General features: G+C 67.3%; 49 protein-coding genes and 1 tRNA gene (2 of these 50 cut by a window edge). 32 read left to right on the top strand and 18 right to left on the bottom strand.

All coding sequences use genetic code 11. The features are described 5' to 3' along the window. From AC0IZJ_RS06015 to AC0IZJ_RS05970, 10 genes are all read right to left on the bottom strand, one after another. A protein-coding gene (locus AC0IZJ_RS06015) for a translocation/assembly module TamB domain-containing protein (RefSeq protein WP_471847670.1) crosses the window boundary here: on the bottom strand, window positions 1-562 show its start. The gene continues 3395 nt to the left of window position 1, outside the view; the window shows 562 of its 3957 coding nt (coding positions 1-562); its start codon is at window positions 560-562; the stop codon falls past the left edge of the window. Continuing rightward, window positions 559-2367, bottom strand: coding sequence for an autotransporter assembly complex protein TamA (locus AC0IZJ_RS06010; RefSeq protein ID WP_471847668.1), 1809 nt, complete (start codon window positions 2365-2367; stop codon window positions 559-561). Before AC0IZJ_RS06010 ends, AC0IZJ_RS06015 begins: the two co-directional genes overlap by 4 nt. Further along, complete coding sequence (locus AC0IZJ_RS06005; RefSeq protein ID WP_471847666.1) at window positions 2364-3554, bottom strand: vWA domain-containing protein; 1191 nt, start codon at window positions 3552-3554, stop codon at window positions 2364-2366. The genes AC0IZJ_RS06010 and AC0IZJ_RS06005 overlap by 4 nt, the downstream gene beginning before the upstream one ends. Window positions 3555-3592: 38 nt before the next feature. Continuing rightward, complete coding sequence (locus AC0IZJ_RS06000; RefSeq protein WP_471847664.1) at window positions 3593-4501, bottom strand: matrixin family metalloprotease; 909 nt, start codon at window positions 4499-4501, stop codon at window positions 3593-3595. Window positions 4502-4806: 305 nt separating this feature from the next. After that, window positions 4807-6054 (bottom strand): OmpA family protein, encoded by a 1248-nt coding sequence (locus AC0IZJ_RS05995; protein WP_471847662.1) that lies wholly within the window; start codon window positions 6052-6054, stop codon window positions 4807-4809. Continuing rightward, window positions 6051-7727, bottom strand: a complete 1677-nt coding sequence (locus AC0IZJ_RS05990) for a serine/threonine-protein kinase (RefSeq protein WP_471847660.1) — start codon at window positions 7725-7727, stop codon at window positions 6051-6053. The genes AC0IZJ_RS05995 and AC0IZJ_RS05990 overlap by 4 nt, the downstream gene beginning before the upstream one ends. A gap of 128 nt (window positions 7728-7855) precedes the next feature. Beyond that, a complete protein-coding gene (locus tag AC0IZJ_RS05985; protein ID WP_471847658.1) occupies window positions 7856-9889 on the bottom strand; it encodes a S9 family peptidase in 2034 nt (677 codons plus the stop codon). Next, entirely contained in the window at window positions 9886-10482 is a 597-nt protein-coding gene (locus AC0IZJ_RS05980; RefSeq protein ID WP_471847656.1) for a GNAT family N-acetyltransferase, read from the bottom strand. Before AC0IZJ_RS05980 ends, AC0IZJ_RS05985 begins: the two co-directional genes overlap by 4 nt. After that, entirely contained in the window at window positions 10479-10703 is a 225-nt protein-coding gene (locus tag AC0IZJ_RS05975; protein WP_471847654.1) for a hypothetical protein, read from the bottom strand. Before AC0IZJ_RS05975 ends, AC0IZJ_RS05980 begins: the two co-directional genes overlap by 4 nt. Beyond that, entirely contained in the window at window positions 10703-11557 is an 855-nt protein-coding gene (locus AC0IZJ_RS05970; RefSeq protein ID WP_471847652.1) for an AAA family ATPase, read from the bottom strand. The genes AC0IZJ_RS05975 and AC0IZJ_RS05970 overlap by 1 nt, the downstream gene beginning before the upstream one ends. A gap of 88 nt (window positions 11558-11645) precedes the next feature. Between AC0IZJ_RS05970 and AC0IZJ_RS05965 the strand changes: the two genes are divergently transcribed. The 4 genes from AC0IZJ_RS05965 (at window position 11646) to AC0IZJ_RS05950 (ending at window position 17315) form a co-directional block, all read left to right on the top strand. Then, window positions 11646-12290, top strand: a complete 645-nt coding sequence (locus AC0IZJ_RS05965; protein WP_471847650.1) for a c-type cytochrome — start codon at window positions 11646-11648, stop codon at window positions 12288-12290. Window positions 12291-12464: 174 nt separating this feature from the next. Next, on the top strand, window positions 12465-13691 hold the full coding sequence (locus AC0IZJ_RS05960) for an HD-GYP domain-containing protein (RefSeq protein ID WP_471847648.1): 1227 nt from the start codon (window positions 12465-12467) through the stop codon (window positions 13689-13691). A gap of 48 nt (window positions 13692-13739) precedes the next feature. Further along, window positions 13740-15308, top strand: coding sequence for an ABC transporter substrate-binding protein (locus tag AC0IZJ_RS05955; protein ID WP_471847646.1), 1569 nt, complete (start codon window positions 13740-13742; stop codon window positions 15306-15308). 75 nt (window positions 15309-15383) lie between these two features. Next, on the top strand, window positions 15384-17315 hold the full coding sequence (locus AC0IZJ_RS05950) for a hypothetical protein (protein ID WP_471847644.1): 1932 nt from the start codon (window positions 15384-15386) through the stop codon (window positions 17313-17315). 23 nt (window positions 17316-17338) lie between these two features. On the opposite strand, the gene AC0IZJ_RS05945 is transcribed toward AC0IZJ_RS05950, so the two are convergent. Then, the gene (locus AC0IZJ_RS05945; protein ID WP_471847642.1) at window positions 17339-17839 is read right to left on the bottom strand and encodes a hypothetical protein; all 501 of its coding nucleotides are present in this window, start codon (window positions 17837-17839) and stop codon (window positions 17339-17341) included. Between the two features lie 211 nt (window positions 17840-18050). Between AC0IZJ_RS05945 and AC0IZJ_RS05940 the strand changes: the two genes are divergently transcribed. The 3 genes from AC0IZJ_RS05940 (at window position 18051) to AC0IZJ_RS05930 (ending at window position 22607) form a co-directional block, all read left to right on the top strand. After that, a complete protein-coding gene (locus tag AC0IZJ_RS05940) occupies window positions 18051-18869 on the top strand; it encodes a Crp/Fnr family transcriptional regulator (RefSeq protein WP_471847640.1) in 819 nt (272 codons plus the stop codon). 34 nt (window positions 18870-18903) lie between these two features. Next, window positions 18904-20913: a putative bifunctional diguanylate cyclase/phosphodiesterase gene (locus AC0IZJ_RS05935; protein ID WP_471847638.1), complete on the top strand. Its 2010-nt coding sequence runs from the start codon at window positions 18904-18906 to the stop codon at window positions 20911-20913. 83 nt (window positions 20914-20996) lie between these two features. After that, window positions 20997-22607, top strand: a complete 1611-nt coding sequence (locus tag AC0IZJ_RS05930; protein WP_471847636.1) for a methyl-accepting chemotaxis protein — start codon at window positions 20997-20999, stop codon at window positions 22605-22607. On the opposite strand, the gene AC0IZJ_RS05925 is transcribed toward AC0IZJ_RS05930, so the two are convergent. The 4 genes from AC0IZJ_RS05925 to AC0IZJ_RS05910 all read right to left on the bottom strand — a co-directional run bounded on the left by AC0IZJ_RS05925 (window position 22604) and on the right by AC0IZJ_RS05910 (window position 26458). Beyond that, complete coding sequence (locus tag AC0IZJ_RS05925) at window positions 22604-24661, bottom strand: GAF domain-containing protein (RefSeq protein ID WP_471847634.1); 2058 nt, start codon at window positions 24659-24661, stop codon at window positions 22604-22606. The genes AC0IZJ_RS05930 and AC0IZJ_RS05925 overlap by 4 nt on opposite strands. Beyond that, a complete protein-coding gene (locus tag AC0IZJ_RS05920; RefSeq protein ID WP_471847632.1) occupies window positions 24658-25431 on the bottom strand; it encodes a response regulator in 774 nt (257 codons plus the stop codon). The genes AC0IZJ_RS05925 and AC0IZJ_RS05920 overlap by 4 nt, the downstream gene beginning before the upstream one ends. A 100-nt stretch (window positions 25432-25531) precedes the next feature. Continuing rightward, window positions 25532-25619 (bottom strand) — tRNA-Ser (locus AC0IZJ_RS05915). Between the two features lie 14 nt (window positions 25620-25633). Next, window positions 25634-26458, bottom strand: a complete 825-nt coding sequence (locus AC0IZJ_RS05910; protein ID WP_471847630.1) for a symmetrical bis(5'-nucleosyl)-tetraphosphatase — start codon at window positions 26456-26458, stop codon at window positions 25634-25636. A gap of 203 nt (window positions 26459-26661) precedes the next feature. Here AC0IZJ_RS05910 and AC0IZJ_RS05905 point away from each other — a divergent pair, with 203 nt between their 5' ends. From AC0IZJ_RS05905 to AC0IZJ_RS05895, 3 genes are all read left to right on the top strand, one after another. Further along, window positions 26662-27969 carry a hemolysin family protein gene (locus AC0IZJ_RS05905; protein ID WP_471847628.1) on the top strand — a complete coding sequence of 436 codons (1308 nt, stop codon included), beginning with the start codon at window positions 26662-26664 and terminating at the stop codon, window positions 27967-27969. Further along, window positions 27966-28700, top strand: coding sequence for a SapC family protein (locus AC0IZJ_RS05900; protein WP_471847626.1), 735 nt, complete (start codon window positions 27966-27968; stop codon window positions 28698-28700). Before AC0IZJ_RS05905 ends, AC0IZJ_RS05900 begins: the two co-directional genes overlap by 4 nt. Before the next feature lie 297 nt (window positions 28701-28997). Then, window positions 28998-29624: an N-acyl amino acid synthase FeeM domain-containing protein gene (locus AC0IZJ_RS05895; protein WP_471847624.1), complete on the top strand. Its 627-nt coding sequence runs from the start codon at window positions 28998-29000 to the stop codon at window positions 29622-29624. Between the two features lie 86 nt (window positions 29625-29710). On the opposite strand, the gene AC0IZJ_RS05890 is transcribed toward AC0IZJ_RS05895, so the two are convergent. Together AC0IZJ_RS05890 and AC0IZJ_RS05885 are read right to left on the bottom strand one after the other, a co-directional pair. Further along, window positions 29711-32407 (bottom strand): TonB-dependent receptor plug domain-containing protein, encoded by a 2697-nt coding sequence (locus AC0IZJ_RS05890; protein ID WP_471847622.1) that lies wholly within the window; start codon window positions 32405-32407, stop codon window positions 29711-29713. Between the two features lie 474 nt (window positions 32408-32881). Continuing rightward, entirely contained in the window at window positions 32882-33619 is a 738-nt protein-coding gene (locus tag AC0IZJ_RS05885; protein WP_471847620.1) for an IclR family transcriptional regulator, read from the bottom strand. 69 nt (window positions 33620-33688) lie between these two features. On the opposite strand from AC0IZJ_RS05885, the gene AC0IZJ_RS05880 reads away from it, so the two are divergent. From AC0IZJ_RS05880 to AC0IZJ_RS05775, 22 genes are all read left to right on the top strand, one after another. Continuing rightward, window positions 33689-34657, top strand: a complete 969-nt coding sequence (locus AC0IZJ_RS05880) for an MBL fold metallo-hydrolase (protein ID WP_471847618.1) — start codon at window positions 33689-33691, stop codon at window positions 34655-34657. Between the two features lie 2 nt (window positions 34658-34659). Then, entirely contained in the window at window positions 34660-36231 is a 1572-nt protein-coding gene (locus AC0IZJ_RS05875) for an FAD-dependent monooxygenase (protein WP_471847616.1), read from the top strand. Then, window positions 36231-36434, top strand: coding sequence for a DUF2783 domain-containing protein (locus AC0IZJ_RS05870; RefSeq protein ID WP_471847614.1), 204 nt, complete (start codon window positions 36231-36233; stop codon window positions 36432-36434). The genes AC0IZJ_RS05875 and AC0IZJ_RS05870 overlap by 1 nt, the downstream gene beginning before the upstream one ends. A 24-nt stretch (window positions 36435-36458) precedes the next feature. After that, entirely contained in the window at window positions 36459-37751 is a 1293-nt protein-coding gene (hmgA, locus tag AC0IZJ_RS05865) for a homogentisate 1,2-dioxygenase (protein WP_471847612.1), read from the top strand. Continuing rightward, window positions 37748-38980, top strand: coding sequence for a fumarylacetoacetase (gene fahA, locus AC0IZJ_RS05860; RefSeq protein ID WP_471847610.1), 1233 nt, complete (start codon window positions 37748-37750; stop codon window positions 38978-38980). The genes hmgA and fahA overlap by 4 nt, the downstream gene beginning before the upstream one ends. Window positions 38981-39421: 441 nt before the next feature. After that, window positions 39422-40678, top strand: coding sequence for an urea ABC transporter substrate-binding protein (urtA, locus tag AC0IZJ_RS05855; protein ID WP_471847608.1), 1257 nt, complete (start codon window positions 39422-39424; stop codon window positions 40676-40678). A 136-nt stretch (window positions 40679-40814) separates the two neighbouring features. Beyond that, window positions 40815-42356, top strand: a complete 1542-nt coding sequence (gene urtB, locus AC0IZJ_RS05850) for an urea ABC transporter permease subunit UrtB (protein ID WP_471847606.1) — start codon at window positions 40815-40817, stop codon at window positions 42354-42356. Further along, window positions 42353-43399 carry an urea ABC transporter permease subunit UrtC gene (gene urtC, locus AC0IZJ_RS05845; protein WP_471847604.1) on the top strand — a complete coding sequence of 349 codons (1047 nt, stop codon included), beginning with the start codon at window positions 42353-42355 and terminating at the stop codon, window positions 43397-43399. The genes urtB and urtC overlap by 4 nt, the downstream gene beginning before the upstream one ends. Then, on the top strand, window positions 43396-44229 hold the full coding sequence (gene urtD / locus AC0IZJ_RS05840) for an urea ABC transporter ATP-binding protein UrtD (RefSeq protein WP_471847602.1): 834 nt from the start codon (window positions 43396-43398) through the stop codon (window positions 44227-44229). Before urtC ends, urtD begins: the two co-directional genes overlap by 4 nt. A gap of 7 nt (window positions 44230-44236) precedes the next feature. Further along, on the top strand, window positions 44237-44929 hold the full coding sequence (gene urtE / locus AC0IZJ_RS05835) for an urea ABC transporter ATP-binding subunit UrtE (protein WP_471848465.1): 693 nt from the start codon (window positions 44237-44239) through the stop codon (window positions 44927-44929). Window positions 44930-45015: 86 nt separating this feature from the next. Beyond that, window positions 45016-45648: a hypothetical protein gene (locus tag AC0IZJ_RS05830; protein ID WP_471847600.1), complete on the top strand. Its 633-nt coding sequence runs from the start codon at window positions 45016-45018 to the stop codon at window positions 45646-45648. A gap of 278 nt (window positions 45649-45926) precedes the next feature. After that, window positions 45927-46748 (top strand): GntR family transcriptional regulator, encoded by an 822-nt coding sequence (locus AC0IZJ_RS05825; RefSeq protein WP_471847598.1) that lies wholly within the window; start codon window positions 45927-45929, stop codon window positions 46746-46748. Window positions 46749-46761: 13 nt separating this feature from the next. Continuing rightward, on the top strand, window positions 46762-48489 hold the full coding sequence (locus tag AC0IZJ_RS05820; RefSeq protein ID WP_471847596.1) for a fumarate reductase/succinate dehydrogenase flavoprotein subunit: 1728 nt from the start codon (window positions 46762-46764) through the stop codon (window positions 48487-48489). Between the two features lie 13 nt (window positions 48490-48502). After that, complete coding sequence (locus AC0IZJ_RS05815; protein WP_056269581.1) at window positions 48503-48736, top strand: 4Fe-4S dicluster domain-containing protein; 234 nt, start codon at window positions 48503-48505, stop codon at window positions 48734-48736. 2 nt (window positions 48737-48738) lie between these two features. Continuing rightward, complete coding sequence (locus tag AC0IZJ_RS05810; protein ID WP_471847594.1) at window positions 48739-49695, top strand: HEAT repeat domain-containing protein; 957 nt, start codon at window positions 48739-48741, stop codon at window positions 49693-49695. After that, entirely contained in the window at window positions 49692-50030 is a 339-nt protein-coding gene (fdxA, locus tag AC0IZJ_RS05805; protein ID WP_471847592.1) for a ferredoxin FdxA, read from the top strand. The genes AC0IZJ_RS05810 and fdxA overlap by 4 nt, the downstream gene beginning before the upstream one ends. 73 nt (window positions 50031-50103) lie before the next feature. Then, entirely contained in the window at window positions 50104-51564 is a 1461-nt protein-coding gene (locus tag AC0IZJ_RS05800) for an ABC transporter substrate-binding protein (protein WP_471847590.1), read from the top strand. Between the two features lie 5 nt (window positions 51565-51569). Beyond that, window positions 51570-52511: an ABC transporter permease gene (locus AC0IZJ_RS05795; RefSeq protein WP_471847588.1), complete on the top strand. Its 942-nt coding sequence runs from the start codon at window positions 51570-51572 to the stop codon at window positions 52509-52511. Window positions 52512-52516: 5 nt separating this feature from the next. Beyond that, complete coding sequence (locus AC0IZJ_RS05790) at window positions 52517-53377, top strand: ABC transporter ATP-binding protein (protein ID WP_471848463.1); 861 nt, start codon at window positions 52517-52519, stop codon at window positions 53375-53377. A gap of 8 nt (window positions 53378-53385) precedes the next feature. Next, complete coding sequence (locus tag AC0IZJ_RS05785; RefSeq protein ID WP_471847586.1) at window positions 53386-53697, top strand: gamma-butyrobetaine hydroxylase-like domain-containing protein; 312 nt, start codon at window positions 53386-53388, stop codon at window positions 53695-53697. After that, entirely contained in the window at window positions 53694-54467 is a 774-nt protein-coding gene (locus AC0IZJ_RS05780) for a ferredoxin--NADP reductase (RefSeq protein WP_471847584.1), read from the top strand. Before AC0IZJ_RS05785 ends, AC0IZJ_RS05780 begins: the two co-directional genes overlap by 4 nt. Before the next feature lie 6 nt (window positions 54468-54473). After that, window positions 54474-55526, top strand: a complete 1053-nt coding sequence (locus tag AC0IZJ_RS05775) for a YeiH family protein (protein ID WP_471847582.1) — start codon at window positions 54474-54476, stop codon at window positions 55524-55526. Window positions 55527-55577: 51 nt separating this feature from the next. Here AC0IZJ_RS05775 and egtD read toward each other — a convergent pair whose 3' ends face one another. Continuing rightward, window positions 55578-56311: the 3' portion of an L-histidine N(alpha)-methyltransferase gene (egtD, locus tag AC0IZJ_RS05770; RefSeq protein WP_471847580.1), read on the bottom strand. It continues 238 nt past the right edge of the window; only the last 734 of its 972 coding nucleotides appear in the window; its start codon lies off the right edge, out of view; it ends in the stop codon at window positions 55578-55580.

Genomic DNA, 56311 nt, shown 5'->3' with positions numbered 1-56311 from the left:
CGGTCTGCAGCGGCGCCGCTGTTTCGATCTTCGCTTCGCCGGCCAGCAGCAGGTGTTGCCAGCGAGCGCCGGTCAGCTTGATCTGGTGGGTGCCCCGGCGCGGAAGGTTGATCTCGGCGGCGAGGTTCTGCACCGGCGGCTGGTCGGGCGACCAGCTCAGCCTGCCGACGTGGAGCCTGGCGATCTGCACGCCCAGCGGCAGGCTCAGATCGGTCGGCTCGGCGCTCGGGCTGGTGCTGGGCTGGGTGCGGATGAGGACCTCGTCCACGGCCAGCTCCTGTGCCGCCAGCAGGCCCTGGCTGGGGCTCACGCCCAGGCCCGACCAGCGCAGCCCGCGCAGCTCGGCCTCGCCGCCGGGCCATTTCAGCAGCAGGCGGCGGGCGCTGAAGTTGCCCATCAAGGAGCCTTGGGGTTCTTCAATCTGCACGCCGGGCAGATGGGCCAGCAGCCAGGCGCCACCGGACGGGCGCTGCAGCAGCCAGGCGATGAAGGCGGCGGCCAACACGACGATGGCGGCCAGCCCGATCAGCGTGGCGCGCAGGATTCGCAGGGAGCGCCTCACAGCGTGATCCCCACCGAGAAGTGCAGGCGCCACTTGCCCGTCTCATGCGCCCGCGCAACGTCCACTCTCAGCGGCCCGACCGGGCTGCGAAAGCGCACGCCAGCGCCGTAGCCCAACACGGGCCGGAAGTCCTGCCAGCGCGATGCGGCATTGCCCGCGTCGACGAAGACGGCACCCCACAGCGCGGGCAGGCTGGCCAAGATGGGCCGGGCGACCTCCAGGCTGCCGGTGGCCATGACCCGCCCGCCCACGGTGAGGCCGTTCTCCACCGGCCCAAGGCTGCGGTAGGCATAGCCGCGCACCGACTCGTCACCACCTGCCAGGAAGAGCAGCTTCTCGGGCACGCCGACCTGCTCCTTCGCAAGGACCTGCGCGACCTCGGCCCGCGCTGAGGTGAACCAGTCACCGAAGGGCTTGTAGACGCCCAGCTTGACCTGCATGCGGCCGAACGGCCCGCTGTCGTCGCTGCCGCCGCCGCGTACCTGGCCCACGCCGATCAGGGCCAGCGCCTGGTGGCCATCGGTGGGCAGCAGGGTGCTGTCCAGACGGCGGCGAATCCATTGCTGGTTGATGGACACGGCGAGGTTGGTGTTGACCTCGTTGCCGGTCGTCTCGCGGGCGCGCAGCAGTTCGACATAGCTCAGCCGGTCGTCGCGGGTGGATTCGTAGATGCGGCCCAGGCGCAGGCCCAGGTTGGTGGCGATGGTGTCGCCGCTGCGGTCCTGCTCGTACTGCACGGATGCCAGGTTGCGCTTCAGGTTGGGCTGGGGGTGGGAGCTGAGTTCCAGCTCCACGCCGCGCAGGTCACGGCTGAACTGCACCTTGGAGCGCGCCCGCATGCTCAGGCCGAAAGGCTGGCGGTGCAGATGCTCGACGCTGATGCTCTGGCCGTTGTTGGCGTGATAGCCCACGGCAACCGTGGCCTGCTGCAGGGCCGATTCGGTGAGCGACACCAGCACGGGGCTGGTGCCATCGGCCTCGACGGTCTCGGGCTGCAGCTGTACGCGCACCGAGTCGAACAGCTGGGTCTTGGCCAGTCGTTCCTGGAACTCGGTGAGCTGTTGTTCGGTGTAGGCGTCGCCCTGGCGGAAGCCGGTCAGGCGCTCGACGGTCTGGCGGTTCTGGCGGTTCAGCCCTTCGATGCGCAGCGTTCCGAAGCGCGCGCGGTTGCCGCTGGCGAGCACCAGGCGCAGCTCGGCGGTGTGCGCGTCGGCATCGACGCGAGCGGCCGTCTCGCTCCAGCGCGCCAGCGGGAAGCCGTCGGCGCGCGCCCGCAGCAGCAGGTCGTTCTTGGCGGAGGACCAGTAGCCCTGCGTGAAGGGGTCGCCTTCCTCCAGCGACCAGGCCTTGCGCAGGTTCTCGCGCTGCGCCTTGGCGTCGTCGGCGGCCAGGCCTTCCTGAAACTCCAGCTCGATCTTGGTCACGCGTGTGCGCGGGCCGGGCTTCACGATGAGGCGCAGCGCCGAGGCGTCCTCGGCCCTGCGCTCGATGTCGGCCGTCGCGCTGAAGTAGCCCAGCGTCTCCAGCAGCGTCGCGGCCTGGGCCGGCGCGGCAGCGGCCAGGCGGGCCAGTTCGACGCGGCTCAGCGCGGCCTCGCTGGCGCGGTAGCGGGCGATGTCCAGGTGCTGCTGCAGCAGATTGCGCAGCCGGTTGTCGCGGTAGTCGTCCTCGACCTCGATGTCCAGGCTGTAGACGGCCGGCGCGTCGGCTGGCACATCGGGTGCGGGGACTGGCGCCGGCGTTGGCGCTTTCGTGGCACAACCGCTCAGTACCGCCACGAGCAGTGCGACAAGAAGAAGTTTCATTTGCTCAGGAGTCGCATCGCGCCTTCGAGGCCGGAGAGCGTCAGCGGGAACATGCGCTGCTGCATCAGCTGCTGGATCAGCGCGATGCTCTGCCGGTACTGCCAGACGCCTTGCGGCTCGGGGTTGATCCAGGCGTACTTGGGGAAGGCGTGCGTGAGCCGCTGTATCCACTCGGCGCCTGGTTCGTCGTTGTTGTACTCGACGCTGCCGCCGGCCTGCAGGATCTCGTAGGGGCTCATGGTGGCGTCGCCGACGAAGATGAGCTTGTAGTCGCGGTTGTATTTGCGGATCAGGTCGAAGGTGTTGAGCTTCTCCGCAAAGCGGCGCCGGTTGTTCTTCCAGACGAAGTCGTAGACGCAGTTGTGGAAGTAATAGAACTCGAGGTGCTTGAACTCCGTCTTGGCGGCGCTGAAGAGTTCTTCCACGCGGCTGACGTGCTCGTCCATCGTGCCGCCCACGTCCATCAGCAGCAGCACCTTGACCTTGTTGTGGCGCTCGGGCTGCATGCGGATGTCCAGCATGCCAGCGTTGGCGGCCGTGCCGTGGATGGTGCCGTCCAGGTCCAGCTCAAGGTCTGACCCCTCGCGCGCAAAGCGGCGCAGGCGGCGCAGTGCGACCTTGATGTTGCGCGTGCCGAGTTCCAGCCCGTCGTCGTAGTCGCGGTAGGCGCGCTGCTCCCAGACCTTGACGGCGCTCTTGTTACCACCCTGGCCGCCGATGCGGATGCCCTGGGGGTTGTAGCCGCCGTTGCCGAAGGGGCTGGTGCCGCCGGTGCCTATCCAGCGGTTGCCGCCCTCATGGCGCTCCTTCTGTTCCTCGAAACGCTTTTTCAACGTCTCCATCAGCTCGTCCCAGCCCATCTTCTCGACGGCGGCCTTCTGCTCGGGCGTCAGGTTCAGCTCCAGGTTCTTCTTCAGCCACTCCAGCGGCACTTCGGCCGTGAAGTCGGTCAGCATCTCCACGCCCTTGAAGTAGGCGGCAAAGGCGCGGTCGAACTTGTCGTACTGGGTCTCGTCCTTGACGAGGCAGGCCCGGGCCAGATGGTAGAAGTCGTCGATGCTGGCGACGCCCCCGTCCTCGGGTGCGGCGATGACGCCGGCCTGCAGGGCTTCCAGCAGCGTCAGGTACTCCGGGACGGTGACCTTGAGCTTGGCGGCGCGCAGTGTGTAGAAGAACTGGATCAGCATGGCCCGCAGATTATGCGGAGTCGGACCATACCTTGTTGTCAGCGCTTGTGGCGACGTTGCAGCCGGCGCAAAGCCACCAGGCCGGCCAGCATCAGCGCGTAGCTGGCAGGCTCGGGCACGGGCGTCGGCACGTCGACGACGGCGTAGAGGTCGGGCGTCAGCGATGTGACCGTCCAGCCTCGGGCGCGCATCTGCGTCCAGTCGTTGGCGGTGAAGAACTGGCGGTCCTCGGTGATGCTGGGGTACATGGAGTCACCGGAGGTGCCGCTGTGGCCGAGGCCGAACACGTGGCCCAGCTCATGCATGGCGACGGAGGCAAAGTCGAGCGGCGGGTCAATGATCCAGTAGCCTTCGACGGGGTTGGCCGGGTTGATGGGCAGCCGCGTGCTGCCCCTGACCTCGCCGGAGCGGATGTCGTTGTCGAAATACCAGTCGCGCGCCGTGAGGCCGGCGTAGGGGTTGGGCAAGCCCCGGCCCTGGTAGTACGAGTCAAACCTCTGCGTATCGGTCGTGGTGTCGAACAGCATGGCGCCGCCCCAGCCGCTGAAGCTGCCGCTGCTCCGGACTTCCAGCGTGCCCACATACGCCAAGCCGACCGTCGTGTAATACAGATCGGTGGCAGCGACATAAATGCGCACCGTGTCCGCCGCGAGCGACTGGCCGGTGGCGTTCACGGCGGTGCCGGGGTAGGGCACCGCAGGTTGATTCGGGTACAGCTGGTAGGAGAAGTTCGGCAGGTTGAACGTCGCGTTGTTGATGGCCGCGCGGTGGTTGCCGAGGTTGTTCTCGAAGATGGACGCGACCTGATCCAGCGTGTTGCGCTTGTCGGCCGTGAAGAAGCCGGCGGTGTCCAGGCTGTAGTCGAACACGATGTTCAGGGCGTGGGCAGCGTTGGCGCCCAGGCTCAGTGCGGCAGCAGCGATGGCGGCCAGGCAGTTGTTCTTCATGTGGATTCCCCCCGAGATTGATGAGTGGGCCACGTCCTAGGGAAGGCCCTTGCCCCGGATTGTGTGCGCGTAGGACGGCGCCTACACACCCTCGTCTGGGGGAGCGTTGCGCCGCTGCCGCCCTCTCCAGCTCATTTGGAAGCGGGTGGTACTCATAAGTCTTCGGGCAGAGCGCGGGCCGCTCCCCTCCCAAGCCGGCCCGTTAGGCGATGTGCTTGCGGCTCAATCCGCAAGCATCGCCGTCCCCACGGGGGACCGACCGGGCTTGTCCGCGTCCAGCGCGGCAAGACCGGGCGAGGGGCTCGTCACCGGCAGGGCTCCACGCGGAATTCAACGCGTCGGTCCAGCGCATCCACCGCGTTGTCGCTGCCGCTGCCCACCAGGTTCTCTCGCCAGCCCATGCCGCTGGCCTTGATGCGCTGGGCCAGCACCGAGGTCTCGGCCGCCAGACGCTGCTGGATAAAGCTGGCGCGTTGCAGCGACAGCGTGTCATTGGTCTGCTCCGAGCCGGTGCGGCTGGTGTGCCCGACGATGACCATGCAGACGCGGGCGCCGGCGCTCTCCTTGGCGATCATCCTGATCCACATCGGATAGGCGCCGCTGACCTTGGTGTCGGACCAGAACTCCGAGCTGCTGCCAGGGTTGAAGAGAAATTTCACGTCCAGCTTGTTGGACCGCAGCCCGTAGGCCACGATCTGGCCAAAGGCGGCCTCGGCCTCGGCGGCGCGCCCGAGCCTGACGTAGTTGAGGTAGATGCCGTTCAGGGTGCGCAACTGCTCGCCGCCGGCCTGGGTGCGGGCCTCCTGGTACCTGGACAGTGATTCCGGGTAGCGCTCGGCGTTGTAGAGGCTGCCGGCCTCGTTGATGACGCTGGCCACCGCGACGCGCTCCATGTACAGGCCGTTGGCCGCGCCGCCCGGCGCCGTCAACGCCGTGCTGATGTAGCCGTCCACCACCTTGTCCTTCACCAGCACCGGGCTGTCCTGGTAGATCGCCAGGGGTGTGTGGTTGAGACCGTCGTCGCGGGCCAGTGCCGAGGCCTGCGCCACCACGCGACCCGTCTTGATCTCCACCAAGGCGAGGTTGATCTGCAATGACCGCTTGCCGGGCACGTCCAGCAGCCGGGTCAGCGTGCCGGTCAGCAGGTATTGAACCCTGGACAGGTTCTCCGTCTTGAAAGGCAGCAGGTCGAAGCTGCCCTCCGTGCGGGCTGCCAGGCGCTCGCCGATGCGACGCTCGAGCAGTTGCGTGGCCTGCGTCTGCTGGCCGCTGGTCGCATCGATCGTGGGGTCAACGACGACGCTCTTCTTGGCGATCTTGGACTCCACCTTCGCCAGGAAGGCGGGCATCTTCTGCGTCTGGGCCACCAGGCCATCGGTCGCCACGACGATGGCCTCGCTGAAGGACAGCTCGTTGGTCGATACCGTGGGCTGCTTCGGCGCCGTCTCGAGGCAGCCGGCCAGCAGGGCCGCAAGAGCCAGGCAGCCAAGCATCGCCGCGCGCCCCAGGCTCACTGAAAAGTTGATGCGATTCGTGTGGCCGGCGCGACTCATCGACATTCCCTCTTCAGATAGGCGGTCTCACCCGCAGTGAGCGGTTCCAGTGAGGCTTTTTGCAGAATATCACTGCACTTTGCGCCTCTCGTCTCGGCGGGAGCGGCCACGGTCGTGCGTGGTTTTGGCGCTGCCGGGGCCGCAGTGGTGGGTGTCCGCGCCGAGGCTGCCGGTGAGGGGGCTGGCGCAGAGGCTGGCGTTGCGGCGGGCGGCAGTACGGCCGCAGAGGCGGGGGTGTCCGACGCTGAGGCTGCCGGGCTCGGTTGGGGGGCTGAGGCGGTCACCGACGTTGCGGGACCCGGGACGGCTGATGCTGCCGGGGAGGGCGTTGGCAGCATTGGCGAAGGTGCCGGTGGGGACAGCATGGCATAGCCGCCCCAGGCCACCGCGGCCAGTACCGCCGAGCCGGCCAGGCTCAGGACGAGGACCCGGCCCGGCACGGGCGCCTGCGCAGACATGGCACTGGACGCCGCCTGGCGAGGCGCGGGCGCGGCGGGCGGCACCGCTGGCGTGAGCTTGGGGGCAGGTGCGGGCGGTGGCGGCCTCGGCGCGGGCGGTGCAGGTGGCGCGAGTGGTGAGGGCTCGCGCTGCATCAGGACGGGGTTGCCGGTTACCGCCTGGGTCGGGTCGAAGTCCGGTATCAACATCGTCTCGCCGGCCAATGGGGCGCCCAGCGCGCGCAGTTCAAACAGATCGAGCGCCTGGGTGTCGCCGGCGGTGAGCAGCGCGCGGAACTCGGCAATGGACTGCGGCCGGTCCTTGGGGTGGATGGCGAGCGCGGTGTCGATGGCCGCAAGGAAGGCGTTGCCGCAGCGGCCGGCAGCCACCGTGGACAGCGGGCGGAGGCCGTCGTTGAGCAGGCGCTCGACGGAGGCCACGGTGCGGCCGCCGCTGATGGCGGCGTAGAGCACGCTGGCCAGCGCGAAGATGTCGGTCCAGGGCCCCTGGCTGATGCCAGGCATGTCGCCGTACTGCTCAATGGGCGCGAAGCCCGGCTTGAGCATGGCGGTCAGGGCATGCGTGAGGTCGCCGATGACGCGGCGTGCGGCGCCGAAGTCAAGCAACAGCGGCCCGTGATCGGTGAGCAGGATGTTGTCCGGCGCGATGTCGCGGTGGTAGCAGTGTTCCTTGTGCAGCACCTCCAACGCATCCAGCAGCGGCATGAGCCAGGCGCGCACCTCGCTCTCGGTCGGCAGCCGCCCGAGCTTGGCCAGCGCGGCCTTCAGCGTCGGCCCCTGGTAGTAGGGCATGGCCATGTAGGCAGTGCCATTGGCCTCCCAGAACTGATGCACCTTGACCAGCGCCGGATGGTCGAAACGGGCCAGCAGCTTGGCCTCGTTGACGAAGCTCCTCAGCCCGATCGAAAAGGTTTCCTGGTGGCTGGGCGACTTGACGAGCACCGTCAGCGACTGGCCGGCGCGGGTGGCCATCGAAAAAGGCAGGTATTCCTTGATGGCGACCTGCCGCTCAAGGGAGATGTCGGTGGCGAGATAGACGATGCCGAAACCGCCTTCGCCCAGCACCCGGTCAATGCGGTAGTCGTGCAGGCGCGTGCCCGGCGGGAGGGTGTGCCCGGGCGTCAGCTGAGCTGCCAGGATGATGGTGGGCTCGTCCGGATCTTCCGGTGGCTTTGGCGCATCGTGCCCGGATGGATCTGCTGCCGCTTCGCTCATTGCGGCGCCCGACTTGCGCGGATGGCAACGTGCATCCGGCCGGCCGGTGGCGCTTCAAGCAAGGTCAGGTACCGAGGCACGTGGAAGGGCTGGCTCAGCATGGATCGGGCGGGTTCGGGTTCTGCGGATTATGCAGAGCCGACCCTGAGGCCTGGCGCGCGCTGCCGGGTGGGCCGCTCACCCGCGTAGCGCGCCAGCCAGGCAAAGAATTCGCCATACCAGAGCCGGCTGTTGCGAGGCTTCAGCACCCAGTGGTTCTCGTCCGGGAACCACACCAGGCGCGAGGGCACGCCCAGCGATTTCAGTGTGTTGTAGTAGGCCAGGCCCTGGGCGTCGGGCACGCGGTAGTCCAGCGCGCCGTGGATGACGAGGGTGGGCGTCTTGAAGTGCTGCGCGAACGAGTGCGGGCTCTGCGCGGCGACGCGAGCCGGGTCGTCCCAGTAGGCGCCGCCCAGCTCCTTGCGGTGCCAGCTGTAGGCGTCGTCGGCGTACATGGCCTGCCAGTCGTAGCAGCCGGCGTGGCAGACATAGGCCTGGTAGCGGCCGGCCTGCACATGGCCGTTCATCCACGCCACCATGTAGCCGCCGTAGCTGCCGCCGGTGGCGACGATGCGCTTTGCTGCAACCCAGCGTTGTTGCAGCAGCCAGTCGGTACCGGCCTCGACATCCTGCAGCTCGTACTCGCCCCAGTGGCCCGTGATGCAGTCCAGGAACTCGTGGCCGAAGCTGGACGAGCCGTGATAGTTGACGCAGGCCACCACATAGCCCTGGCCCGCGAACACCTGGTGGTTCCAGCGCCAATGCCAGCTGTCGCCGAAGGCGGTGTGCGGGCCGCCGTGGATGGCGTGCATGACGGGGTGCTTCTTCTTCGCGTCGAAGCCGGGCGGGTAGATGAGCCACATCTGCACGTCGTCGCCGCGTGCGCCCTTGATCGTCACTTCCTCGTGGCGGCCGAAGGCGTGGGCGGCCAGGCGCTCGTCGTTGAGCAACTCGATTCGGCGCGGGCTCGCGTCGTGGTCCAGCACCGACAGCCGCGGCGGGAATTGAACGCTGTCGTGGTGCACGACCGTGAAGCCGGCAGCCTGCGCAAAGCTGCCGACATGGCCGCCTTCAAAGACGAGGTCCGCCCGGCAGTCGCCCAGCGCGAACTGCCACAGGTGGCGGCGGCCGCGGTCCTCGGCGGCGAACAGCACGGCCTGGTCGTCCTCGGCCCAGCGCAGCGGCGCGCTGACCTCGTGATCCCAGTCGCCGCTGAACACCGCCCAGTTGCCGCGCTGGTCCAGCACGGCGAGCTGGTCGGGCCGGTTGTGGCCCAGCGCCTGGTGGCTGGCGAGAAAGGCGAGGTGGGCGCCGCCATGGCTGTAGCGCGGCGCGGCGAAATGCCAGCCGGCGTCCTGCAACAGCGTCTGCACGCGACGTGTCCGCACGTCGATCTCGGCCAGCGCGTAACGGCCGTCCAACTTCTTTTCGGCTGCCGGGTCGAAGGCGAAGGCGATGCGGCGGCCGTCGGGTGAGATGTCGAAGGTGTTCACGTCCGGCTCGGCGCGGCTCAGCTCCAGCGCCGTGCCCTCGAACAGGTCACGCGCCTTGCCCGTGCCCACGTCCATCACATGCAGACGAGGCACGCGGTCCATGGGGATGTGGTGATCCCAGAAGCGGTAGAGCGCCTCTTCGGTGACGTAGGCGGTTTCCTTGCGGGCCTTGAAATCCTTCAGCGTCTGGCCTTGAACTGCAGCCTTGCGGTCGGGCCAGACCCAGCTCACGAAGGCGATGCGCCGGCCGTCGGGGAACCACTTGAAGGCTTCGATACCGGCAGGCACTGAGCCGACGCGACGCGCCTCGCCGCCGTCCGGCGCAATGACGTAGAGCTGGGGCTCCTCATCGCGCTCGCCGCCTCGTTCGCGTCTGGCGGTGAAGGCGATCAGTTCACCGGTGGGGCTCCACTGCGGCTGGCCATCCTTCTCGCCCGCCTCGGTCAGGCGGCGCGGCTGGCCGCCCAGTGTCGAGAACAGCCACAGGCTGGTCTGCGCCTTGTTGCTGTCCATCGAATGCCGGGTGACGGCGGCCACGGCCTGGGAGCCATCGGGGCAGAGGCTGGGTTCGCCGATGCGATCCAAGGCCCAGAGAGATTCGACATCGAAGGCCTTGGTCTTGTTGTTCATGTTCTCTGTCGGCTCAGTTGCCAGTTCAGGTGCGCCTTGACCTCGGGCCATTCGCCCACGGTCAGGCTGTACATCACGGTGTCGCGCACCGTGCCGTCGCGGCGCAGCGCGTGGTGGCGGATCACGCCGTCGCGCTTGGCGCCCAGGCGCTTGATGGCGCGCTGTGAGGCGTGATTGAAGTTGTCGGTGCGCCAGCCCACGAGCTGTGCGCCCAGCGTCTCGAAGGCATGCGTCAGCAGCAGCAGCTTGGCGGTCGTGTTGACGGCGCTGCGCTGCACACGCTGGGCATACCAGGTGTAGCCGATCTCGACGCGCTCGACGGCCGGCACGATGTCGTGATAACTGGTCGAGCCCAGCACCTCGCCGGTGTCCGCGTCCAGCACGGCGAAGGGCAGGCGGTGGCCCGCGGCCTGGCCGGCAAGCGCCGTCTCGACATAGGCGTGCGTCTCGTCCGGTGCCGGCACGCTGGTGAAGCGCAGGTTCCACAGCTCGCCGTCTGCGGCGGCGGCCTGCAGGCCGGGCACGTGGTCCGGCGTCAGCGGCACCAAGCGGATGGGGCCAGCCGCCAACGTCACCGGCAGGACGGGCTTCAAGGCCTGTCTTTCAGCATCACCTTGCGCGCCGCCCAGCGGCCCACGCCGCAGCCGACCACGATGAGCACCAGGGCGCCCATCTGCTGCGCATTCCAGTCATCGCTGGCAATGAAGTCGACGCCGAGCAGGCGGCCCAGCCACCAGCCGGCCAGCGCGCCACCGACGAAGCCGACGGCGTCGGCCAGTCCTTCGCGCAGTGCGCGGTCAAAGTCTTGTGCCATCAGCGGTTGTTCTTCTGCATGAATACGAGTTTCTCGAACAAGGTCAGGTCTTGTTCGTTCTTGAGCAGCGCGCCCACCAGCGGCGGGATGCTGACCTTGTCATCCCTGGCCTGCAGCGCGTCCACCGGCACGTCCTCCGCCACCAGCAGCTTGAGCCAGTCGATCAGCTCCGAGGTGCTGGGCTTCTTCTTCAGGCCGGGCAGGTTGCGCACGTCGTAGAAGTTCTTCAGCGCGGCGGCGAGCAGGTCCTTCTTGAGCGTCGGGAAGTGCACGTCGACGATCTTCTGCATCGTTGGTGCATCGGGGAACTTGATGTAGTGGAAGAAGCAGCGGCGCAGGAAGGCGTCCGGCAGCTCCTTCTCGTTGTTCGACGTGATGAAGACCAGTGGCCGGTGCCGTGCCTTGATGAGCTGGCGGGTCTCGTAGACGTAGAACTCCATGCGGTCGATCTCGCGCAGCAGATCGTTCGGGAACTCGATGTCGGCCTTGTCGATCTCGTCGATGAGCAGCACGACCGGCTGTTCGGCCTCGAACGCCTGCCACAGCACGCCCTTGACGATGTAGTTCTCGATGTTCTTGACCCGCTCGCTGCCCTCGATACCGGCGAGCTGGCTGTCGCGCAGCCGGCTGACGGCGTCGTACTCATACAGGCCCTGTTGGGCCTTGGTCGTGCTTTTGATGTGCCACTGAAGCAGCGGCATGCCGAGGGCGCCGGCCACCTCCTCGGCCAGCATGGTCTTGCCGGTGCCGGGTTCGCCCTTGATGAGCAGCGGCCGTTGCAAAGTGGCCGCGGCGTTGACCGCCAGCTTCAGGTCAGCGGTGGCAACGTATTGATCAGAACCTTGGAATTTCATGGGGAAAACCGGGGCTGGGGGGAGTTCGATTCAGTATAGGAGGCCTCCTATAATCGCCGCCGCTACAGAACCCGACCTCCATCGAGACATGAAAAAACTGCTGCAGATCTCGCTTGCCCTGGCCGCCGCTTTCGGTGGTGTTGCCGCCCAGGCGCAGGACGTGAAAGCGGGCGAGAAGAAGATCGCGATGTGCATCGGCTGCCATGGCATCGTTGGCTACCAGGCCAGCTTCCCCGAAATCCACAAGGTGCCGATGATCTCGGGCCAGAACGCCAAATACATCGTCGCTTCGCTGCAGGCCTATGCCAAGGGCGAACGCAAGCATCCGACCATGGGCGGCATTGCCGGCTCGCTGAGCGATCAGGACATGGCCGACGTGGCGGCTTTCTATGAGCAGCAGGCCAAGAAGCCGGCCGTCCCCGACAGCGTGCCCGCCGCGCCGGCCAACGTCGCCGACCTGCTGACCAAGGGCGCCTGCATCTCCTGCCACGGCGCCAACTTCAGCAAGCCCATCGACCCGAGCTACCCCAAGCTGGCCGGCCAGCATGCCGACTACCTGACCGTGGCGCTCAAGTCCTACAAGATCGAGAAAAACCGCAACGTCGGCCGCAGCAACGGTGTCATGGCGGGTCAGGTCAAGCAGTTCAGCAATGCCGAACTGAAGGCCATCGCCAACTACATCAGCACGCTGCCCACCGAACTGGCCACCGTGCCGCAAGGCAAGTTCCGCTGAGCTGGGCATCCAGCCTGCCGACGAGCCGCCCTTCGAGGCGGCTTTTTGTTGCCCGTTGCGCGCGAGCTGACCTAGCGAAAACACCGTGAGGCTGCCACCGCCGAAAGCGTGCGGAGCTGCACACCGGCTCGGGTGAGCGGCAGTGATACTGGGCGTTACACAGGCAGCGTGGTCATGTTGAAGAAGATCCCGACCGACGAGGTGAGGCTGGGCATGTACCTTCAGGCAATGGAAGGGGCATGGCTGTCGCATCCGTTCTGGAAGACCAAGTTCGTGCTGACCGACCCGGCCGACCTGGCCGCGCTCAAGGCGAGTGGCGTGCCGGCCGTGTGGATAGACGATGCCAAGGGCGCCGACCTGCCTGCCGGCGAACCGGCGAGCCCCGTCATGCCGGCGGCTGTGCCGGTCGCCGCGCCAGCCACCGCCTCTGCAAGAGCCGCCCCGGTGCAGCGCGTCAGCATGGAGGCCGAGCTGGACCGCGCCGCCCAGGTGCTGGGCCGCGCCAAGGTCGCCGTCACCGCCTTGTTCGGCGAAGCGCGGCTCGGCAAGGCCATAGACAGCGAGGTCTGCCTGCCCATCGTCGACGAGGTGACCTCATCACTGGCGCGCAACCCCTCCGCCTTCGTCAGCCTGGCCCGGCTCAAGACCCGGGACGACTACACCTATATGCACTCGGTCGCCGTCTGCGGGCTGATGGTGGCCCTGGGTCGCCACATGGGCCTCAGCGATGACGGGGTGCGCGAGGCGGGCCTGGCCGGCCTGCTGCACGACGTGGGCAAGATGCAGATGCCGCTGGAGGTGCTGAACAAGCCCGGCGCGCTGACCGATGCGGAGTTCACCGTCATGCGCAGCCACCCCGAGCGCGGCTTCGACCTGCTGAAGGACGGCGTCAGGGTGCCGGCCTCGGCACTCGATGTCTGCCTGCACCACCACGAGAAGATCGACGGCACCGGCTACCCGCACAAGCTGGCGGGTGACCAGATCAGCCTGTTTGCGCGCATGGGCGCCGTCTGCGATGTCTACGACGCGATCACCTCGACGCGGCCCTACAAGAACGCCTGGGACCCGGCCGGCTCGCTGCAGCGCATGTCGCAGTGGCAGGGCCAGTTCGACCCGGCCATCTTTCAGGCCTTCGTGAAGAGTGTCGGCATCTACCCGACGGGCACGCTGGTGCGCCTGCAGTCGGGGCGCCTGGCCGTCGTGGTGGACCAGAACCCCGCCGCACTGGTCTCGCCGCGGGTCAAGGTGTTCTATTCCACCAAGTCCGGCATGCCGATTCCGCTGCAGCTGCTCGACCTGTCCGCCTCCGGCATGACGGACCGCATCGCCGGCCGCGAGCCGCCGGAGAACTGGAACTTCCCGCACTTGGAAGAACTCTGGAACCCCAACGCCAAAAGGTGATTTGAGGCCCTCCTAAACTGCCGTTTCCGTGCAGTTGGGAGATCGGCGATGAAGCGATGGTTAGGTGTGGCCCTGTTGGGCTTGGCATGCGGTGTGTCGGCGCAAACGCTGCGCTGGGCCGGCCAGGGCGACCCGCAGACCATGGACCCGCACTCGCAGAACGAGACGCTGACCAACAACGTCAACTCGCAGGTCTACGAGCGCCTGATCGCCCGCGATGCCAAGCTGGCTCTCGTGCCCGGCCTGGCCACGGAGTGGAAGCAGACCGGCCCGCTGACCTGGCGCTTCAAGCTGCGCCCCGGGGTCAAGTTCCACGACGGCACGCCGCTGACGGCCGATGACGTCGTCTTCTCCATGCAGCGCGCCAGGCAGCCGACCTCGCAGGTCGCCGTCTATGCGAACGCCGTCGGGGTGCCCAAGCGCATCGACGACCTGACCGTCGACTTCCAGCTGACCGCCTTCAACCCGATTTTTTTGCAGCATGTCGAACAGCTCTGGATCGTCAGCAAGAAGTGGTGCGAGGCCCACGGCGTGACCAAGCCGCTGGACTTCAAGAACAAGGAAGAGAGCTTCGCGGCCGTCAATGCCAACGGCACGGGCCCTTTCATGCTGGTCAGCCGTCAGCCGGGCATCAAGACCGTGCTCAAGCGCAACCCGAACTGGTGGAACAAGTTCACTGGCAATGTGCAGGAAGTGGTCTACAGCCCGATAGCCAGCGACGCGACGCGCCTGGCTGCGCTGGTCTCGGGCGAGGTCGACCTGGTGAACGACCCCGCGCCGCGCGACGTGGCCCGGCTGCGCAACACGGCCGGCGTGAAGGTCATCGACGGCCCGGAGAACCGCCTTGTCTTCCTCGGCATGGACCAGGCGCGCGACAAGCTGCTCTACGGCAAGGCGCCTGGTGACAAGAACCCCTTCAAGGACGTCCGCGTGCGCCGCGCCCTCTATCAGGCCATCGACGTCGAGGCGCTGAAGACCAAGCTGATGGCGGGCCAGTCCGTCCCGACCGGCGGCCTGACGCCCTCGGCCAACGCCTCCTTCGACGACCCCGCGCTGCAGACGCGGCTGCCCTACGACCTCGCCGCCGCACGCAAGCTGATGGCGGATGCCGGCTACGCCGACGGCTTTGAGGTGACGCTGGACTGCCCCAACAACCGCTACGTCAACGACGAGGAGATCTGCACCGCGCTGGCGGCCATGTGGGCGCAGATCAAGGTCAAGGTCAAGGTCAATGCGATGCCGCGGGCGCTGTACTTCCCGAAGCTGGAGAAGCTGGACACGAACCTTTTCATGTACGGCTGGGGCGGCAGCATCACCGATGCCGAGGTCATCCTGACGCCGGTATTCCGCAACCGGGGCGCCAAGGCGGTGGGTGACTACAACTATGGCAACTTCCGCAACGACAAGGCAGATGCCCTCGCCGCGCAGAGCAGCGTCGAGCAGGACCCGAAGAAGCGCGAGCAACTCATCCGCGGCGCGCTGACCGAGCTGCGCGAGCAGGTCAACGTGATCCCGCTGCACCGCCAGGTCATCCCCTGGGCGGCGCGGGCGAATGTCACGCCGGTGCACCGGCCGGACAACTTCGTCGAACTGTCCTGGGTGCAGATCAGCCGCTGATTTCGGCCGCTTAACGGCCCACTGCGAGCCGGACCGGCACGGCACACTGGCCTGAGCCCAGATTCCGACCGCGCCATGCCGTACCGCCTCGCCGCCCTTGTCCTGACCCTGCTCCTCACCGCCTGCGGTGGCGGAGGAGGCGGTGGTGACTCCGGCACGCCCCCGCCGACGACACCGCCCACACTGCGCGGCGTGGCGGCCACCGGCGCGCCGCTCGTCAATGCGCAGATCAGCGTCATCGACGGCCAGGGCAAGGCGGTCGGCACGGCCACCACGCATGCGGCGGACGGCAGCTACAGCCTGACGCTGTCCGTCATCAGCCCCGCCGCGCCGCTGTTCATCCAGGCGCGCGGCATGGACGCCGCCGGCGGCATGCAGGTGCTGCATTCCACGGTGCCGACGATCAGCGCCGCCATGGTCGGCCACGTCACGCCGCTGACCAATGCCGTCGTCGCGCTGGCCTTGGGCACCGAGCCCGCACCGGTGTTCACCGCCGCGGCCACCAGCACCAGTCAACTGACCCAGATGGCCACCGCCACGGCGGCCGCCGGTGACTTCCTGAAGACGCTGGTCAAGACCCAGGTCTCCGACCTGAAGATCACGACGCTGGACCTGCTGGCCGACGCCAGCTTCGCCGCCAACAAGGGCGCCCACGACCTGCTCATCGAGAGCGTGCGCGTGGACCTCGCGCGCTCGAAGCTGAATGTCCCGGTGCTGCAGATCGGCAACAAGTTCCTGGCCGGCCCGACGGCCGAGGTCGTTGTCGAGCTGCCCATGGCCCAGACCGAGCTGCTCAAGACGACCGGCGCGACGCCGGCCAATGCCATCACGTCCACGCTGAAGGCCGCCACCAGCGCGACCACGCTGCTGGGCAACCTGCCCGGCCTGGACGACCTGGGCGCCGCGCTGAACCAGCTCATCGCCCAGGGCCGCGACGTCAGCACGATCCTGACCAACCCGCTCGTGCTCGGGTATGACAAGCACAACGGCCGCGTCAACACCGACCTCGCCGCCATCCTCTCCGTCTACACGACCGCCAACCGCCAGTTCGGCCGCTTCCAGCTGCTGGGCTGCGCCGACGACACCCCTGCCGCGGGCAACTGCAGCAAGGTGCTGGTGGGCGCCCTTGTCAGCGACTCGACCGGCACGGTCGTCGACCAGTTCACCGACGTGGTCAGCTACAACAAGGCCGCGACCACGACCAACAAGTGGAACCTGGTCGGCAACGGCAAGAAGCTGTCGGTCGCTGTCTACCCGCTCGGCTTTGCCGCCCGGAACGGCGACGGCACGGTCGACACCAGCCTTTCGCCCAACCCCGGCATCGGCCTGCAGATCGAGATCCAGGCGCAGGCGCCTGACCCCATTCCCGTCAATCCGCCCGTGCAACTGCTCACCTCGGCCACGGTGCAGATGCCGGGCAATTACAGCGTCCCCTTCGGCTACTGCAGCCGGCCGTCGCTGTGCGTGTCCGGCACGGGGGGCGCCACCAGCCTGGTCCCGACCGGTGGCGTCGGCGACCTCGCCATCCAACGTGCTGCCGTCGGCTGGGTCGGCACCGCGGACAGCGTGCGCGGCGCCAAGTACCTCGTGAACTACACGATCGCCAACGTCAGCGAGACCCGCAGCGCCTACCTGCGCGCCGACGTGCTTGGCGACCCGGCCGCCGCGCGCTTCCCTGTGCTGGACGGTCTGACGACCAACCTCAAGCTGCGTGTCGTCGATCTGCAGGCCGGCACGCTGCAGAACGGCGCCACGAGCTTCAACTGGACGACCTGGGCCGCCGCCAACCCTGACCTGCGCCTCATCGAGATCAAGCGCGTCTTCACCCCGGCAGCCGGTGGCGCGCCCACCGTGCTGGACACCACTGTGCCGCTGCCACCCAAGGCCACGCTGAGCTCGCTGGGTGCGGCCTACACGCCGGTCGGCGCGGTCAAGGCCGAGCTGTGGCTCCAGGCGATGGATGCGCAGGGGCGGCGCTTTCACACGCGGTACACCGGCGCGCCCTGAGCGGACGCTGACGACCCGGCTGGCTAGCTCAAGGCCGACAACAGCACCGCCTGGATCAGCCAACGCCTGCGGTCCGACAGCGCAGCGCAAACCAGCCAGCCATTCGCCACCTGGCAGGTCCAGTGCCCTTGGCCGGCCAGGCCGTTGTACATCGGCAGGTCGCCGGCCCGGGCCAGCCGTTTGACCATGTCCGGATTCATGCCCTGGCACTCCACGGTGTCGTAGAGCCGGCCCAGCAAGCGGCCTATATCGGCCAGCTGCCGTGGATTCGCTTCGTTGTGTTGCGTTGGTGGCGTGATCAGGGCGACGTACGCGCCGAGGCCCCGTGCGGCCTGCTCGAACAGTTGTGCGTCCTCGCTGTCCGGGTGGGCGGTCATCAGGCCCAGTCGCTTGCCCCGCAGCAGTTGCTGGTGCCGCACAGCGTCGAGCTGCAACGCCAGGGCGCGCTGGAGCAGCGACTGCACCTCGTCAACGGTGGGGTGGTCGGCCGACGTCAGATGGCTCGGCCTGGAGGCGGGATACATGGCGAATGCCCTGGACGCAACCGCGTCTTTGCGATGGAGCGAAGCCTAGTCAGACGGCGGCGCCCGGCCTTGACCTTGATCAAGGACGCAAGCGCCCGGTGGTGCCCGCGGCAAGCCGTGACCGTCGGCTTACGCGCCGTTTGCAATCCATTCACACAGCGTCACCGAGCCACGTTCGGCATTGCCACGGCATTTGCAGCCGCTGCCTAGCATGACCTCATTCCATAACCAGGAGATGGCCATGCTCAGCAACAACACCTGCTCGTCGCCCACCCCGCCCGCCGCAGTGCTTGCCGAGTTCACGTCCAACCGTGTGCAGGACGACAGTGCCAACCGCCGCGCCGGCGAGCGCATCTCCGAAACGCTTCAGCTGCTCGCGACGACGCTCAATCCGCAGCGCCGCATCGTCCACGCCGGCGATGCCATCTACCAGAGCGGCGAACTCTTCAGCCATCTCTATGTCCTCAATTCCGGCATGTTCAAGCTGCTGAGCCTGTCGGCCGACGGGCGCGAGCAGGTCGTCGGGCTGAAGTTCCGTGGTGACTGGCTGGGTTTTGCCGGCATCGCCAAGGGCCGCTACGCCTGCGATGCGGTGGCCATGGACACCGGTGAAGTCTGGGCCATCCGCTACGACGCGCTGCTGGCGGCCTGCGCCCGCCATCCCGAGCTGATGGCCCTGGTGCACGAGGCCATGAGCGGCGAGATCGTCCGCGACCGTGATTCCATGATGTCGGTCTGCACATTGCCCGCCGACGCCCGAGTGGCGGACTTCCTGCGCTACTGGGCCGAATGCCTGGCCCGCCGTGGCCTGCGCACCGACCAGATCACGCTGTGCATGACTCGCGCCGAGATCGGCAACTACCTGGGCATGACGCTGGAAACCGTCAGCCGTGCGCTGTCCAAGCTCGTTCGGCAGCAGCTGATCTGCTTCCCGGAGAAGGGCCGGCGCGAGATCAGCATCCCCGATGCGAGCCGGCTGGAGGCCTTCATTCAGCGCTGCCTGACGCCTGCGGGGCACACCCTGCAGTGATCGAGCCGGCTTGGCAGCACCCAGGGAGTCATGCATGAATGAGCAGACCTACTCGCAGACACCGGCCGCAGATGCCGGGCCTGCACCCCAGCCGCCCGCCGCCGGCGCAACGAACGGCCAGCCCGCCTGGGTGGCCATCATCTACGCCGCGCTGGGCAGCGCCTGGATCATCTATTCCGACAGTCTCCTGCAGGCGATGGCGCCCGACGTGGCCACGCTGACCGACATCGGCCGCGACAAGGGTATGGCCTTTGTGTTGATCACCGGCCTGCTCCTGTATGCGTTCCTGCTGCACCGCGATCGCCGCTCCTTGCAGCTACGGGACGCCGAACAGGCAGAAAAGCAGCGCGCCTGGCACTTGCTGTGCCAGCGGCAGGCGCGCTGGCCCCAATGGGCGATGACCTTCGAGAACATCCGCGATGGTGTGATGGTTACCGATGCCGACTGCCGCATCCAGACGGTCAATGTGGCCTTCTCCGCCATCACCGGCTACAGCGCCGAGGACGTCATCGGTGCGCATGCCAAGCTGCTTCAGTCAGGTCACCATGCGCCCGAGTTCTACCGGCAGATGTGGGCCACGCTGCGGGCCGAGGGCCGCTGGCAGGGCGAGATCTGGAATCGCCGCAAGAACGGTGAGGTCTACCCCGAGTGGCTGACCCTGAATGCAGTGAACGATGGTGCGGGTCAGGTCACGAATTACGTGGGCGTATTCACGGATGTCTCCCGCAGCAAGAGTGTCGAGGCCCAGCTGGAGCGCCTGGCCCACTACGACGCGCTCACCGCGCTGCCGAACCGGCTGCTGCTTCAGCAGCGGATGGAGCAGACCTTGCAGCGCACGCAGCGCCGCGACACGAGCACGGCGGTCATGGTCATCGACCTCGACGGCTTCAAGACGGTCAATGACAGCCTGGGCCATCCAGCGGGCGACGAACTGCTGGTTTGCGTCGCCGCCCGCCTGCAGGCACGCCTGCGTGCCGATGACCTGCTCGGCAGGCTGGGTGGCGATGAATTCCTGGTGGTGCTCGAAGGCTGCGGCGCGCCAAGCGACGTGGCGACGCTGGCGCGCGACCTGCTCGCCACGCTGGCCGCGCCGGTGCCGCTGACCTGCGGACAAGACGTCTATGTGACCGCCAGCATCGGCATCAGCCTGCACCCGGTGGACGGCAGCCGCGGCGCAGTCGAGCTGCTGCGCGATGCCGACGCCGCCATGTACCGGGCCAAGGAGCAGGGCCGCAACCGTTTCTGCTTCTACACCAGCAACATGAACGCCGAGGCGGTTGCCAAGCTGGAGGTCGAGGCCGCTTTGAGCCGTGCGCTGGCGCGCCATGAGCTGGTGCTGCACTACCAGCCCAAGGTCGATGCGATCACCGGCCGCATCACCGGTGCAGAGGCGCTGCTGCGCTGGAACCGCAATGGCTGCGGCCTGGTGGCGCCGGGGCATTTCATCCCGGTGGCCGAGCAGAGCAGCCTGATCCTGGATATCGGCGCCTGGGTCATCGATGAGGCCTGCCGGCAAATCCGCGCCTGGGCGGATGCCGGCCAGCCGCTCGTGCGCGTGGCGGTCAACGTCGCGGCGCGGCAGTTCGCGGCCGGGGACCTCGACGAGGTCGTCGCGCGAGCGTTGCAGCAGCACCGCGTCGACGCGCAGTGGCTGGAGATCGAGATCACCGAGGGCATGCTGATCACCGACCCGGAGGCCGGCATCCAGATGCTCAAGCGAATCAAGGCGCTGGGCGTGACGTTGTCTCTGGACGATTTCGGTACCGGCTACTCCAGCCTGGCCTATCTCCAGCATTTCCCGATCAATTCCCTGAAGATCGATCAGTCCTTCACCCGCCGCATCGGCGAGCAGCCCGACGGCGCGGCGCTGGTCGACGCGGTGATTGCGCTGGCCCATCGCCTGCACCTGCGCGTCGTCGCAGAAGGCGTTGAAACCCCGCAGCAGCGCGACTACCTGCGGCAGCAGGGCTGCGACGAGATGCAGGGTTATCACTTCGGCCGACCCGCACCGGCCGACTCATTGCAGTTGCTGCTGGCGGCTTGAGCCTTCGCTGCACTCGCTACACGGGCTTCCCCCGCCCAACTTCAACCTGGCTGCCGCGCCTTTCAGCGGCAAGGAGAAAAACCATGCGCAGCAATCTGCCCGTCACCCAGCGTGAGTACAAGTTCCCCGCCGGTCGCAACCTGGTCTCGACCACGGACCTGAAGGGACGCATCCTGCATTGCAACGCCGCCTTCGTGGCGGCGAGCGGTTTCTGCCGCGATGAACTGCTGGGCCAGCCGCACAACCTGATCCGCCATCCCGACATGCCCGAGGAAGCCTTCCGCGACATGTGGGCCACCATTGCAGCGGGCCAGCCGTGGTCAGGAATGGTCAAGAACCGCCGCAAGGATGGCGACCACTACTGGGTCCAGGCCAACGTCACGCCGCTGTTGGAAGACGGCCGGCCGGTGGCCTTCATGTCGGTCCGCTCCCATGCGAGCCGCGCTGAGGTTGAGGCGGCCGAGGCGCTGTATGCACGCATGCGAGACGAGCAGCAGGCCGGCCAGCTGGTCCACGAGCTGCGCGGCGGCCGTTTGCAGCGCCGCAATCTGCTCGGGCGGCTGGGCCGCCTGCTCGGGTCCGTGCCGTGGCTGGGCCAGGTGCCGGCGTATGCAGCCGTCGGCGCGGTCGGCTGGCTGCTGGCTGGCCAGAGCATCTGGGTGGAGGCCGGTGCCGTCACCCTGGCTGCGAGCGCGCTGGCGGCGTTGGCGCACCAGCGCCTGCGCCATGGCCTGGGCCACATCGAGCGCTATGCCAACCAGCTGGCCGCTGGCGACCTCAGCCGTAACCTCGAGGCCAGCGGCAGCCACCAGAGCCGCGGGCTGGAGATGTCGCTGGCTCAGCTGGCGGTCAACATGCGCTCGCTGGTGTCGGACACGCGAGGCGAGCTGGACCAGATGAATCGCGTCAGCCGCGAGATTGCCCAGGGCAACCAGGATCTGGCTCGGCGCACCGAGTCCCAGGCCGCCAGCCTGGAAGAGGCCGCAGCCAGCATGGAGCAGATCACTGCCACCGTGCGCCAGAGCACCGACACCACGCACCTGGCCAGCGGCGTGGCGGCGGAACTCACCGAGGTGTCACGGCGCAGCGCCAAGGTCGTCCACGGCGTCACCGAAACCATGCAGGGCATTGCCCGCTCGTCGCAGAAGATCGGCGACATCATCCAGGTCATCGACAGCATTGCCTTCCAGACCAACATCCTGGCGCTCAATGCCGCTGTGGAGTCGGCGCGCGCGGGCGAACACGGGCGCGGTTTTGCGGTCGTGGCCAGTGAAGTCCGCGCGCTGGCCCAACGCAGTTCGACCGCCGCGCGCGAGATCAAGCAATTGATCCAGGTCTCCACCGAACAGGTGCAGGCCGCCGAACGCCAAACCGAGAACGCACGCGCGACGATAGACACGACGATGCAATCGGTGGAGAACTTCGCCACCATGATCGGCGACATCGATCGCGGCGCGCAGGAGCAGCTGCTGGGCATTTCGCAGATGCATGAGGTCATCCAGCAGATGGACGGCTTCACCCAGCAGAACGCCGGGCTGGTGGAGGAGCTGGCGGGTTCGGCCCGGCAGATGGTGACGCAGTCCGACGAGGTGAGTGCCGCCTTGCGCGTGTTCAGGCTGGAGCGAGGCCCCGTTGCGAGAAGCCAGCCCGATGCCGTCGAGCTGCGGCGCGCGGCGCGGGTGCGGTCCGCCTAAGCGGCGATTACGCGCGCGATGGCGTGCGCCAGCTGGCCGCGGCTGTAAGGCTTGGGCAGCAGCTCCCAGTCGGCGGGCGACTCGCGATCGGCGTCGAGCAGCTCTGCAGAGAAGCCGGACATCAGCAGGATGGCCAGCGCCGGCAGGCGCTGTTGCGCAATGCGGGCCAGCTCGGTGCCGCGCATGCCAGCGCCCAGTGCGATATCGGTGAGCAGCAGGTCGAAGTCGGCGTCGGGCGTGAGCAGCAGCAGCGCCTGTTCGGCGCTGGCGCAGACGCTGAGCACGCAGCCCATGCCGGCCAGGAAATGCTGGGCCACGGCGCGCACCTCGGCATCGTCCTCGACCACAAGCACCTTCAAGCCTGGGGGCACGGCATCACCGCTGACATCGCCTTCCAGCGGTGCCAGGTCTTCGCCACCGGGGACCGGCAGGTAGAGGCTGATCGTCGTGCCCTGACCAATCACGCTGTCCAGCGCCACGGACCCGTGCGACTGCTTGACGAAGCCGTAGACGGCGCTCAAGCCCAGGCCCGTGCCTCGGCCGGCCTGCTTGGTCGTGAAGAAGGGCTCAAACGCGCGTTCCTTCACCGCCTCCGGCATGCCGGTGCCGCTGTCGGCCACGGCGATGCAGATGAAGCGGCCGTCGCCGAGATCGTCCCGCACGCTGGCCGGCAGCGTGCCCGTGTCTGCCTCTGCGGCGCTGAAGCGCAGGTGGCCGCCGTCCAGCATGGCATCGCGCGCATTGATGGCAATGTTGAGCAGAGCAGCCTCCAGCTGCCCCGCGTCGGCCAGCGCCATGGGGCAGTCTTCAGCCACGTCGACGCTGATGTGGATGCGCTGGTCCAGCGTGCGACGCAGCATGTCCGACAGGGGATGCAGCAGGCCGTGGACGTTGACGGCGCTGGGCAGCAGGACCTGGCGGCGCGAGAAGGCCAGCAGCTTGCCCGTCAACTCGGCGCCACGCCGGGAGGCGCGCATGGCCGCGCTGACCAGCTGCTGGCCAAAGGCGTCCTGTGCCAGGGCGGGCAACTCTTCCAGCACCTGCAGGTTGCCCTGGATGACGGTCAGCAGGTTGTTGAAGTCGTGGGCAATGCCGCCCGTCAGCTGGCCCACGCTCTCCAGGCGTTGCGCGTGATTCAGGGCTTCCTCGGTCTGCGCCCGCTGCAGACAGGTCGCCAGCAGGTTGGCGAGCGATTCCAGAAACCGCTGCTCGTCGTCGCCGAAGCGCTTCAACTGCCGGGACCGCACCTTCAACGCGCCAATCACACGCCCGCGATCCAGCAGCGGCACGGCGAGCGCGCTGACCAGCCCGGCCTCCAGGTAGTTGGCGGGCACGGCAAAGCGCTGTTCGCTGCGGAAGTCCTCGATGACCACCGGGCGCCCCTGCGCCAGCACGAAACCCAGCGGCGTCTCAGCACGATGGGGAACGGTCGACCCCAGCGCCTCATTGGCGATCAGCCCGACGCCGCCAGCGACGCGCAGCTCGAGCCGGTTGCTCTCCAGCAGGAACACCAGCGCCATTTCCACCTCGAGCGCCTCGGCCGCAATCGCGGGGACCTGCTGCAGCAGCACCTGCGGATCACGCGCATCGACCGCCAGGCGACCCACCTGGGCGAGGTATTCGCTGTAGCGCGCGCGTTGCAGTGCCTGCTTGACGCGCGGATAGGCGCCGATATCGCGGATCGCCGCCACGACGAAGGGCAGCCCATGATCCTGCAGCGGGCTGAGCGCGATCTCGACCATCACTTCCGAGCCGTCGCCCCGCTTGGCCACCAGTTCCATTTGCGTTCCCATCGGCCGGGCGCGGGGCGCGTGGGCATAGGCATTGCGGTAGGACGCGTGGCGGGGCCGGATGCTGTCGGGCACGAGCGCGTCCACGCTGGTGCCGATCAACGCCTCCACGTCATACCCCAGCAGGCTGGCGGCTGCCGGATTGGCCAGCACGATCAGCCCCGCCGCGTCGACGAGTAGCAGGCCGTCGGGATAGGCGGCGAACAGCGTGCGGAATACGGTGTGGTCGTCGAAACCGCCTGGCAATGCGCTGGGCGGTGTCATGGGAAGACGCTCGCGTCGCGGCCGGACGCGACCGTTGGCGTGAAAAGGTAGCCGGCACTGCGCACCGACTTGATGATCTGCGGCGTCTCCGCCTCAGGCTCGAGCTTCTTGCGCAAGCGGCCAACCTGGACATCGATGGTGCGGTCGAAAGGGCCGGCTTCGCGGCCACGCGTCTGCGACAGCAGGAAGTCGCGCGACAGCACGCGGCCCGGGTGCTGAGCGAAGGTCTGCAGCAGGTCGAACTCACCCGCCGTCAGCACAACCTCGGCGCCTTGCGCGTCGGTCAGCCGGCGGGCTGCCAGATCCAGCCGCCAGCCGCCGAATGTCAGGCATTCGCGCCCGGCGTCTTCCGGGGGCGGCGCACCAATGGGACGCTCCGTTGCGGCGTCGGCCGGCTGCACGGGCGTGATCCGGCGCAACACGGCCTTGATGCGCGCCACCAGCTCCCGCAGGTCGAAAGGCTTGGTGACGTAGTCGTCTGCGCCGACCTCCAGCCCCACCACCTTGTCGACCGCATCGCCCCGGCCCGTGATGATGACGAGGCCACAGCGCCAGTGCTCGCGGAGCTGCCGAGCGATGGCCAAACCGTCTTCACCGGGCAGGCCGAGGTCCAGGAGAACCAGCTCGGGCGGGTCGCCGGCCATGGTCTCCATGAGCGCCCGGCCCGAACGCAGCTGGGTGATGCGAAACCCATGGCCGGCGAGGTAATGCGCCAGCAGCTCGGTGATGGCGGCTTCGTCGTCGACAACGGCGATGTGCGTGGGTGTCAAGGCGTCAGCGCGGTTGATGCGTTATGGCATTGAAGCACCATTCGCAACGCTGCCGCGACCGGGTGCGGTATCGCGGCGTGGTCCAGTTCATGGAAAGAACTGGCGGAAGCTGTGAGATTCGAACTCACGGGCCGTTACCGGCCGACGGTTTTCAAGACCGTTGGGTTAAACCACTCCCCCAAGCTTCCGAAGGGTGCGCATTCTACGAGCCCGGCGCCTGCGCCCGCTCGCACGCCACCTGGATGATTTCCCGCGACGCGCCGTCAACCCGTGCCGCCGTCAGCTGGCCGCCCCAGATGCAGCCGGTGTCCAGCCCCAGCAGGCCGGGTCTGTCGAGCAGGCCCAGCGTGGACCAATGGCCGAAGGCGATGGGTGTGCCGGCCGTCCGGCGGCCGGGCACGTCGAACCACGGCATATAACCCGCGGGCGCTGCGCCGGCGCCGTCCTTGGTCTTGAAGTCCATCTCGCCGTCCGCCGTGCAGAAGCGCAGCCGGGTGAGCACGTTGACCGTAAACCGCAGGCGATCCAGGCCGGTCAGGTCAGGGCGCCAACGTGCCGGCTCGTTGCCGTACATGGCTTGCAGGAAGTCGGGCAGGGCGGGTCCACGCAACACGGCCTCCACCTCGCCGGCGAGGGCCAGCGTGTCGTCACGGCTCCATTGGGGAACCACGCCGGCGTGCACCATCAGCCAGCCGGTCTCGAAGACGGCCAGGCGCTGGTGGCGCAGCCAGTGGAGCAGGGGCTCGCGGTCGTCTGCCTGCAGGATGGGGGCGAGGGTGTCGCTGCGGTGCTCCGGCCTCACGCCATGGGCGACGGCGAGCAGGTGCAGGTCGTGGTTGCCCAGCAGGCAGGTCGCCGCACTGCCCAGGCCTTGCAGGCGGCGCAGCGTGGCCAGAGACTGGGGCCCGCGGTTGACGAGGTCGCCCAGCAGCCAGAGCCGGTCCCGCGAGGGCGAAAAGTCGATGCGGGCCAGCAGCCGCTCGAAGGCGTCGCAGCAGCCTTGCAGATCGCCGATCAGGTAGTTCATCAGCCGCATGCTAAGGGGGTGTGGGCCTTGCTGCCTGCCGGCCTTGGCATGGTTGTGGCGGCCGCGCGCTGCGACGCCATGCTCGACAAGCTGCGACGCGACCCGGGAATGTGCGATGGGCGGCGTCATGGCCATCTGCTAGTCTCCCGGGCTTCGTTTTCGACCCCGCGCCGCTTCGGGTTTCCCCAGGCCTGGCGCTCTAGATGGATACCGCGCTCGTTCTCTTTCTGATTTTCCTCAACGGCCTGTTCGCGATGTCGGAGATGGCCCTGACCGCGAGCCGCAAGGCAAGGCTGCAGGTGATGGTTGAAAGCGGCGAGGGCGGCGCGCAGGCCGCCATGGACCTGCACGACAACCCCACCAAATTCCTGTCCACCGTGCAGATCGGCATCACCGGCATCGGCGTGCTCAACGGCATCGTCGGCGACGCGGCGTTCTCCGGCCCGCTGTCGCTGTGGTTGAGCGAGACCTTCAACCTGCAGCCCCACGCCACGCAGATCGCGGCGACGGCGCTGGTCGTCGTCATCATCACCTTGCTCACCATCGTCTTCGGCGAGCTGGTGCCCAAGCGCGTCGGCCAGATCTACCCCGAGACGGTGGCTCGCCTGGTCGCGCCGCCGATGAATGTCATCTCCACGGCGACACGGCCGCTGGTGAAGCTGCTGAGCTTTGCGACCGAGGCGACGCTGGGCCTGATGGGGCTGCGCAACCGGGCCCAGCGCGGCGTGACGGAAGAGGAGATTGCGGCCAGCCTGGAGGAAGGCCTGGACGCCGGCGTCATCGAGCAGCACGAGCATCAGATGGTGCGCAACGTGTTCCGCCTGGACGAGCGCCAGGTCGGCTCGATGATGATTCCGCGCGCCGAGATCGCCTGGCTCGAGGTCGACGCGACGCCCGCCGAGGTGCTGGCGGTGCTGCGCGAACACGGCTTCAATCGTTACCCGGTCTGCCGTGGCGGCCTGACCGAAGTGCTCGGTGTGGCCAATGCGCCGGCGCTGTTGGCCGGCATGCTGGAAGGCCTGCCGCTGGACCTGATGACGGGCCTGGAGCCGCCGCTGTTCGTGCCCGAAACGCTGTCGGGCATGGAGCTGCTGGACCATTTCCGCGTCTCGGACGCGCCCCTGGTTTTCGTCGTCGATGAGTATGGCGAGGTGCAGGGCGTGATTGCCGTGCGTGATGTGCTGGAAGCCATTGCCGGGGAGTTCAACGCTCCAAGCGATGGCGATGCCTGGGCGGTGCAGCGCGAGGACGGGAGCTGGCTGATCGATGGCCTCATCCCCGTGCCTGAGCTGAAGGACCGCCTGGAGCTGAAGGAACTGCCCGAAGAGGACCGTGGGCGCTACAACACCCTGGCCGGCATGATCATGCTGCTGCTGGGGCGCTTGCCGCGCACGACCGATGTCGTGGAGTGGGACGCGTGGAGATTCGAGGTCGTGGACCTCGACGGCAAACGTGTGGACAAAGTGCTGGTCAGTCGTCTGGCCGCGGAAACTGGAGAAAGAAACACATGAGCAACCCCCCGATGTACGGCGAACTGCAGCCGCTGGACCGCGAAGTCCACAAGAACCTCAAGCTCGACACGGCCGCGCCCGTCGTCAGCCGCGTGGCCGACCAGAACTCGGTCTTCCTGGCCGCGGTGGAGTTCGGTGACGCCTGCAAGGAGTTCCCGGTCGTCTTCGTGCGCACCGGCGATGCTGGCGCCGATGGCAAGCAGCCCGTCGCGCCGCTGGCCGTGCTCGGCCTGAAGCCGGGGTCCAACCTGTTCGTCGATGGCGACAAGTGGACGGCCACCTACGTGCCGGCCTATGTGCGCCGCTATCCGTTTGCAATGGCACGCCTGGACGGCAATGCCAACAGCCTGGCCGTCTGCTATGACAGCAAGTGGACCGGCTTCGGCGAGACCACCGGCGAGGCTCTGTTTGCCAACGGCGAGCCGACCGAGTTCCTGCTGAACGCCCGCGCCTTCCTCGAGAATTTCGAGCAGGAGGCCGAGCGCACCCGCCTGATCTGCAACCTGCTCGTCGAACTGGACCTGCTGCAGGACATGCGTTTTGAAGCCACCCTGCCGAACGGCGAGAAGCTGGACGTCGAGGGCTTCCTGGCCCTGGACGAGAAGAAGTACAGCGAATTGCCCGACGCCAAGGTGCTGGAATTGCACCGCAATGGGCTCATCGCGCTGATCGAGATGCACCGTCTGTCCATGACCAACATGAACCGCCTGGCGGCGCGCTACGCCGCCTGAGCACTTCTGGCTGGTTGGCGTTTTTGAGAAGGTCACGCTTGCGTGGCCTTTTTCAAATTCAACCCGCCACCCAGGATCGGCAAGCTTCCCGTCAAGTTGTCACCTGTTCGGGCGACTTGCCCCCTATATCCTAGGGAAAGCAGGTGTATCCATCTGTTTGCGGTGGGGAAAAGTCACCTTCCAATCCCTAGACTTCGCCGCTCGGTGCATCGGGCGCCAAGGACGCAGTTGATGTTCCCCAATTTCAAAGAAAGTCGTCGTACGCCGCTCAATCCTTTCGGCGGTCCGCCCTTGGAAATGAACAGCGACTTTGGTGCGCTGGATGGCGACGCATTGGGTTTGGTGGAACGACGTTACGGTGATCGCGGCCTGGCGGTTTCACGCGAGCGCTACAGCAGCCGCAATGAAGCGGGCGACATCGTCTGCACCGCCAACGACGGCGACAAGATCGTCGGCACGCTGTCCGTGCGGTTTGACGGCCCCGGCGGCCTGCACGCCGACACGCTGTTCAAGGAAGAGATGGCCGAGTGGCGCGCTGCGGGCGTCACGCTCTGTGAGTTCGGCGGCCTGGCGGTCGACAAGCATTCCCACGAACCCAAGCGCGTGCTGGCCCAGATCTTTCACCTTGGCTATCTGCATGCTCACCGCCGTGCGCGGGTCGATCGCCTCGTGATCGAGGTGAACCCGCGTCATGTGGCCTTCTATCGCCGCTGGCTGGGCCTGCTGCCCTACACCACGGCCCGCCACAACCCGCGCGTGGACGCGCCGGCCGTGCTGATGAGCTTCGACTTTGCGACGGCGCGCGAGCAGATCGCACTGCTGGGCGGTCGCCCCGAATTGCTGTCGACGGCGCGCTGCCTCTACCCGCTGTTCTGGGACGAGGCCACCGAGGCCGCCATGCTGGCCAAGCTGCCGGTGGTCTGAGCCTGTCGGGTCATTTCGGCAACGTCGCCGCAAAGAAAAAAGGGGTCCCGTGGGACCCCTTTTGCTTGAGAGCGCAGACCTGTCGATCAGAAATCGAAGGACGCCCGGGCGTAGTAGGCGCGGCCGATGGGGCTGGTGTAGCGCGGGTCGTAGCCAGCCTGGAAGACCTGGGTCTGGTAGCTGAGCGGCGGATCGCGGTCGGTCGCGTTGCGAACGCCCAGCGTCAGCGTGGTGCTCTTCATCGGCTTCCAGGAACCGAACAGGTCCAGCGTGGCGTAGTTGCTCACGTGGTTGGTCGGGTCGGAGTCGATGTAGCCCGACTTGTAGTGGCCGGTGGCGCCCACCGTGAAGGCGCCTTGAGTCCAGATGCCCGTCAGCGTGTGCTGCCAGCGGAAGACCGGGCCCGCGCCCGAATAGACAGCCACGTTCTGGTTCCACGGGCCGCCGCGGAAGTCCTGGTACTCGTACTTGGCCACGTAAGTGCTGTTCAGGCCGAACGTGAACGTGCCGACCGCCGTGGGGAGGCGGTAGTTGGCCGTGATGTCCACACCGTTGGTGTTGGTGCCGCCGAGGTTCTGCTGGCGCACGTCCACGTAGCCGCAGTTGGTGCCCGGGCACTGGTTGCCATTGCTGGACAGCTGGTTGCTGGCGTTGCGGTGGAAGTACTGGCTGAATAGCGCGTAGTTGGCAGCGTCGAACAACGAGTCGTCACCGACGACGCCGATCTGGTTCTTCAGACGCAGCGCCCAGAAGTCCAGGCCGATGCTCAGGTCGGGCATGGGTTGCACCAGAAGGCCCAGCGTGGCGTTCTTGCTCTTTTCAGGTTCGAGCGTCAGGTTGCCGCCGTTGAGCACCATGAACTGGTTGTTGCACACCGAGTTCGGACCCGTACCGTCTCCACCGGGGCACAGCAACGGGTCGGCCACGTTGCCGGAGTTCGTGTAGGTCTGAGCGGCATTCAGCTCAAACAGCGACGGGGCGCGGAAGCCTGTTGAGTAGGAGCCGCGCACCAGCACCTGCTTGTTCGGTTGAAAGCGGAAGCCGATCTTCGGATTGGTGGTGTTGCCGAAATCGTTGTACTTGTCGTAGCGCACGGCGGCCGTGATGTCGAGCGAACTCAGCAGCGGCACGTTCAGCTCGGTGTACGCGGCCGAGACCTTGCGCGTGCCGGCGCTGTAGGTGGCCGGGTCGATGCCGGTCGAGTCGATGACGACGGCCGCGTAGTCCGGGTTGGCCTGCTGCACGAACTTTTCCTTGCGGAACTCGGCACCGACGGCGATGGCCGCTGCCCGGCCTGCGCCGAACCAGTCGCCCAACTCGCGGCTGGCACGGGCGTCGACGTTGGTCGTCGTGCCCTTGCCGTACAGGATCAGGCCGCTCGCGCCGGCCTGCTCGAGCAGGGCCTGGCCGGCGGTGCTCTGTGCGCCGAAGGGGTTGATCACGCCGGTCAATACACCTTCATAGACCAGCGGGCCGTTGGCGTAGCCGCTGATCAGCTTCTCGTCGACCTTGTTCTGGTTGCGGCTCACGCCGACGGCGTAGTCCCAGCCGGCGAGCGTGCCTTCCAGAGACAGCGTCAGGCGCTGCTGGGTGTTGGTGTTGCTGTCACCGCGCTGACCGTTGGGCATGTCGCGCCAGCGGGCGATGACGTAGCCTGGCTGGACCAGCGCGCCGCCGTCAGTCACCGTTTCACCCACCAGGCCGTCGTCGAAGGCCGGGTCCAGGGCCGCATTGGTCGGGAAGTAGGGGTTGGGCGTGCCGTCCGGGCGCAGGCGGTTCATCGGCAGGAAGCCGAAGGGCACCGGGGCGATCAGCGTCTTCACGTTGCTGCGAGTGAAGAAGTACTCCGCGCCCAGCACGTGGTTCTCACCCAGCTTCACGTCGGCCTTGACCATGCCGGAGGCACGCTCGCTCTTCGGGATGTAGTCCACGAAGTTGGACGTCGTCATCGAGCAGGAGGTGCCATCGCCGCCTGGAACGATGAAGACGCCGTCCGTACAGGCCGGAGCGGCGGGGTTGTACCAGACGTTCGGGTCTTGGTAGTAGTTGGCTGGCGATGGCGAGCCGGAGATGCCGCCCGCATAGCGGGTATTGAACGGGCGCTGCGAGCCGCTGATGCGGTCCTGCTTCTGGAAGTCGACGAAGCCCAGCACGTTGAAGCCCTGGGTCTCCAGGTCGCCGAAGCCGAAGCCGGCGTTGGCGTTCATTGACTTGCCGCCGGCGTGCTGAGGCACTTCGGTGCCCACCGTCACGGTGCCGCCCTGGTATTCCTTGCGGGTGATGAAGTTGATGACGCCGCCAATGGCGTCCGTGCCGTACAGCGCGGAGGCGCCGTCGCGCAGCACCTCGATGCGCTCGATGGCCGCCATCGGGATCATGTTCAGGTCGGGCGCCGAGCCATCGAAGGCGTTGTTGGCGATGCGCCGGCCATTCAGCAGTACTAGTGTCTTGTTGGCGCCCACACCGCGCAGGTCCGCGAAGGAGGCGCCACCGGTGGATGAGCCCACGGCCTGGCTGGTGCCCAGGCTGGTCTGGCTGGCGGTCAGCGAACCCAGGATCTGCTCGACCGTGGTGAGGCCTTGCTGCTGCAGGTCCCTCATCCTCAGGACCGTGACCGGCACGGTGGTCTCGGCATCAAGACGCTTGATGGCCGAACCCGTGACGGTAACGCGCTCCATCTGGGTGGCCGGGGTCTCCGGGGTGGATGGCGGGGTTTGCGCCAACGCGCTGAAGCCGCTCACGGCCATCAGGACCGCTGCGGTAACTCGGGTTTGCTTGTGCATCACTGCTCCAGGAAGGATCGGCGAAACGGGTGGTTTGCCAAAAGGTTCGGCCAGAACGCGACGCCCGGTCAGGGCGCTGGCTGGTGAATCAATTTTCCTGGTTGGTAAAAACGCAAGGCGATTAAGGAATACGTGAATGAGGGGTCATTCGGCGCTCCGGGTCATTTCAATATCAGGCAAGCCATTGATTTAGAAAGAATTTTTGGAAATTAGGCGCAATTGTTGGCATTGCGAGCGATGCTTTTTGCCAACTGGAAAAGTAAGTTAACGGTGCTTGACGGAACAGCAATATATGTAAGCTGTGACTTAGGAATTTATGATTATTTGACCTTGTCGATTGCTTATCTTTGAGGCCGGCCGCGTACATTGAGTCGCGTTGCGCAATATATGAGATGCAAAGATGCCGCTCAAATTGCAAAAATAGTTTGCGATATATTTCAAAAAGAATCCTGTCGCCTGCCTTGCGGCGTCGGATCAGTGGCCAAGTCGGCGTGACAGGCGTGCAGCGGCGTCGCGCAGGGCGCTGGTCAGTGCACCAGTGGCCGAGGTGTCGAAGCTCGCGCTGGCGCCGATGGCCGTCAGTGCCAGCACCAGCCGGCCAGCTGCGTCGAAAACCGGCGCCGCCGCCGCGCTTACGCCGAGAACGACGCCGTCGCGTGACGTCGCCAGCCCGCCTTCTCGCACCTCCGCCAGTGCCGCCGCATCGGGCAGGGGTTCGCCCAGGGCCATGGCATCTTCGGCGCGCCAGGTCGCAAACAGCCGCCCCGATGCCGTGCCGGCCACGCTCATCACCGTGCCGTGCCGCATGCTGATGTGCACCGGCGTCGGCCCCTCCGCCACACGCACGATGGTGGGCCCGCGCGTGCCCCAGACGGCGATCGCCACGGTGTGGCCGATCTGCAGGGCCAGTTCCTCGATAACCGGCGTGGCCAGGCGCACCGGGTCGTACTGCTGCAGGCTGATGAGGCCCAGCTGCAAGGCCAGGGGCCCAAGGCCATACGGCCCGCTGCCCCCTTCCTGCTCCACCAGGCCCAGCCTGATGAAACTCACCAGATAAGGATGCGCTTTCGCCGGCGTCATGCCTGCCTCCCGGGCCAGGTCCTTCAGGGCCATGGGCCGGCCGTTGTGGGCCAGCGCCAGCAGCAACTGGCCACCCACCTCGATGCTCTGGATGCCCCTGGCTTCCTTGCCGTTGCCCTTGACGTCGCTCATGCTAAAAATTCTATATTGGCGAATTCATTTGTAATAGGCTAAATTTCTGTTCCGCTGTTGGAGACCTGCATGACGACCAAAGCCTTTGCCTCGCAAGCCGACCTGGAAGAAAAGAAGGTCACCTTCGAGCGCCTCTCGGAGCACGCCTGGGCCTACACAGCCGAGGGCGACCCCAACACCGGCATCGTCATCGGCCGCGATGCGGTGATGGTGATCGACACCCAGGCCACGCCGGTCATGGCGGCCGACGTCATCCGCCGCATCCGCGAGGTGACGGCGGCGCCCATCAAGTACGTGCTGCTCAGCCACTATCACGCGGTGCGCGTGCTGGGCGCGTCGGCGTTCAAGGCCGAGGGCCTGGAGCAGGTCATCGCCAGCGAGGCGACGCTGGCACTCATCAAGGAACGCGGCGAGCAGGACAAGGCCAGCGAGATCGGCCGCTTCCCGCGGCTGTTCCGCAACGTCGAGTCCGTGCCCGCGGGGCTGACCTGGCCGACGCTGACCTTCTCGGGCCGGCTGACGCTGGACCTCGGCGGCGTGCAGGTCGAGATGTTCTCGCCGGGCCGCGGCCACACGGCGGGCGACACGGTGGCGTGGTTGCCTGAGGAGCAGGTGCTGTTCAGCGGCGACCTGGTCGAGTTCGATGCGACGCCCTATTGCGGCGATGCCCACTTTGCCGACTGGCCAGCGACGCTGGATGCGATTGCTGCTCTGAACGCCGCTGCTCTCGTGCCCGGCCGTGGCCCCGCCTTGAAGGGCGCCGAGCAGGTCGCCGCAGGCCTGGGCGGCACCCGCGCCTTCGTCAGCGAGCTGTATGCCGCCGTGCAGACCGGTGTGGCGGCGGGCGAGGAGCTGAAGCCGGTCTACCAGCGCACCATGGCGGCGCTGCGACCCAAGTACGGCCACTGGGTCATCTTCGACCACTGCATGCCGTTTGACGTCACCCGCGCGTTTGACGAGGCTTGCGGCACGGCCCACCCGCGCATCTGGACGGCCGACCGTGATGTCGAGATGTGGAAGGCCCTGGAAGGCATCTGAACGTGGACCTGCCGCGCTATCTGTATCACCAGAGCCTGGAGCAACGCTCCGGCCAGCCGCAGCGCCGCCCGGTCGTCATCGTCGGCGCCGGGCCGGTGGGCCTGGCGCTGGCGCTGGACCTGGCCGGGCGTGACGTGCCGGTCGTCGTCATCGACGACAGCGACCGCATCGGCGAGGGCTCGCGCGCCGTCTGCTGGGCCAAGAAGACGTTGGAGGTGTTTGATCGCCTCGGCGTTGGCGAGGCCATCGCGCGCGAGGGCGTGCGCTGGCAGCGTGGCCGGGTCTTCCACGGTGAGCGCGAGGCCTATGCCTTCGACTTGTTGCCCGAGGCGCATCACAAGATGCCGGCCATGGTCAACCTCCAGCAGGACAGCGTCGAGGCCAAGCTGGTGCGCGCGGTTCAGCTCGATCAGCGTATCGAACTGCGCGGCCGGCATGAGCTGATCGGGCTGGAGCAGGACGAGGGTGGTGTGACGCTGAACGTGCGCACGCCGGATGGCCTGTTCGACATGCGCGCCGATTGGGTCGTGGGCTGCGATGGCGCGCGCAGCCCCACGCGCACGCTGCTGGGGCTGGGCTTCGCGGGCCAGGTTTTCGAGGACCGCTTCCTGATCGCCGACGTGCGCTTGGCGCCCGGTGCGCGGCCGCGTGGCCTGGACCCGGCCAGGCCCGAGCGCTGGTTCTGGTTCGACCCGCCCTTCCATCGCGGCCAGTCCGTGCTGCTGCATGCGCAGGCCCAGGGCCTCTGGCGCATTGACTTCCAGCTTGGGCGCGACGCCGACGTCGAGGCCGAGCGCGACGCGGATCGCATCAGGGCGCATGTCGCGGCGATGCTGGGCAGCGAGCAGTTCGAGCTGGTCTGGTCGTCCATCTACCAGTTCTGCTGCCGCCGTGCCGAGCGCTTGCGCGTGGGCCGCGTGCTGCTGGCTGGCGATGCGGCACACCAGGTCTCGCCCTTCGGCGCGCGTGGCGCCAACAGCGGCGTGCAGGATGCCGACAACCTCGGTTGGAAGCTGGCTGCCGTGCTGAAGGGCGAGGGCGGTGATGTGCTCCTCGATGCCTACGAGTTCGAGCGCATCGAAGCCGCCGACGACAACATTGGCCACTCGACACGCGCCACCGATTTCATCAGCCCCAAGAGCGCCTTGAGCCAGCGCCTGCGCAAGGCGGCGCTGGACCTGGCCGCGCGCACGGAGCTCGCCAGGCCGCTGGTCAACAGCGGGCGGCTGTCGACGCCCACCGAGCATGTCGACTCCCCGCTGAGTACGCCTGATGTTGAGCCCTGGGCCGGCGGCCCGGCGCCCGGCGGCCCGGCGCCGGATGCGCCGCTGGAGGGCGGCTGGCTGAGCGAGCAGTTCGGCGAGTTTTTGCTGCTGTGTTTTGGCTGGCCGGCGCCGGCAACGGGTGTGCGGCTCATTGTGCTGCCGGCCGAGGGCGTGGCGGCATCGCGCTACGGCGCCCGGCCGGGCAGCGTCCACCTGATCCGCCCCGACGCCGTCGTCGCCGCGCGCTGGCACCGCTTCGACGCCGAGGCGTTTCAGGCGGCGCTCGCTCGAGCCCGTGGAGAGCTGTGATGAGCAAGATGAAATTGACTCTGACCCCAAATTTCGGGCGCGAAGCCGATGCCTTCTATGCCGAGCTCATCGCCGCCCAGGCAGGCTTGAACGACGAGGCGGCGGCCGATTGGCTGGCACGGCTGACGCTGATCCTGTGCAACCACATCGGCGACCGCGAGGTGCTGCGTGAAGCTTTCGCGCTTGCGCGCGAATCCCAATGACCGCCGTCGCTCATCACGAACGCCATGACTGAACTGACCTCATTGAACTACTTGACCGGCTTCGGCAATCAGCACAGCAGCGAGGCCCATCCCGGCGCGCTGCCCATCGGGCGCAACAGCCCACAGCGCGCGCCGCATGGCCTATATGCGGAGCTGCTGTCGGGCAGCGCCTTCACCGCGCCGCGCGCGGACAACCATCGCACCTGGCTCTACCGCCGCCGCCCGTCGGTCGTCGTCGGTGGCTATCAGCCCCTGCCGCATGCGCACTGGAAGAGCGGTGCGGCCGAAGGCGAGTGCGCGCCGCCCGACCCGCTGCGCTGGGGGCCGACGCCGCTGCCTGAGGAGGGCGACTTCATCGATGGCCTGCGTACCTACGCGGTCAACGGCGAATGCGGTGTCGCCGGCATGAGTGCGCTGGCCTACGTCGCCACGCGCGCCATGGGCCGCCGCGCGCTGGTGAACGCCGACGCCCAGATGCTGCTCGTGCCCCAGCAAGGCCGGCTGCTCGTCACGACGGAGCTGGGCCGTCTGGAAGTCGCACCCGGCTCCATCGCGCTGCTGCCGCGCGGCATGGTCTTCAAAGTCGACCCGCTGGACATGCCCGCGCGCGGCTACGTTTGCGAGAACCACGGTGCCGCCTTCCGCTTGCCCGAGCTGGGCCCGATCGGCTCCAACGGCCTGGCCAACGCGCGCGACTTCGAGGCGCCTGTCGCGTGGCATGAAGCGGAGGAGGGCGAGTACGAAATCGTCAAACGCTACGGCGGCAAGCTCTGGCGCGCACACCAGGCGCACAGCCCCTTCAACGTCGTTGCCTGGCACGGCAACCTGGTGCCCTATCGCTGGGACACATCGCGCTTCATGACGATCAACACCGTCAGCTTCGACCACCCCGACCCGAGCATCTTCACCGTCCTCACCAGCCCCAGCGACACGCCTGGCTGGGCCAACGTCGACTTCGTCATCTTCCCGCCGCGCTGGATGGTGGCTGAGGACACCTTCAGGCCGCCCTGGTACCACCGCAACGTGATGAGCGAGTTCATGGGCCTGGTGCTGGGCCAGTACGACGCCAAGCCCGAGGGCTTCAAGCCCGGCGGCGCCAGCCTGCACAACAGCTTCGTGCCCCACGGCCCCGACAGCGACGCCTTCGACAAGGCCAGCGGCGCCGAGCTGAAGCCGCACAAGCTGGATGCCACGCTTGCCTTCATGTTCGAGACGCGCTGGCCCCTCAAACCGACCGCCTGGGCGTTGCGCGACGCGCCGCTGGAGACGACCTACGCCAACTGCTGGCAAGGCCTGAAAGACGAGTTCAAAGCATGATCGACCACACCCATGACGCGGCAGCCCTCTCCTGGGTCGAGTCGGCGGACGACCCCGCGACCGACTTCCCGCTGCAGAACCTGCCCTTCTGCACTTTCCGCCGCGCGGGCACGCTGGAACCCTGGCGCATCGGCGTCGGCATCGGCAGCCAGATCCTGGACCTGAGCGCCTGGGGCATCACCGACATGAACGCGTTGATGGCCCGCCCGAGCAGCGAGCGCCTGGCGCTGCGGCACCGACTGTTCGACACGCTGAAGGCGGGCTCGCCCGAGATGGCGCTCGTGCCGCAGGCCCAGGCTGAGTACACGCTGCCCTGCCGCATCGGCGACTACACCGATTTCTATACCGGCATCCACCACGCCCGCGCCATCGGCAAGCTGTTCCGCCCGGACAACCCTTTGTTGCCCAACTACCAGTGGGTGCCCATCGGCTACCACGGCCGCAGCTCCTCCATCGTCGTCAGCGGCACGCCGCTGCGCCGGCCCAGGGGCCAGGTCAAGCCGCCGGATGCTGAGGTGCCCGTCTTCAAGCCCAGTGCCCGTGTCGACTGCGAGCTGGAACTGGGCCTCTTCGTCGGCCCCGGCAACGCCTTGGGCGAGCCCTTCGGCATCGACGAGGCCGACGAACACGCCTTCGGCCTGACGCTGCTGAACGACTGGAGCGCCCGCGACATCCAGCCCTGGGAGTACCAGCCGCTCGGTCCCTTCCTAGCCAAGAACTTCGGCACGACCATCTCGCCGTGGATCGTCACGATGGAGGCGCTGGCGCCCTTCCGCATCCCCTTCACGCGCCCGGCCGAAGATCCGCAGCCGCTGCCCTATCTCGACTCGCCGGAGCACCGCGCGAACGCGAGTTTCGACATCGAGCTGGAGGTCTGGTTCAAGACGCCAGCCATGACTGAGCCGACGCGGCTGTCGCGCTCCAACCTGCGCCATGCCTACTGGTCGCTCGCGCAGATGCTCACCCACCACGCCAGCAACGGCTGCAACTTGCAGCCGGGCGACCTGCTCGGCACCGGCACCATCAGCGGCCCGGCGCCCGAGGAGGCCGGCTCGCTGCTGGAACTGACGGGCGGCGGCAGGCAGCCCATCACGCTGCCCAACGGCGAGACGCGCACCTTCGTGCTCGACGGCGACACGCTGGGCCTGCGCGCCGTTGCGCACAAGCCCGGGTTCCGGCGCATCGGCTTTGGCGCCTGCGATGGCCAGATCCTGCCCGCTCACACCTAGGCGCAGCGGGTCTCGCTGTGGGAGGAATCGGCGGCCGCGTGTGAGCTGTTTAGAGGCAGTGGGCGACTACCTCGCCGTGCACGTCGTTGGTGCCGGCATCTGTGCACCTTGCGGACGCGTTCAGCGCTTCAGGCGCCTGGCCACGGCACGGCTCACCAACGACTGGGCGTGGTCTCGCGCTGACGGTCGGTCAGAGCCCGTCCACGGTCTTGCGTGGCCTGGCCGCCTGAGCACGAATCGGGGCGCGGTCGTTCCGACTTGGTGCGCATCCGCGTTGCTGCGGTACACCAACGGTGCCGTTCGACCCTTGTTTGCACCAAAACAGTGTCGTGAGGGATGCCCGTCATGGGGCATAACGAAATTCACAGCCTGGCACGCGCCTTGCGGACGGTGCCATCGGCTACCGAACTTCATCCCAACACCCCACTGGAGGTCTCACCGATGCTTCGCCGTTCTGCCCTGGCCCTGGCCGCTTCTGCCGCCGCCGCTCTCATCACTCCCGCCGCCTACGCTGCCGACACCATCAAGGTCGGCGTGCTGCACTCGCTGTCGGGCACCATGGCCATCTCCGAGACCGTCCTCAAGGACACCGTCCTGATGGCCATCGACGAGATCAACGCCAAGGGTGGCCTGCTCGGCAAGAAGCTCGAGCCCGTCACGGTCGACCCGGCTTCCAACTGGCCGCTGTTCGCTGAAAAGGCCAAGCAGCTCATTTCGCAGGACAAGGTCGCCGTCGTGTTCGGCTGCTGGACGTCGGTGAGCCGCAAGTCGGTGCTGCCGGTGTTCGAGCAGACCAACTCGCTGCTGTTCTACCCGGTGCAGTACGAAGGTGAAGAGCTGAGCAAGAACGTGTTCTACACGGGTGCCGCGCCCAACCAGCAGGCCATCCCTGCGGTGGAATACCTGATGAGCAAGGACGGCGGCGGTGCCAAGCGCTTCGTGCTGCTGGGCACCGACTACGTCTACCCGCGCACGACCAACAAGATCCTGCGCGCCTTCCTGAAGAGCAAGGGCATCGCCGACGCCGACATCATGGAGGACTACACCCCCTTCGGCCACGCGGACTACCAAAGCATCATCGCCAAGATCAAGAAGTTCTCGGCCGAAGGCAAGAAGACCGCCGTGGTCTCGACCATCAATGGCGACTCCAACGTGCCCTTCTACAAGGAACTGGGCAACCAGGGCCTGAAGGCGACGGACGTGCCGGTGGTGGCCTTCTCGGTGGGTGAAGAAGAGCTGCGCGGCGTGGACACCAAGCCGCTGCAAGGCCACCTGGCGGCGTGGAACTACTTCATGTCGATCAAGGCCCCGGCCAACGACGCCTTCATCAAGAAGTGGAGCGACTACGCCAAGGCCAAGGGCATCGCCGGCCACAAGGACAAGCCGCTGACCAACGACCCGATGGAAGCCACCTACATCGGCATCAACATGTGGGCGCAAGCGGTCAAGAAGGCCGGCAGCACGGACACCGACAAGGTCATCGCCGCGATGGCCGGCCAGACCTTCACGGCGCCGTCGGGCATCACGTCCAAGATGGACGAGAAGAACCACCACCTGCACAAGTCGGTCTTCATCGGCGAAGTGAAGGCGGACGGCCAGTTCAACGTGGTGTGGAAGACGCCTGGCCCGGTCAAGGCCCAGCCGTGGAGCCCGTACATCCCCGAGAACAAGGGCAAGAAGGACGAACCGACGAAGTGAAATAAGACCCCCCCGAGGCGCCAAGGCGCCTCCCCCCAGGGGGCGCCGCCAGTGGCCTGGCAAAGCCAGTTCCACGGCGGCCGCTTGAGGAGCGCTCGTGCATTCGCACGGCGCTGGTTCGTTCGCTTGGATCTTCATGATCAAACGACTTCTGATCGGTTGTTGGCTGGCGCTGCTGGGCCTGTCGGCCTCGGCAGCGCTGCCGCCTGAACTGCTGACCCGCATCGCCGCTGGTGAAGGCGACGAGCGCGTCGCGGCGCTGAACGAGGCGGTCGCCCAGGCCGACCCTGCGCTGGCGGATTACCTGCATGCCTTGCTCGACGGCCGGGTGCGGCTGCGTGAGGGGAAGGCCGTCGTGGCCGCCGAGGGCGCCGCGCCGCCTGAGGGTGACGAGCCCATGCTGAACAACCGCCTGCGCCGCGAGATCGACTCGGCGCTGGCCGGGCTGGCCCTGCTGTCCAAGGACCGTGACACACGCGCCAAGGCGCTGGCAACGCTGCGCGAGGACGCCAGCGCCGCCAAGCTGCCGCTGTACGAACGTGCGCTCGCGGCCGAAACCGACGCCGGCCTGCGCAGCCAGTTGAGCGCGCTGGTGGCGGGGGCCAAGCTGTCTTCCGCCGATGCCGCACAGCGCCGCGCCGCCGCCATCGAGCTGGCCGGCAGCGCCGACCCGACGACGCGCGCGTTGCTGCTGGACCGCATCAGCGGCGAGACCGATGCCGCCACCAAGGCGGCGATGAAGAGCGCCATCGACGCCATCGGCGACCGCCTCGCCTGGGGTGAGCGGGCGCAGCTGCTGTTCTCCGGCGTGAGCCTCGGCTCGGTGCTCCTGCTGGTCGCGTTGGGCCTGGCCATCACCTACGGCCTGATGGGCGTCATCAACATGGCCCACGGCGAGCTGCTGATGGTGGGCGCCTACGCCACCTACATGGTGCAGCAGGGCTTCCGTGCCTGGCTGCCCGCTGCCTTTGATTACTACCTGTGGCTGGCGCTGCCGGCCAGCTTCATCGCGGCTGCCCTCGTCGGCGCAGCAATGGAACGCACCGTCATTAGATGGCTCTACGGCCGCCCACTTGAGACGCTGCTGGCCACCTGGGGCATCTCCCTGGTGCTGATGCAGGCCGTGCGCACGCTGTTCGGCGCGCAGAACGTGGCCGTCGAGAACCCCGGCTGGTTGTCCGGCGGCTGGGCGTTGCTGCCCAACCTGACGCTGCCCTACAACCGCCTGGCCATCATTGCCTTCGCGGCCCTGGTGTTAGGCGGCATGGCGCTGCTGCTGGCCAAGACGCGCCTGGGCCTGATGGTGCGCGGCGTCACACAGAACCGGCGCATGGCCGCCTGCGTGGGCGTCAACACCGCCCAGGTCGACACGATGGCCTTTGCGCTCGGCTCCGGCATCGCGGGCCTGGCCGGCTGTGCGCTGAGCCAGATCGGCAACGTCGGCCCTGACCTCGGCCAGAGCTACATCGTCGACGCCTTCATGGTGGTCGTGCTCGGCGGCGTGGGCCAGCTGGCCGGCACGGTCTACGCCGGCCTTGGCCTGGGGGTGCTGTCCAAGCTGCTCGAAGGCTGGCAGGGCGCCGTGCTCGCCAAGATCGCGCTGCTGATGCTGCTCGTGCTCGTCATCCAGAAGAAGCCCCAGGGCCTGTTCGCACTGAAGGGCAGGTCGGTCGAATGAAGAAGTCTCTGCTCATCGCCGTGGCAGTCTTGGCGCTGCTCGTGCCTTTCCTGCACCTCGCCTTCCCGCCCGGGCACGCGCTGCACCTCAGCGAGTTCTACGTCGGCCTGCTGGGCAAGTTCCTCTGCTTTGCCATCTGTGCCCTGGCCCTGGACCTCATCTGGGGATTCGGCGGCATCCTGTCGCTCGGCCATGGCCTGTTCTTCGCGCTCGGCGGTTATGGCATGGGCATGTATTTGATGCGCCAGATCGGTCGCGAGGGCCAATATCAGTCGGACCTGCCGGACTTCATGGTCTTCCTGAACTGGAAGGAACTGCCCTGGCACTGGGTGCTCAGCGATTCGCTGGTCGGGCAGATCTTCCTGGCGCTCGCCGTGCCCGGCCTGCTGGCCGCGGTGTTCGGCTACTTCGCCTTCCGTTCGCGCATCCAGGGCGTGTACTTTTCCATCATCACGCAGGCGTTGACGGTGGCGGCCATGCTGCTGTTCTTCCGCAACGAGACGGGCTTCGGCGGCAACAACGGTTTCACCGACTTCAAGCGCATCGCCGGCATGCCGCTGAACACGCCGGGCATGAAGGTGGGCCTGTGCGTGGCGAGCGGTGTCGCGTTGATCGCCTGCTACCTGATCGCCCGCGCGCTCACGCAAAGCCGCTGGGGCCGCATCCTCCAGGCCATTCGCGATGCCGAAGGCCGTGTGCGCTTCCTGGGCTATGACCCGGTCGCCTTCAAGCTCAGCGCCTACGTCATCTCCGCCATGATGTGCGCGCTGGCCGGCATGCTCTACGTGCCGCAGGTCGGCATCATCAACCCCGGCGAGATGAGCCCCGCGGCCAGCATCGAGATGGCCATCTGGGCGGCGGTCGGCGGGCGCGGCACGCTGATCGGGCCGGTCATCGGCGCCTTCTTCGTCAACGGCACGAAATCGGTCTTCACCGCCGTGTGGCCCGAGGGCTGGCTCTACATCCTGGGCGGCCTGTTCATCGCCGTGACGCTGTTCCTGCCGCAAGGTCTGATGGGGCTGGCGAAGAGGTTCAAAAAATGACACCAGAGCTTCTCGAAGCCGGCGCTGAGGTCCGCTCCCGGGCCCTCACGCGCATCGCCACTTCCGGCGAACCCATCTTCAACCAGGGCGTGGCCCTTTATGTCGAAGACCTCAAGGTCGCCTTCGATGGCTTCCAGGCGCTGGGCGGCCTGAGCTTCACCGTCGGCGTGGGCGAGTTGCGCTGCGTCATCGGCCCCAACGGCGCCGGCAAGACGACGACGATGGACTGCCTCACCGGCAAGACCCGGCCCGACAGCGGCCGCATCTATTTCGGCAGCAACCTGAACCTGCGCCTGATGAGCGAGCAGCAGATCGCCCGCGCGGGCATCGGCCGCAAGTTCCAGAAGCCGACGGTGTTCGAGGCGCTGACGGTTGCCGAGAACCTGGAGCTGGCGCTGGCCGGTGATCGCCGTGCGCGATTTGCGATGCGTGCCAGGCTCAGCGGCGAACAGCAGGATCGCCTCGGCGAACTGCTGAAGACTGTGCACCTGACCGACGAGCGCGAGCGCGTCGCCGGTCTGCTGAGCCACGGCCAGAAGCAGTGGCTGGAGATCGGCATGCTGCTGGCGCAGGACCCCAAGCTGCTGCTGCTGGACGAGCCCGTTGCGGGCATGACGGACGAGGAGACCGAGCGCACGGCCGAGCTGTTCCTGAGCCTGGAGGGCAAGCACTCGCTGGTCGTCGTCGAGCACGACATGAACTTCGTCGGCACGCTGGCCGGCGCGCATCGCACGGTCACGGTCTTGCATGAAGGCAAGACCTTGGCCGAAGGCACGATGGCCGCCGTGCAGTCCGACGAGAAAGTGATCGAGGTCTACCTTGGCCGATAAAGCTGACATCCTCCAGGTCCAAGACCTGCACAAGCACTACGGCGGTTCGCACATCCTGCGCGGTCTGGGTTTCGACCTGAAGCCCGGCGAGATCACGGTCGTGCTCGGTCGCAACGGCGTTGGTAAGACCACTCTGCTGAAGAGCCTGATGGGCGTCGTGCCCGTCACGTCCGGCAGCATCACGCTGTCTGGCGAGCCGATCAACAAGCTGAAGACCCACCAGCGCGTGCGCGCCGGCCTCGGCTACGTGCCGCAGGGCCGCGAGATCTTCGGCCGGCTCACAGTCATGGAGAACCTTCAGATGGGTCTCTCCAGCCAGCCCGTGGGCACGCCGCTGCCCAAGGAGCTGTTCGAGCTGTTCCCGGTCCTCGACAAGATGCGCTCACGCCGCGGCGGCGACCTGTCCGGCGGCCAGCAACAGCAGCTCGCCATCGCCCGCGCGCTCGCGCCCGGGCCCAAGGTGCTGCTGCTGGACGAGCCGACCGAAGGCATCCAGCCCAACGTCATCCAGGACATCGGCCGCGTCATCAAGCACCTGGCCCACGACAAGGGGCTTTCGGTCGTGCTGGTCGAGCAGTTCTACGACTTCGCCGAAGAGCTGGCTGATCAGTATTTGCTGATGCAGCGTGGCGAGATCGTCATGCGCGGGCGCGGCAAGGACATGCCGGCAGACGGGGTGAGGGAGCGGCTGGCGATCTGAGCGGCCGGGCGGCAGCCCCTAGTTCGTCGGGTGCCGTTCGGCCCGCCGGAACACCAGAATCGGGCTCATCCAGGCAGTTCCTGCCCATGCCCCGTCAAACCGCGTCCAGTTCCTCCTCAGCCCGGCGCCCTCCAGCGCCCAAGGAGCGCCGCCGTGGGCGGGACGGCTCCCTGCGCTCGGGCTTCCTGTGGCTGCGCGGCCTGATCCAGCGACCTTTCAGCCTGCGTTGGACCCAGGGTGGCCCGCGCCTGGTCTGGGTCGAGCGGCGGCGCCCGCGTGGGCCGGCCGAGCCGGCCAGCAGTGCCCGGGTCAGCGCCGAACTCGAGATCGCGCTGCTGGCCCACCCCGACGCGGCCGCCGCAATGCCGCACCTGGTCCGGGTGCATGACCAGCTCGTCCTCAAGGGCTGGCCGGGCCTGGCCCTGCTGTCGCCTGAGCTGATCCGCAAGGCGCTGGCCCAGGGGCAGAGCGTGGTCGCGCAGGCCGACTCGCCGGCCCTGGTCGCGTTGTTGGAGCATCTTCGCCAACTGGGTGGCCGTGCCCCGGCGTCCGCATCCGACGCGCGCAGCCTGGATGACACCGTGCCGTCGCGCGATGGCGCGGACCGCGTCGAAGTCTCGGAGCTGGAGGAGGCCGACTTCGAGCAGGTGGCTCGCGAATGGGGCCAGAACGCGACACAGGCCCCGCCGCCGGCTACCGACGGGCAGGCCTTGCACTGAGGCGGCGGGCGCGGCCCTCACGGGGGTTGAGCGAATCACAGTTTTGGCGCACTCGAATTGGGGCATGGACCCCGCTTCGGTGCAGCCGACCGATGTGAGGCGCGCGCGCTGTCTAGCAACGCTGACGGGTGTCGCTGGCGCTGTCGCCCCGGGCGTCAGCGGTCGAAAACATGGCTTTGGCTGCGGGCTATCCAGGTCGCGAATCGCGTGCCATCCCGGCCCGGAAAAGCTGGCACGGCTCGTGCTCGTCATAACTCGTCATAACGAGTTGGACGGCCATGAGCAAAGACGCTCTTGCAGCTAGGAAACCCTTGACGCTGGTCACCGCCCCCGAGGCGGACGACGCGCATCGGATCAGGCTTTCGTCACCACAGCCGCTGTACACGCAGATCAAGGAGATCCTGCGCGCACGCATCCTCGATGGCAGCTACCAGCCGCATCAGCAGATGCCGTCGGAGAGCGAGATGATGGCTTCGTTCGACGTGAGCCGCATCACGGTGCGGCAGGCGCTCAACGACCTGCAGAACGAAGGCCTCATCTTCCGCATCCACGGCAAGGGCAGCTTCGTCTCCAAGCCCAAGGCCTTCCAGGATCTGGGCCGGCTACAGGGCTTCGGCGAGGCGATGCGGCAGATGGGCTACGAGACCTTCGCCCGCGTGCTCTCCATCAAGACCGTAGTGCCGTCCCCGCAGGTGGCCGAGAAGCTGCATCTGCCCAAACGCGCCAAGGTCACGGAGCTGCAGCGCCTGCGCTTCCTGAACCGCGAGCCCATCTCGCTGGACGTGACCTGGGTGCCCGCAGCCATCGGCCAGCGCCTGGCCAAGGAAGACCTGGCTGCGCGGGACATCTTCGTCATCCTGGAGAACGACTACGGGCTGTCTCTCGGCCACGCCGAGCTGCAGATCGGCTCGACGCTGGCCGACGAGACGCTGGCCGCGCAGCTCAAGGTCGAGGCGGGCTCTCCGGTGCTGTTCATCGAGCGCACCACGCACACCGCCGACGGTGCGCCTATCGACTACGAACACCTCTATTACCGCGGTGACGCCTTCCAGTACAAGGTGCGCGTCGATCGCGTGCCTGTTTCAGAACGAGCCTCTTGAGGAGAGCCTGCACATGAACACGATCGAAACCGAGTACGACATCGTCATCGTTGGCGGCGGCACCGGCGGCCCCATGGCTGCGGTCAAGGCCAAGGAGAAGAACCCCAAGCTGCGCGTGCTGGTGCTGGACAAGGCCAACGTCAAGCGCAGCGGCGCCATCAGCATGGGCATGGACGGCCTGAACAACGCCGTCATCCCCGGCCACGCGACCCCCGAGCAGTACACCAAGGAGATCACCGTCGCCAACGACGGCATCGTCGACCAGAAGGGTGTCTACGCCTACGCGGCCAACAGCTTCCCGATGATCGAGGAGCTGGACCGCTGGGGCATCAAGTTCGAGAAGGACGAAACCGGCGACTACTCGGTGCGCAAGGTCCACCACCTGGGCAGTTATGTGCTGCCCATGCCCGAGGGTCACCACATGAAGCGGGTGCTCTACCGGCAGCTCAAGCGGGCGCGCGTGGAGATCACCAACCGCGTCGTCGCGACGCGGCTGCTGACTGGGCCTGACGGCGAGATCGCAGGCGTGATGGGCTTCGACTGCCGCACGGCCGACTTCCACGTCATCAAGGCCAAGGCCGTCGTCATCTGCACGGGCGCGGCAGGGCGTCTGGGCCTGCCCGCCAGCGGCTACCTGTTCGGCACCTACGAGAACCCGACCAACTGCGGCGAGGGCCACGTGATGGCCTATCACGCAGGCGCCGAGCTGACCAACCTGGAGTGCTTCCAGATCAACCCGCTGATCAAGGACTACAACGGCCCGGCCTGCGCCTACGTGACCGGCCCGTTCGGCGGATACACGTCCAACAACGCCGGCCAGCGCTTCATCGAGTGCGACTACTGGAGCGGCCAGATGATGATGGAGTTCTTCAACGAACTCGAAGGCGGCAAGGGCCCGGTGTTCCTGAAGCTCGACCACCTGGCTGAAGAAACCATCAGCGAGATCGAGCACATCCTGCACACCAACGAGCGCCCCAGCCGCGGGCGCTTCCACGAAGGCCGCGGCACCGACTACCGCAAGCAGATGATCGAGATGCACATCTCGGAGATCGGCTTCTGCAGCGGCCACAGCGCCTCGGGCATCTGGACCAACGAGCGCGGCGAATGCTCCATCCCCGGCCTGTACGCGGCCGGAGACTGCGCCAGCATCCCGCACAACTACATGCTCGGCGCCTTCGTCTACGGCAAGTTCTGCGGCGAGAACGCAGCGGACTACGTCAGCGGCATCTCCCAGTCCAACGTCGATGCCGGCCAGGTGGAAAAGGAGAAGGCCCGCGTGTACGCGCCGCTGGGCCGCACCGAAGGCCTCACGCCCTTCCAGGTCGAATACAAGACGCGCCGCATCGTCAACGACTACTTGCAGCCGCCCAAGGTCACCCGCAAGATGGAGATCGGCCTGCAGCGCTTCGACGAGATCCGCGAGGACCTGCAGCACATGGGCGCGGCCGATCCGCATGAGCTGATGCGCGCGATGGAGGCCCACACCATCCGCGACTGCGCCGAGCTGGCCGCACGCGCGTCGCTGTACCGCACCGAGAGCCGCTGGGGCCTGTACCACCTGCGTGTGGACCACCCCGAGAAGAACGACGCCGACTGGTTCTGCCACACCAACGTGACGAGCGATGCCAACGGCAACGCCGTGTTCCGCAAGCGCGAGGTGGAGCCCTACGTCGTGGAGCTGAACGAGGAAGAGAAGTCCGCCTACCAGCGCCTGCGCGTTGCCACGCCCGCAGCGGCCTAACGAGGAGATTGCCATGACCATCGCCATCACCCGCACCCAGGCGCCCGTCGTCATCGACGAGGACAAATGCATCGCCGACAAGGGCTGCACCGTCTGCGTGGACGTCTGCCCGCTCGACGTGCTGGCCATCGACCTGACCAAGAACAAGGCGTTCATGAAGTTCGATGAATGCTGGTACTGCATGCCCTGCGAGAAGGACTGCCCCACCGGCGCGGTTCGTGTCGACATTCCCTACCTGGTGAGGTAAGCATGCTGGCCACATCCATCCATGACCGGCTGCGGCACGACGACGCGGGCGTGCGCCGCATCGCCGTCATCGACCTGCCCTACACCGACGAGGAAGACGACATTGCGCCGCTGCTGATCGCGGCCCTTGCGGACACCGACGCCACCGTGCGGCTCGAAGCTGCCAAGGCGCTGGAAGGCTTCGAGGAGCCCGAGGTGCTGGCTGCCATTGCGCCGCTGCTGAAGGACGAGGACGCCGATGTGCGCGCCGCCGTCGCATACACGCTGGCCGAGCTGAAGGACCCGGCCTCGGCCACTGCGCTGCTGCCCTATCTCGGCGATGCCGACCCCGAGGTGCAGGCCGCCGCGTTGCAGGCTGTGAAGGCCTTGCGCGTGGACGCCGCCTTCGACCCGGCCCTGGCGGCGCTTGCCCATGCCGAGGCCAGGGTGCGCCGCGCCGCCGTCAGCGTGCTCGGCTACCTGAAGAAGCCGCAGGCCATCTCCGCGCTGACCGAAGTTGCCGCGCACGACGACGACGCCGAGGTGCGCCGCGTCGCGGTCGGGGCGCTGAGCTTTGCCAACGATGCCGATGTCAGCGTGCATCCCGCGCTCAGCCGCGCGCTCAACGACCCGGTGTGGCAGGTGCGCGAGGAAGCCGCCACGACCTTCGCCAAGACCGGCTCCGCTTTAGGCGTGCCCAACCTCGTGCGCGCCATGGACGACGAGTACTGGCAGGTGCGCGTGAAGGCCGCGCGGTCCCTGGGCAAGCTGAAGGCGCGCGACGGCGTGATGGCGCTGGTGGAGGCACTGATCCACCCGGTCAGCAACCTGCGCAAGGAAGCCGTCATTGCGCTCGGCGAGATCGGCGACCCGCGCGCCATCACGCCGCTGGAGCGCACGCTGCGCGACCCCGACCCCGACGTGCGCAAACTTTCCAAGTTGGCGCTGACGACCATCCAGATGAACGGGAGCGCGGCATGAGCTTTGTCGTCACCGAGGCTTGCATCCGCTGCAAGTACACCGACTGCGTCGCCGCCTGCCCCGTGGAGTGCTTCCACGAAGGCCCCGACTTTCTCGTCATCGACCCCGAGGTGTGCATCGACTGCGGTGTCTGCGTGCCCGAGTGCCCCGTCGAGGCCATCTTCGACGAGAAGGACCTGCCCGTCGAGCAGCGCGAGTACGTCGAGCTGAACCGCCGCCTCGCCGCGCAATGGCCGCTCATCACCGCCGCGCAGGAGCCGCTGCCCGACGCCGAGCACTGGGCCAGCCAGACGAGCAAGCGCGCGCTGCTGACGGAGACCGCCGAGCCCGCATGAAATCTGACGCATCGCAGGCACAGAGCTTGCGCAGCGTCTTCCGTACCCGCGATTCGACTGCCAGGAGATTGAGATGAAGTTGCCCCAGCTCTCACATGTTTCCGCCACCCTCGCGAAGTGCCTTGCGCTCTGCGCGGCCTTCCTGGCGCCGCAAGCCCAGGCCGCCAAGGAGGTCGTCACCATCGGCATCGGCACGCAGAACACCACCACCAACACCGTCACCGGCGGCGTGGTGCTCAAGGAGATGAAGCTGCTGGAGAAGCACCTGCCCAAGACGGGCAAGTACGCGAACATCGAGTGGAAGCTCGACTGGCAGAACTTCACCTCCGGCCCGCCGATCACCAACGGCATGGTCGCCGGCAAGTTGCAGATCGGCATGATGGGCGACTACCCGCTGCTGGTGAACGGCGCCACCGGCCAGCAGAACAAGGGCAACGAGACGCAGCTCATCGCCGTCATTGCCTACAACGCCTTCGGCTCGGGCAACGGCGTGGTGGTGCACAAGGACAGCCCCTTCTACGAGCTGGCCGACCTCAAGGGCAAGACGGTGTCGGTGCCCTTCGGCTCGGCGGCGCACGGGATGATGTTGCAGGCCATGCAGGAGCGCGGCTGGCCGGCGGACTACTGGAACCTGGTCAGCCAGAGCCCCGAGGTGGGCACCACCAACCTGCAGGAAAAAAAGATCGACGCGCACGGCGACTTCGTGCCGTTTGCCGACCTGCTGCCGCACCGCGGCTTCGCCCGCAAGATCTTCGACGGCGCGCAGACCAAGATCCCGACCTTCCACGGCGTCGTCGTGCGCAAGGAGTTCGCCGACAAATACCCCGAGGCGGTCGTCGCCTACATCAAGGCGCTGATGGAAGCCAACGACTGGCTGCGCAAGGACCCGAAGCTCGCCGCCGCCAAGATCCAGGAGTGGACCAAGATCGAGAAGGAGGTCGTTTATCTCTTCCTCGGCCCGGGCGGCATCCACACGTTGGACCCGAGCATCAAGCCGCGCTGGGTCGAGACGATCAAGATCGCGCATGGCGTGCTGTCCAAGCTGGGCCGCGTCAAGGAGTTCGACGCCGCGGCCTGGGTCAACGAAAGCTATCTGCGCGAAGCCTTCAAGCAGCGCGGCCAGGACTACGAGGCCCAGAAGCAGACGCTGGCCAACTACGACATCGCCGGCACCGACCCCATCTGCAAGGTGCCAGTCACACGGCCCAAGGAGGCCGGCGAGATCTGGCTGGCCACGGGTGAAATCGTCCCGGTCAGCTCGCCCGCCTGCCTGCTGGCCGGCGTGAAGCAGTACGAGGCTGCGGGCAAGAAGGTCAACGTGGCCTACCTCTACGACAAGGCGCTCGGTATCAAGGTGGTGGCCGACAAGGCCTTCTACGCGGTGGACACCAGCAACCCCAAGGCGCCGGTGGCCGTGCCCTTCCTGCTGAAGAAGGACGCCGAGGCCTATGCCGCCAAGGGCAACGGCAAGCTCGCCACCTTCGCGGAAGCGCTGGGCCAGGCCTCGGCCGTCGTCGTCGCCAGCACGAAGTGACCACCATGAGTGCCGTGCCCCACCTCCAGGCCTTTGCGCCGCCCGCTGTTGCTGCTGCGGCAGCGGCGGCCAAGCCCACCCCGCCGGCCCATATCGGCCAGGGCGTGACGCCGCTGCACCTGCCGCTGCCTGCGGCCACCCCACCCAGCCTGTGGCAGCGCTTCTGGCAGGGCCGCGGTGCAGCGGCCCTGCTAGGCGCCATCTCCATCGCCAGCGTGCTGCTGTTCTGGCAGCTGGCCACGCACTACAAGCTGGACGCCTACATCCGCTTCAACAACATCCCCACCCCGGCGCAGGTGATGGAGAAGGTGATCGAGGTCAACAGCAGCCCGAAGTTCGTCACCAACATCGGCATCAGCGTGCGGCGCATCCTGCTGGGCTTCCTGGTGGCCACGGCGCTGGGTGTGGGCCTGGGCGTGGTGATCGGCCGCTACCGCTGGGCGCGCGCGCTGGCCATGCCGGCGCTGGAGGTGTTCCGCCCCATACCGGCCATCGCCTGGGTGCCGATGTCCATCATGCTGTGGCCGGACAACGAGGTGAGCATCGTCTTCATCACCTTCCTCGGCGCCTTCTTCCCCATCCTGCTGAACACGGTTCACGGCGTGGAGGCCATCGACCCGGTGCTGCTGCGCGCCGCCCGCACGCTGGGCGCGGGCGAGGCCAGCCTGCTGCGCCGTGTCGTGCTGCCCGGCGCGCTGCCGCACATCTTCACGGGGCTTGCGGTGGGCATGGGCGTGGCGTGGGTGTCGCTGATCGCGGCCGAGATGATCTCGGGCCAGTTCGGCATCGGCTACTTCACGTGGGAGGCCTACTCGCTGATCAGCTATGCCGAGATCGCGCTCGGCATGATCACCATCGGCGTGCTGGGCCTGCTGTGCAGCGGCGCCATCCGGCTTCTCGCCAAGCTGGCCATGCCCTGGCAGGCTCATTCGGAAGGAGCACGGTGATGGACATGCAAGTGGCATCCCATGGCCGCGTCGACGTGCGCGACCTGCACATCCGCTTCCAATCAAAAGGCCAGGATTTTGAGGCCGTGCGTTCCGCCAACGTGCATGTGCGGCCAGGCGAGTTCGTGTCGCTGATCGGGCCCTCGGGCTGCGGCAAGTCGACGCTGCTCAACGCCGTGGCCGGCTTCCTCAAGCCGACCGGCGGCCAGGTGCTGCTGGACGGGCAGCGCATCACCGGCCCGGGCTCGGACCGCGGCGTGGTGTTCCAGCAGTACTCGCTGTTCCCGTGGATGACGGTGCGTGCGAACGTCGAGTTCGGGCTGCGCATGAAGGGCGCGTCCGCCAACGAGCGCCAGGCGCAGGCGCGCACGCTGCTGGGCCTCGCCGGGCTGCTCGCGTTCGAGAACCATTACCCCGACCAGCTGTCCGGCGGCATGAAGCAGCGCGTGGGCATCGTCCGCGCGCTGGCCACCAGCCCGCAGGTGCTGCTGATGGACGAGCCCTTCGGCGCGCTGGACTCGCAGACCCGCGTGGTGATGCAGGAGATCCTGACCAATATGTGGCAGCGCCTGCGCATCTCGGTGCTGTTCATCACGCACGACATCGAGGAGGCGGTGTTCCTGTCCGACCGGATCTACGTGATGACGGCGAGACCCGGCCGCATCAAGGCCGAGCTGGACGTGCCGCTGCCCCGGCCGCGCACCGCCGCGATGACCTCCGAGCCCGAGTTCGCCGCCATGGTCAGGCAGATCAAGGGCCTGATCCGCGAGGAGAGCATCGCCGCCATGGGCGGCGAGCTCAGCGACGGCGGCCTCGTGGGCCTGAGCACCGAGGTCGGCCCGCAAGGCGTCGGCCACCTGGTCTAGGAGCCACCATGCCCCTCTACACCGACACGGTGCCCACCCAGCTGGTGTGGCACCAGGCCAGCGGCATGCTCGAACTGGGCTGGGCCGACGGCCGCGAGGCGCGCTTCTCGGCGCCGCAGCTGCGCTCCGCCTGCAAATGCTCCGCCTGCGAGAAGCGCCGCCGCGATGGCAACCCGCTGGCCGCGCCCGGCGACACGGCGCTGACAGGCATCAATCCTGTCGGCGAGACCGGCGTGCAGCTGGTCTTCAGCGATGGCCACGACCGCGGCATCTATCCCTGGCCCTATCTCCACCAACTTGCCCTGGAGGCTTGCCCATGAGCGTTCTCTTCGACGCCGAGGTGCTGGACGTCCGCCACTGGACCGACCGGCAGTTCTCCTTCACCTGCACCCGCGACCCGGCCTTTCGCTTCCAGAGCGGCCAGTTCACGATGCTCGGCCTGATGGTCGATGGCAAGCCGCTGCTGCGCGCCTACAGCGTCGTCAGCCCGCACTGGGAGGAGAAGCTCGAGTTTCTCAGCATCAAGGTGGCCGACGGTCCGCTCACGTCGCGCCTTCAGCACATCCGCGCTGGCGACACGGTGCAGATCGGTCGCAAGGCTTCGGGCACCTTGCTGACGCAGAACCTGCTGCCCGGCCGCCACCTCTATCTACTCGCCACCGGCACGGGCCTGGCGCCCTTCATGGCCATGGTGCGCGACCCCGAGGTCTACGAGCAGTACGAGAAGGTGATCCTCGTGCATGGCTGCCGGCAGGTGGCCGAGCTGGCCTACGAGCAGGTCATCACCCGCGAGCTGCCCGACAACGAGTTCTTCGGCGATCAGGTGCGCGACAAGCTCATCTACTACCCGACCGTCACGCGCGAGCCCTTCCGCAACCAGGGTCGCATTCCGACGTTGATGCAGAGCGGCAAGCTGGCCCAGGACATCGGCCTGCCGCCGCTGTGCAAGGAAGACGACCGCTTCATGCTGTGCGGCAGCCCGGAGATGCTGCGCGACACGCGCGCGCTGTTCGACATCATGGGCATGACCGAGGGAAACATGAGCCACCCCGGCCACTTCGTCATCGAGCGCGCCTTCGTCGAAAAGTGAATGGCCATGTCGGCACCGACCGCCTTCCTCGACGCGCCCGGCCAGGCACTGAGAAGGGTCTGGCCCGGGTGGGCGACTTGTGTGCTGGTCGCGCTGGCCGCCTCGTTCGTGGCCGCGCTCTACCAAGGCCCGCCGATGCTGTACGCGCTGCTGTTCGGCGCCGCGATACACAGCCATAGCAGCGAGGACCGCACGGTCGCTGGTGTGGACTTCTGCAGCCGCACGCTGCTGCGCCTGGGCGTGGGTCTGCTGGGCGCGCGCATCAGTGGCGAGCAGGTCGCCAGCCTCGGTTGGCCGACCCTGCTCTTCGTGCTGGCTGCGGTCGCCAGCACGATCCTGTGCGGTCGTTGGCTGGGCAGAGCCCTGCGCCTTCCCTGGGCTGTCGGCATGCTGGCGGGCGGGGCCACGGCCATCTGCGGAGCATCTGCGGCCTTGGCCATCGGCGCGGTGCTGCCGCCAGCCCGCGAAGGCGAGACGCCGAACGAGCGTCACGTGCTCTTGGTGGCGGTCATGGCCACGCTGCTGTCGACGGTGGCGATGGTGGTCTACCCGCTGGTCGCTCGACAGCTGCAGCTGTCACCTGCCGGTGCGGGGCTGTTCATCGGCGCGAGCATCCATGACGTGGCTCAGGTGGTGGTGGCCGGCTACTCGATTTCGCCCGCAGCCGGCGACGCGGCTTCCATCGTCAAGCTCCTGCGCGTGAGCCTTCTCTTCATCGTCGTGCTGGGCGTCTCCATTGCCTGCCGCGCGGCAACGCCTGAGCCGGCCTGCAAACCGCGGCCGCTGATGGTGCGACTCACCGGGCTGGTGCCGGGCTTTCTGTGGCTGTTCGTTGCGCTGGCAACGCTCAATTCCCTGGGCTGCCTGCGGCTGGTGCAGGACCAGCTCAATCTCGCCTCTCGCGCCTGTCTGATGCTTGGGGTCGCAGGGCTGGGCATGAAGACGTCGTTCCCGCACCTCGCCAGCGCGGGCTGGCGGCCCATCGTGCTGATGGTGGCCACCAGCCTGTGGCTCGCCGGCGTTTCGCTAGCAGCCGCCTGGGGACTGCGGCCCGCCTGAGAGACCGCTCGCCCGCTGCCCGGGCCATGCTCCGAGCTGATCAGGCGCTGATCACGCGGTTCCCAGCTCCAGCCACAGCACCGCAAACCACCGGTTCGGGTCTGTCCACACCTTGCCCGGCCTGAACCCGGCCCGCGCCGCCAGCGCCTGGAAGCCCTCCACCGTGTACTTGTGCGAGTTTTCCGTGTGCAGCGTCTCGCCCTCGTTGAATGCATAGATCTCGCCGCCCAGCTGCAGCTCCAGCGGCTTGGTGGCGCGCAGATGCATCTCGATGCGGCGGTAGGCGGGGTTGTAGAAGGCCAGGTGCTGGAAGCCGTCCGTCGGGAACTCCGCGCCCAGTTCCTTGCGCGCCCGCTCCAGCAGATTCATGTTGAAGGCAGCCGTCACGCCTTCCGCATCGTTGTAGGCCGCGTGCAGCACGTCGTGGTCTTTCACGAGGTCGATGCCGATCAGCAGGCCGCCGCCGGCCAGCTCCGCTGCCGCCAGGCGCATAAAGGCGTCGGCCTCGCTGGGCGTGAAGTTGCCAATGCTGGAGCCAGGGAAGAAGCCGACGCGGCGGCGACCCTCCGAGCAAGGCGGCAGCGCGTGCTGGCGGGTGAAATCGGCCACCAGGGGCTGGATGGCCAGGCCCGGGTAGTCACCCGCCAGGCCGTCGCAGGCGGAGAGCAGGTGCGGGCCGGAGATGTCGACCGGCACGAACTCGACGCTGTCGCGCGGCAAGGCATCCAGCAGCAGGCGCACCTTGCGCAGCGCGCCGGCGCCGTACTCCACCAGCTGCACCCGCT

The organism is Roseateles sp. AC306, from assembly GCF_979253795.1.
The sequence above is the reverse complement of the archived record's forward strand: the minus strand, read 5'-3'. Positions and strand labels throughout refer to the sequence as shown.

What these genes read in the sequence shown, in the direction of transcription:
- AC0IZJ_RS05885 (WP_471847620.1), bottom strand. Translation starts at nt 33,619, where the DNA reads ATGAGCGACGTCAAGGGCAACGGCAAGGAAGCCAGGGGCATCCAGAGC.
- AC0IZJ_RS05975 (WP_471847654.1), bottom strand. Translation starts at nt 10,703, where the DNA reads ATGGCACAAGACTTTGACCGCGCACTGCGCGAAGGACTGGCCGACGCC.
- AC0IZJ_RS05935 (WP_471847638.1), top strand. Translation starts at nt 18,904, where the DNA reads ATGAATGAGCAGACCTACTCGCAGACACCGGCCGCAGATGCCGGGCCT.
- AC0IZJ_RS05790 (WP_471848463.1), top strand. Translation starts at nt 52,517, where the DNA reads ATGCAAGTGGCATCCCATGGCCGCGTCGACGTGCGCGACCTGCACATC.
- AC0IZJ_RS05775 (WP_471847582.1), top strand. Translation starts at nt 54,474, where the DNA reads ATGTCGGCACCGACCGCCTTCCTCGACGCGCCCGGCCAGGCACTGAGA.
- AC0IZJ_RS05970 (WP_471847652.1), bottom strand. Translation starts at nt 11,557, where the DNA reads ATGAAATTCCAAGGTTCTGATCAATACGTTGCCACCGCTGACCTGAAG.
- AC0IZJ_RS05810 (WP_471847594.1), top strand. Translation starts at nt 48,739, where the DNA reads ATGCTGGCCACATCCATCCATGACCGGCTGCGGCACGACGACGCGGGC.
- AC0IZJ_RS05780 (WP_471847584.1), top strand. Translation starts at nt 53,694, where the DNA reads ATGAGCGTTCTCTTCGACGCCGAGGTGCTGGACGTCCGCCACTGGACC.
- AC0IZJ_RS05800 (WP_471847590.1), top strand. Translation starts at nt 50,104, where the DNA reads ATGAAGTTGCCCCAGCTCTCACATGTTTCCGCCACCCTCGCGAAGTGC.
- AC0IZJ_RS05985 (WP_471847658.1), bottom strand. Translation starts at nt 9,889, where the DNA reads ATGAACAACAAGACCAAGGCCTTCGATGTCGAATCTCTCTGGGCCTTG.
- AC0IZJ_RS05910 (WP_471847630.1), bottom strand. Translation starts at nt 26,458, where the DNA reads ATGAACTACCTGATCGGCGATCTGCAAGGCTGCTGCGACGCCTTCGAG.
- fahA (WP_471847610.1), top strand. Translation starts at nt 37,748, where the DNA reads ATGATCGACCACACCCATGACGCGGCAGCCCTCTCCTGGGTCGAGTCG.
- AC0IZJ_RS05815 (WP_056269581.1), top strand. Translation starts at nt 48,503, where the DNA reads ATGACCATCGCCATCACCCGCACCCAGGCGCCCGTCGTCATCGACGAG.
- AC0IZJ_RS05820 (WP_471847596.1), top strand. Translation starts at nt 46,762, where the DNA reads ATGAACACGATCGAAACCGAGTACGACATCGTCATCGTTGGCGGCGGC.
- AC0IZJ_RS05830 (WP_471847600.1), top strand. Translation starts at nt 45,016, where the DNA reads ATGCCCCGTCAAACCGCGTCCAGTTCCTCCTCAGCCCGGCGCCCTCCA.
- AC0IZJ_RS05950 (WP_471847644.1), top strand. Translation starts at nt 15,384, where the DNA reads ATGCCGTACCGCCTCGCCGCCCTTGTCCTGACCCTGCTCCTCACCGCC.
- AC0IZJ_RS05880 (WP_471847618.1), top strand. Translation starts at nt 33,689, where the DNA reads ATGACGACCAAAGCCTTTGCCTCGCAAGCCGACCTGGAAGAAAAGAAG.
- AC0IZJ_RS05795 (WP_471847588.1), top strand. Translation starts at nt 51,570, where the DNA reads ATGAGTGCCGTGCCCCACCTCCAGGCCTTTGCGCCGCCCGCTGTTGCT.
- AC0IZJ_RS05870 (WP_471847614.1), top strand. Translation starts at nt 36,231, where the DNA reads ATGAGCAAGATGAAATTGACTCTGACCCCAAATTTCGGGCGCGAAGCC.
- AC0IZJ_RS05925 (WP_471847634.1), bottom strand. Translation starts at nt 24,661, where the DNA reads ATGACACCGCCCAGCGCATTGCCAGGCGGTTTCGACGACCACACCGTA.
- AC0IZJ_RS05825 (WP_471847598.1), top strand. Translation starts at nt 45,927, where the DNA reads ATGAGCAAAGACGCTCTTGCAGCTAGGAAACCCTTGACGCTGGTCACC.
- AC0IZJ_RS05785 (WP_471847586.1), top strand. Translation starts at nt 53,386, where the DNA reads ATGCCCCTCTACACCGACACGGTGCCCACCCAGCTGGTGTGGCACCAG.
- AC0IZJ_RS05895 (WP_471847624.1), top strand. Translation starts at nt 28,998, where the DNA reads ATGAACAGCGACTTTGGTGCGCTGGATGGCGACGCATTGGGTTTGGTG.
- AC0IZJ_RS05905 (WP_471847628.1), top strand. Translation starts at nt 26,662, where the DNA reads ATGGATACCGCGCTCGTTCTCTTTCTGATTTTCCTCAACGGCCTGTTC.
- AC0IZJ_RS05945 (WP_471847642.1), bottom strand. Translation starts at nt 17,839, where the DNA reads ATGTATCCCGCCTCCAGGCCGAGCCATCTGACGTCGGCCGACCACCCC.
- AC0IZJ_RS05995 (WP_471847662.1), bottom strand. Translation starts at nt 6,054, where the DNA reads ATGAGTCGCGCCGGCCACACGAATCGCATCAACTTTTCAGTGAGCCTG.
- AC0IZJ_RS05965 (WP_471847650.1), top strand. Translation starts at nt 11,646, where the DNA reads ATGAAAAAACTGCTGCAGATCTCGCTTGCCCTGGCCGCCGCTTTCGGT.
- fdxA (WP_471847592.1), top strand. Translation starts at nt 49,692, where the DNA reads ATGAGCTTTGTCGTCACCGAGGCTTGCATCCGCTGCAAGTACACCGAC.
- AC0IZJ_RS05900 (WP_471847626.1), top strand. Translation starts at nt 27,966, where the DNA reads ATGAGCAACCCCCCGATGTACGGCGAACTGCAGCCGCTGGACCGCGAA.
- urtA (WP_471847608.1), top strand. Translation starts at nt 39,422, where the DNA reads ATGCTTCGCCGTTCTGCCCTGGCCCTGGCCGCTTCTGCCGCCGCCGCT.
- AC0IZJ_RS05930 (WP_471847636.1), top strand. Translation starts at nt 20,997, where the DNA reads ATGCGCAGCAATCTGCCCGTCACCCAGCGTGAGTACAAGTTCCCCGCC.
- urtD (WP_471847602.1), top strand. Translation starts at nt 43,396, where the DNA reads ATGACACCAGAGCTTCTCGAAGCCGGCGCTGAGGTCCGCTCCCGGGCC.
- AC0IZJ_RS05960 (WP_471847648.1), top strand. Translation starts at nt 12,465, where the DNA reads ATGTTGAAGAAGATCCCGACCGACGAGGTGAGGCTGGGCATGTACCTT.
- urtB (WP_471847606.1), top strand. Translation starts at nt 40,815, where the DNA reads ATGATCAAACGACTTCTGATCGGTTGTTGGCTGGCGCTGCTGGGCCTG.
- AC0IZJ_RS06000 (WP_471847664.1), bottom strand. Translation starts at nt 4,501, where the DNA reads ATGAAGAACAACTGCCTGGCCGCCATCGCTGCTGCCGCACTGAGCCTG.
- AC0IZJ_RS06005 (WP_471847666.1), bottom strand. Translation starts at nt 3,554, where the DNA reads ATGCTGATCCAGTTCTTCTACACACTGCGCGCCGCCAAGCTCAAGGTC.
- urtC (WP_471847604.1), top strand. Translation starts at nt 42,353, where the DNA reads ATGAAGAAGTCTCTGCTCATCGCCGTGGCAGTCTTGGCGCTGCTCGTG.
- AC0IZJ_RS05890 (WP_471847622.1), bottom strand. Translation starts at nt 32,407, where the DNA reads ATGCACAAGCAAACCCGAGTTACCGCAGCGGTCCTGATGGCCGTGAGC.
- AC0IZJ_RS06010 (WP_471847668.1), bottom strand. Translation starts at nt 2,367, where the DNA reads ATGAAACTTCTTCTTGTCGCACTGCTCGTGGCGGTACTGAGCGGTTGT.
- hmgA (WP_471847612.1), top strand. Translation starts at nt 36,459, where the DNA reads ATGACTGAACTGACCTCATTGAACTACTTGACCGGCTTCGGCAATCAG.
- AC0IZJ_RS05940 (WP_471847640.1), top strand. Translation starts at nt 18,051, where the DNA reads ATGACCTCATTCCATAACCAGGAGATGGCCATGCTCAGCAACAACACC.
- AC0IZJ_RS05955 (WP_471847646.1), top strand. Translation starts at nt 13,740, where the DNA reads ATGAAGCGATGGTTAGGTGTGGCCCTGTTGGGCTTGGCATGCGGTGTG.
- AC0IZJ_RS05990 (WP_471847660.1), bottom strand. Translation starts at nt 7,727, where the DNA reads ATGAGCGAAGCGGCAGCAGATCCATCCGGGCACGATGCGCCAAAGCCA.